54 protein-coding genes and 1 pseudogene (1 of these 55 cut by a window edge) are annotated in these 55,507 nt (G+C 65.5%); 28 read left to right on the top strand and 27 right to left on the bottom strand.

Annotated features, from left to right (window positions below; translation table 11 throughout):
- Positions 1–194: the 5' portion of a YifB family Mg chelatase-like AAA ATPase gene (locus tag J5M67_RS18190; protein WP_207886737.1), read on the bottom strand. The gene continues 1,297 nt to the left of window position 1, outside the view; 194 of the gene's 1,491 nt are visible here — the first part of the coding sequence; the start codon lies at positions 192–194; the stop codon falls past the left edge of the window.
- A gap of 40 nt (positions 195–234) precedes the next feature.
- Positions 235–516, bottom strand: coding sequence for an accessory factor UbiK family protein (locus J5M67_RS18185; protein ID WP_207886736.1), 282 nt, complete (start codon positions 514–516; stop codon positions 235–237).
- Between the two features lie 402 nt (positions 517–918).
- Between J5M67_RS18185 and glnK the strand changes: the two genes are divergently transcribed.
- The 4 genes from glnK to sutA all read left to right on the top strand — a co-directional run bounded on the left by glnK (position 919) and on the right by sutA (position 3,571).
- A complete protein-coding gene (gene glnK, locus J5M67_RS18180) occupies positions 919–1,257 on the top strand; it encodes a P-II family nitrogen regulator (RefSeq protein ID WP_003457590.1) in 339 nt (112 codons plus the stop codon).
- Positions 1,258–1,299: 42 nt separating this feature from the next.
- Entirely contained in the window at positions 1,300–2,634 is a 1,335-nt protein-coding gene (locus J5M67_RS18175; protein WP_207886735.1) for an ammonium transporter, read from the top strand.
- 106 nt (positions 2,635–2,740) lie between these two features.
- Entirely contained in the window at positions 2,741–3,166 is a 426-nt protein-coding gene (locus J5M67_RS18170) for a secondary thiamine-phosphate synthase enzyme YjbQ (RefSeq protein ID WP_207886734.1), read from the top strand.
- Positions 3,167–3,244: 78 nt separating this feature from the next.
- Positions 3,245–3,571 (top strand): transcriptional regulator SutA, encoded by a 327-nt coding sequence (sutA, locus tag J5M67_RS18165; RefSeq protein ID WP_207886733.1) that lies wholly within the window; start codon positions 3,245–3,247, stop codon positions 3,569–3,571.
- A 158-nt stretch (positions 3,572–3,729) separates the two neighbouring features.
- Here sutA and J5M67_RS18160 read toward each other — a convergent pair whose 3' ends face one another.
- The 6 genes from J5M67_RS18160 to J5M67_RS18135 form a co-directional block, all read right to left on the bottom strand.
- Positions 3,730–4,422 carry an HAD family hydrolase gene (locus J5M67_RS18160; RefSeq protein ID WP_207886732.1) on the bottom strand — a complete coding sequence of 231 codons (693 nt, stop codon included), beginning with the start codon at positions 4,420–4,422 and terminating at the stop codon, positions 3,730–3,732.
- Entirely contained in the window at positions 4,419–5,336 is a 918-nt protein-coding gene (xerC, locus tag J5M67_RS18155; RefSeq protein ID WP_207886731.1) for a tyrosine recombinase XerC, read from the bottom strand. Before xerC ends, J5M67_RS18160 begins: the two co-directional genes overlap by 4 nt.
- An 82-nt stretch (positions 5,337–5,418) precedes the next feature.
- Complete coding sequence (locus J5M67_RS18150) at positions 5,419–6,120, bottom strand: DUF484 family protein (RefSeq protein ID WP_207886730.1); 702 nt, start codon at positions 6,118–6,120, stop codon at positions 5,419–5,421.
- Between the two features lie 52 nt (positions 6,121–6,172).
- On the bottom strand, positions 6,173–7,003 hold the full coding sequence (gene dapF / locus J5M67_RS18145) for a diaminopimelate epimerase (RefSeq protein WP_207886729.1): 831 nt from the start codon (positions 7,001–7,003) through the stop codon (positions 6,173–6,175).
- Positions 7,004–7,016: 13 nt separating this feature from the next.
- Complete coding sequence (gene lysA / locus J5M67_RS18140) at positions 7,017–8,264, bottom strand: diaminopimelate decarboxylase (RefSeq protein ID WP_207886728.1); 1,248 nt, start codon at positions 8,262–8,264, stop codon at positions 7,017–7,019.
- A gap of 11 nt (positions 8,265–8,275) precedes the next feature.
- Complete coding sequence (locus tag J5M67_RS18135; protein ID WP_015479508.1) at positions 8,276–8,416, bottom strand: lipoprotein; 141 nt, start codon at positions 8,414–8,416, stop codon at positions 8,276–8,278.
- A gap of 153 nt (positions 8,417–8,569) precedes the next feature.
- Between J5M67_RS18135 and J5M67_RS18130 the strand changes: the two genes are divergently transcribed.
- The 4 genes from J5M67_RS18130 to rnk all read left to right on the top strand — a co-directional run bounded on the left by J5M67_RS18130 (position 8,570) and on the right by rnk (position 10,731).
- Complete coding sequence (locus J5M67_RS18130; protein ID WP_207886727.1) at positions 8,570–9,631, top strand: AraC family transcriptional regulator; 1,062 nt, start codon at positions 8,570–8,572, stop codon at positions 9,629–9,631.
- Positions 9,628–9,963, top strand: coding sequence for an iron donor protein CyaY (cyaY, locus tag J5M67_RS18125; RefSeq protein WP_015479506.1), 336 nt, complete (start codon positions 9,628–9,630; stop codon positions 9,961–9,963). Before J5M67_RS18130 ends, cyaY begins: the two co-directional genes overlap by 4 nt.
- Positions 9,941–10,147: a DUF1289 domain-containing protein gene (locus J5M67_RS18120; protein WP_207886726.1), complete on the top strand. Its 207-nt coding sequence runs from the start codon at positions 9,941–9,943 to the stop codon at positions 10,145–10,147. Before cyaY ends, J5M67_RS18120 begins: the two co-directional genes overlap by 23 nt.
- 179 nt (positions 10,148–10,326) lie before the next feature.
- The gene (rnk, locus tag J5M67_RS18115) at positions 10,327–10,731 is read left to right on the top strand and encodes a nucleoside diphosphate kinase regulator (protein ID WP_207886725.1); all 405 of its coding nucleotides are present in this window, start codon (positions 10,327–10,329) and stop codon (positions 10,729–10,731) included.
- A gap of 46 nt (positions 10,732–10,777) precedes the next feature.
- On the opposite strand, the gene J5M67_RS18110 is transcribed toward rnk, so the two are convergent.
- The 3 genes from J5M67_RS18110 to J5M67_RS18100 form a co-directional block, all read right to left on the bottom strand.
- Positions 10,778–13,624, bottom strand: coding sequence for a class I adenylate cyclase (locus tag J5M67_RS18110; RefSeq protein WP_207886724.1), 2,847 nt, complete (start codon positions 13,622–13,624; stop codon positions 10,778–10,780).
- A gap of 91 nt (positions 13,625–13,715) precedes the next feature.
- Positions 13,716–13,949, bottom strand: a complete 234-nt coding sequence (locus J5M67_RS18105) for a TIGR02647 family protein (RefSeq protein ID WP_207886723.1) — start codon at positions 13,947–13,949, stop codon at positions 13,716–13,718.
- A gap of 68 nt (positions 13,950–14,017) precedes the next feature.
- A complete protein-coding gene (locus J5M67_RS18100) occupies positions 14,018–14,293 on the bottom strand; it encodes a hypothetical protein (RefSeq protein WP_207886722.1) in 276 nt (91 codons plus the stop codon).
- Positions 14,294–14,381: 88 nt separating this feature from the next.
- Between J5M67_RS18100 and J5M67_RS18095 the strand changes: the two genes are divergently transcribed.
- Positions 14,382–15,350 (top strand): magnesium transporter CorA family protein, encoded by a 969-nt coding sequence (locus tag J5M67_RS18095; protein WP_207886721.1) that lies wholly within the window; start codon positions 14,382–14,384, stop codon positions 15,348–15,350.
- 39 nt (positions 15,351–15,389) lie between these two features.
- On the opposite strand, the gene J5M67_RS18090 is transcribed toward J5M67_RS18095, so the two are convergent.
- Together J5M67_RS18090 and J5M67_RS18085 are read right to left on the bottom strand one after the other, a co-directional pair.
- Positions 15,390–16,157 (bottom strand): hypothetical protein, encoded by a 768-nt coding sequence (locus tag J5M67_RS18090; protein WP_207886720.1) that lies wholly within the window; start codon positions 16,155–16,157, stop codon positions 15,390–15,392.
- Between the two features lie 141 nt (positions 16,158–16,298).
- Positions 16,299–16,988: a Crp/Fnr family transcriptional regulator gene (locus tag J5M67_RS18085; protein ID WP_207886719.1), complete on the bottom strand. Its 690-nt coding sequence runs from the start codon at positions 16,986–16,988 to the stop codon at positions 16,299–16,301.
- A 75-nt stretch (positions 16,989–17,063) separates the two neighbouring features.
- Here J5M67_RS18085 and J5M67_RS18080 point away from each other — a divergent pair, with 75 nt between their 5' ends.
- Positions 17,064–17,588 (top strand): DUF962 domain-containing protein, encoded by a 525-nt coding sequence (locus J5M67_RS18080; protein ID WP_207886718.1) that lies wholly within the window; start codon positions 17,064–17,066, stop codon positions 17,586–17,588.
- Between the two features lie 6 nt (positions 17,589–17,594).
- On the opposite strand, the gene J5M67_RS18075 is transcribed toward J5M67_RS18080, so the two are convergent.
- Positions 17,595–18,398, bottom strand: coding sequence for a helix-turn-helix domain-containing protein (locus tag J5M67_RS18075; RefSeq protein WP_207886717.1), 804 nt, complete (start codon positions 18,396–18,398; stop codon positions 17,595–17,597).
- A gap of 128 nt (positions 18,399–18,526) precedes the next feature.
- On the opposite strand from J5M67_RS18075, the gene J5M67_RS18070 reads away from it, so the two are divergent.
- Positions 18,527–18,928: a hypothetical protein gene (locus tag J5M67_RS18070; RefSeq protein WP_207886716.1), complete on the top strand. Its 402-nt coding sequence runs from the start codon at positions 18,527–18,529 to the stop codon at positions 18,926–18,928.
- A 164-nt stretch (positions 18,929–19,092) separates the two neighbouring features.
- Here the strand turns inward: J5M67_RS18070 and J5M67_RS18065 are convergent, their stop codons facing one another.
- A complete protein-coding gene (locus J5M67_RS18065) occupies positions 19,093–19,683 on the bottom strand; it encodes a 2-hydroxychromene-2-carboxylate isomerase (protein ID WP_207886715.1) in 591 nt (196 codons plus the stop codon).
- A gap of 35 nt (positions 19,684–19,718) precedes the next feature.
- Positions 19,719–20,450: an SDR family oxidoreductase gene (locus J5M67_RS18060; RefSeq protein ID WP_207886714.1), complete on the bottom strand. Its 732-nt coding sequence runs from the start codon at positions 20,448–20,450 to the stop codon at positions 19,719–19,721.
- A gap of 92 nt (positions 20,451–20,542) precedes the next feature.
- On the opposite strand from J5M67_RS18060, the gene J5M67_RS18055 reads away from it, so the two are divergent.
- Positions 20,543–21,124 (top strand): TetR/AcrR family transcriptional regulator, encoded by a 582-nt coding sequence (locus J5M67_RS18055; RefSeq protein ID WP_207886713.1) that lies wholly within the window; start codon positions 20,543–20,545, stop codon positions 21,122–21,124.
- Positions 21,125–21,207: 83 nt separating this feature from the next.
- On the opposite strand, the gene J5M67_RS18050 is transcribed toward J5M67_RS18055, so the two are convergent.
- The 6 genes from J5M67_RS18050 to J5M67_RS18025 form a co-directional block, all read right to left on the bottom strand.
- Positions 21,208–22,197 carry a sulfate/molybdate ABC transporter ATP-binding protein gene (locus tag J5M67_RS18050; protein ID WP_207886712.1) on the bottom strand — a complete coding sequence of 330 codons (990 nt, stop codon included), beginning with the start codon at positions 22,195–22,197 and terminating at the stop codon, positions 21,208–21,210.
- A 272-nt stretch (positions 22,198–22,469) separates the two neighbouring features.
- Positions 22,470–23,342, bottom strand: coding sequence for a sulfate ABC transporter permease subunit CysW (cysW, locus tag J5M67_RS18045; protein ID WP_207886711.1), 873 nt, complete (start codon positions 23,340–23,342; stop codon positions 22,470–22,472).
- 10 nt (positions 23,343–23,352) lie between these two features.
- Positions 23,353–24,171 (bottom strand): sulfate ABC transporter permease subunit CysT, encoded by an 819-nt coding sequence (gene cysT / locus J5M67_RS18040; RefSeq protein ID WP_207886710.1) that lies wholly within the window; start codon positions 24,169–24,171, stop codon positions 23,353–23,355.
- A gap of 265 nt (positions 24,172–24,436) precedes the next feature.
- On the bottom strand, positions 24,437–25,435 hold the full coding sequence (locus J5M67_RS18035) for a sulfate ABC transporter substrate-binding protein (RefSeq protein ID WP_207886709.1): 999 nt from the start codon (positions 25,433–25,435) through the stop codon (positions 24,437–24,439).
- A gap of 160 nt (positions 25,436–25,595) precedes the next feature.
- Positions 25,596–25,778 carry a sulfur starvation response protein OscA gene (gene oscA / locus J5M67_RS18030; protein WP_152227217.1) on the bottom strand — a complete coding sequence of 61 codons (183 nt, stop codon included), beginning with the start codon at positions 25,776–25,778 and terminating at the stop codon, positions 25,596–25,598.
- A 131-nt stretch (positions 25,779–25,909) separates the two neighbouring features.
- Positions 25,910–28,192 (bottom strand): bifunctional diguanylate cyclase/phosphodiesterase, encoded by a 2,283-nt coding sequence (locus J5M67_RS18025; protein WP_207886708.1) that lies wholly within the window; start codon positions 28,190–28,192, stop codon positions 25,910–25,912.
- Between the two features lie 165 nt (positions 28,193–28,357).
- On the opposite strand from J5M67_RS18025, the gene desA reads away from it, so the two are divergent.
- Complete coding sequence (desA, locus tag J5M67_RS18020; RefSeq protein ID WP_207886707.1) at positions 28,358–29,539, top strand: delta-9 fatty acid desaturase DesA; 1,182 nt, start codon at positions 28,358–28,360, stop codon at positions 29,537–29,539.
- 136 nt (positions 29,540–29,675) lie between these two features.
- Positions 29,676–30,647 (top strand): sensor domain-containing diguanylate cyclase, encoded by a 972-nt coding sequence (locus J5M67_RS18015; RefSeq protein WP_207886706.1) that lies wholly within the window; start codon positions 29,676–29,678, stop codon positions 30,645–30,647.
- A gap of 608 nt (positions 30,648–31,255) precedes the next feature.
- On the opposite strand, the gene J5M67_RS18010 is transcribed toward J5M67_RS18015, so the two are convergent.
- A complete protein-coding gene (locus J5M67_RS18010; RefSeq protein WP_207886705.1) occupies positions 31,256–31,453 on the bottom strand; it encodes a hypothetical protein in 198 nt (65 codons plus the stop codon).
- Between the two features lie 237 nt (positions 31,454–31,690).
- Between J5M67_RS18010 and J5M67_RS18005 the strand changes: the two genes are divergently transcribed.
- The 14 genes from J5M67_RS18005 (at position 31,691) to J5M67_RS17940 (ending at position 51,320) form a co-directional block, all read left to right on the top strand.
- Complete coding sequence (locus J5M67_RS18005; protein WP_243434738.1) at positions 31,691–33,103, top strand: hypothetical protein; 1,413 nt, start codon at positions 31,691–31,693, stop codon at positions 33,101–33,103.
- 52 nt (positions 33,104–33,155) lie between these two features.
- Complete coding sequence (locus tag J5M67_RS18000; protein ID WP_207886704.1) at positions 33,156–34,250, top strand: DegT/DnrJ/EryC1/StrS family aminotransferase; 1,095 nt, start codon at positions 33,156–33,158, stop codon at positions 34,248–34,250.
- 10 nt (positions 34,251–34,260) lie between these two features.
- Complete coding sequence (locus J5M67_RS17995) at positions 34,261–35,781, top strand: lipopolysaccharide biosynthesis protein (RefSeq protein WP_207886703.1); 1,521 nt, start codon at positions 34,261–34,263, stop codon at positions 35,779–35,781.
- A gap of 2 nt (positions 35,782–35,783) precedes the next feature.
- Positions 35,784–36,713 (top strand): glycosyltransferase, encoded by a 930-nt coding sequence (locus tag J5M67_RS17990; protein ID WP_207886702.1) that lies wholly within the window; start codon positions 35,784–35,786, stop codon positions 36,711–36,713.
- A 31-nt stretch (positions 36,714–36,744) separates the two neighbouring features.
- On the top strand, positions 36,745–38,958 hold the full coding sequence (locus tag J5M67_RS17985; RefSeq protein ID WP_207886701.1) for a polysaccharide biosynthesis tyrosine autokinase: 2,214 nt from the start codon (positions 36,745–36,747) through the stop codon (positions 38,956–38,958).
- A gap of 164 nt (positions 38,959–39,122) precedes the next feature.
- Positions 39,123–39,641, top strand: a complete 519-nt coding sequence (rfaH, locus tag J5M67_RS17980; RefSeq protein WP_207886700.1) for a transcription/translation regulatory transformer protein RfaH — start codon at positions 39,123–39,125, stop codon at positions 39,639–39,641.
- Between the two features lie 22 nt (positions 39,642–39,663).
- Entirely contained in the window at positions 39,664–40,662 is a 999-nt protein-coding gene (locus J5M67_RS17975; RefSeq protein ID WP_207886699.1) for a glycosyltransferase, read from the top strand.
- Positions 40,659–41,894 (top strand): glycosyltransferase family 4 protein, encoded by a 1,236-nt coding sequence (locus J5M67_RS17970; protein WP_207886698.1) that lies wholly within the window; start codon positions 40,659–40,661, stop codon positions 41,892–41,894. Before J5M67_RS17975 ends, J5M67_RS17970 begins: the two co-directional genes overlap by 4 nt.
- Positions 41,863–44,493, top strand: a complete 2,631-nt coding sequence (locus J5M67_RS17965; protein ID WP_207886697.1) for a hypothetical protein — start codon at positions 41,863–41,865, stop codon at positions 44,491–44,493. Before J5M67_RS17970 ends, J5M67_RS17965 begins: the two co-directional genes overlap by 32 nt.
- Before the next feature lie 31 nt (positions 44,494–44,524).
- Complete coding sequence (locus tag J5M67_RS17960) at positions 44,525–45,616, top strand: glycosyltransferase family 1 protein (RefSeq protein WP_207886696.1); 1,092 nt, start codon at positions 44,525–44,527, stop codon at positions 45,614–45,616.
- Positions 45,617–45,653: 37 nt separating this feature from the next.
- Positions 45,654–46,529, top strand: a complete 876-nt coding sequence (rfbA, locus tag J5M67_RS17955) for a glucose-1-phosphate thymidylyltransferase RfbA (RefSeq protein ID WP_207886695.1) — start codon at positions 45,654–45,656, stop codon at positions 46,527–46,529.
- 38 nt (positions 46,530–46,567) lie between these two features.
- Positions 46,568–47,968: an undecaprenyl-phosphate glucose phosphotransferase gene (locus tag J5M67_RS17950; RefSeq protein ID WP_207886694.1), complete on the top strand. Its 1,401-nt coding sequence runs from the start codon at positions 46,568–46,570 to the stop codon at positions 47,966–47,968.
- Between the two features lie 42 nt (positions 47,969–48,010).
- Positions 48,011–49,132, top strand: coding sequence for a polysaccharide biosynthesis/export family protein (locus J5M67_RS17945; protein WP_207886693.1), 1,122 nt, complete (start codon positions 48,011–48,013; stop codon positions 49,130–49,132).
- An 829-nt stretch (positions 49,133–49,961) separates the two neighbouring features.
- On the top strand, positions 49,962–51,320 hold the full coding sequence (locus tag J5M67_RS17940; protein WP_207886692.1) for an OprD family porin: 1,359 nt from the start codon (positions 49,962–49,964) through the stop codon (positions 51,318–51,320).
- Between the two features lie 211 nt (positions 51,321–51,531).
- On the opposite strand, the gene aguA is transcribed toward J5M67_RS17940, so the two are convergent.
- The 4 genes and pseudogenes from aguA to J5M67_RS17920 all read right to left on the bottom strand — a co-directional run.
- On the bottom strand, positions 51,532–52,641 hold the full coding sequence (gene aguA, locus J5M67_RS17935; protein ID WP_207886691.1) for an agmatine deiminase: 1,110 nt from the start codon (positions 52,639–52,641) through the stop codon (positions 51,532–51,534).
- Between the two features lie 267 nt (positions 52,642–52,908).
- A complete protein-coding gene (locus J5M67_RS17930; RefSeq protein ID WP_207886795.1) occupies positions 52,909–53,550 on the bottom strand; it encodes a TetR/AcrR family transcriptional regulator in 642 nt (213 codons plus the stop codon).
- A 49-nt stretch (positions 53,551–53,599) separates the two neighbouring features.
- Complete coding sequence (locus tag J5M67_RS17925) at positions 53,600–54,661, bottom strand: polyamine ABC transporter substrate-binding protein (protein ID WP_207886690.1); 1,062 nt, start codon at positions 54,659–54,661, stop codon at positions 53,600–53,602.
- A 239-nt stretch (positions 54,662–54,900) separates the two neighbouring features.
- Positions 54,901–55,507, bottom strand: a pseudogene (locus J5M67_RS17920) (glutamine synthetase); the annotation flags it as partial.

Here is a 55,507-nt window from a genome sequence, read left to right as displayed (position 1 = left end):
ATGCGACGGGCGGGGAAGTCGAAGCCGGCATTGAGCAGGGCGCTGCGTACGCGATCCTTGCTCTCCTTTACGGCGCCTTCGGGCAGGCCGACCAGGGTCAGCGACGGCAGGCCGTTGGCCAGGTGCGCCTCGACGGTGACGCCGGGCGCTTCGACGCCAACCTGGGCGCGGCTGTGGACGATGGCGAGGGACATGGATCACTCCTTGATCGCATGCCGCCCCGCCGGAGGGGATTTATTCGGCTGGTTCGGCCGGGGTGTCGGCGGGCGGCGAGAGCTTGGCTTCCATTTCCGCGACCTTGGCTTCCAGGGCCTCGAGGCGGGCGCGGGTGCGGGCGAGCACCACCATCTGGCTGTCGAACTCGTCACGGCTGACCAGGTCGAGCTTGCTGAAGGCGCTCTGCATCAGAACCTTGAACTGGGCTTCCAGCTCGGCCTTCGGCAGGGGCGATTCGCCACCGAACAGGCGTCCGGCTTGTTGGCTGATAGCATCGAGGAGGGCTTTGGGCGGCAGCATGGTTCATGGGTTCCGGATTGAATCAGAGCGCAGTCTATCACGCAGCCGACACCGGCAGCGGCGCGGGGGATTGCACGCTTTTTGAGCAGTATGCCCGCTGCACGTGCGCGCTTTCGGTGCGGCCGGAGCGGGCTGGCGACTGGCCAGAACTCCCGTGATTCCAGCAAGTGGCTGAAACCACGGGCTTTTCACCGAGCTGGCAAGGTTCATGCTTTGGGGCATGCATGGCGTGCACCGATGCAGTACCGGTGCGGCAGTCGAGGCGGTGGATCGCTTCGTTGAGGCAGTCGGAGTGCTGAGGTAGGGCGGCCGGCGCATTACAAAAGCCAGACACTGCGCTTAGACTTGTCCCCGGGTTCGTTCTTCCTGGGGCGGGTCCACCAAAACACGGGAGAGAGTTACATGAAGCTAGTCACAGCCATCATCAAGCCGTTCAAGCTGGACGACGTTCGTGAGTCGCTGTCCGAGATCGGCGTGCAGGGCATAACTGTGACCGAAGTCAAGGGCTTCGGCCGGCAGAAGGGCCACACCGAGCTGTACCGTGGCGCGGAATACGTCGTCGACTTCCTGCCTAAGGTGAAGATCGACGTAGCCATCGCCGATGACCAACTGGATCGTGTTATCGAAGCCATCACCAAGGCCGCCAACACCGGGAAGATCGGTGACGGCAAGATCTTTGTCGTAAACCTGGAACAGGCCATTCGTATCCGTACCGGCGAAACCGGCACCGACGCGATCTAAGCCAAGCCCACACCGAACCCACACGCCCCAGGAGAAACAACAATGACTCTGCGCAAATACGCAGGGCTAGGCGCCCTATTGCCTCTCGCAATGCCCGGTCTGGCCTTGGCTGACGAAGCCGCGGCCCCCGTCCTGAACAGCGGCGACACCGCCTGGATGCTGATTTCCAGCGCACTGGTGCTGCTGATGACCATTCCCGGCCTGGCGCTGTTCTACGGCGGCATGGTGCGCGCCAAGAACGTCCTGTCGATCATGATGCAGTGCTTCGCAATCACCGCGCTGGTCAGCATCCTCTGGGTCGTCTATGGCTACAGCCTGGCCTTCGACACCGTGGGCATGGAAAAGGGCGTGGTCAACTTCGCCTCCTTCGTCGGCGGACTCGACAAGGCCTTCCTCAGCGGCCTGACCTCCACCGGCCTGACTTCCGCCGCCGCGCTGTTCCCTGAGAGCGTCTTCGTGATGTTCCAGATGACCTTCGCGATCATCACCCCGGCCCTGATCGTCGGCGCCTTCGCCGAACGCATGAAATTCTCCGCCCTGCTGATCTTCACCACCCTGTGGTTCACCCTGGTCTACGCGCCGATCGCCCATATGGTGTGGAGCGGTGACGGTGGCCTGCTGTGGGACTGGGGCGTGCTGGACTTCGCCGGCGGCACCGTGGTGCACATCAACGCCGGTGTCGCGGGCCTGGTCGCCGCCCTGGTAATGGGCAAGCGCAAGGGCTACCCGAACGCCGCCATGGCGCCGCACAACCTGGGCTACACCCTGATCGGCGCCGCCCTGCTGTGGGTCGGCTGGTTCGGCTTCAACGCCGGTTCCGCCGCTGCCGCCAACGGCACCGCCGGCATGGCCATGCTGGTCACCCAGATCGCCACCGCCGCCGCTGCCTTGGGCTGGATGTTCGCCGAGTGGATCACCCACGGTAAGCCGAGCGCCCTGGGCATCGCTTCCGGCGTGGTGGCCGGCCTGGTCGCCGTCACCCCGGCCGCCGGCACCTGCGGCCCGATGGGCGCCATCGTGATCGGCCTGGCTGCCGGCGTGATCTGCTTCTTCGCCGCCACCAGCCTGAAGCGCGCCATCGGCTACGACGACTCCCTGGACGCCTTCGGCGTGCACGCGGTCGGCGGCATCGTCGGCGCCCTGCTCACCGGTGTGTTCGCAGCGCCCGCCCTGGGCGGCTTCGGCACCGTCACCGACATCGGCGCCCAGCTGTTCACCCAGTTCAAGGGCGTGGCCTTCACCATCGTCTACACCGCGATCGTCAGCTTCGTGATCCTCAAGGTGCTGGACCTGGTCATGGGCCTGCGCGTCACCGAGGAAGAGGAAACCATGGGTCTGGACCTCTCCCTGCACAACGAGCGCGGCTACAACCTGTAAGGGTTCGCGCACGTTCGACAAAGGGCGCCTGCGGGCGCCCTTTGCTTTTTTGCACATCACGCTAGAATGCGCGCGCATCACCGTTACGGACGGAGGAGAGCCCGCCATGTGGCAGCAGAAATCGATCACCCTGCGCCCGCGTTCGCGGGGCTTCCACCTGGTCACCGACGAAGTCCTGGCGGCATTGCCGGAACTCGCGAAGTACCGCGTCGGTCTGCTGCACCTGCTGTTGCAGCACACCTCGGCATCGCTGACGGTGAATGAAAATGCCGACCCCTCGGTGCGCCGCGACTTCGAGCGATTCTTCAATCGCCTGGTACCGCAGGGCGAGGGCGGCTACGAACATGACTACGAAGGCCCGGACGATTTGCCGGCGCACTTCAAGGCCAGCCTGCTGGGCTGCCAGCTGACCCTGCCGATACAGGATGGCCACTTGGCAATGGGCACCTGGCAGGGTATCTATCTCGGCGAGCACCGTGACCACGGGGGCCCGCGCAGGATAGTGGCGACCTGGCAGGGCGAGCTTGTATGAATTTTTTCCAGCTGCGTTCGTCAAAGCGCGCAGCTGGGCTATAACTAACGTGCTTTGCAGCACCACAGAGGTTGAATAATGAGCGACGAAGAACTGGAACAGGACGAGCTGGACGGCGCCGACGAGGACGATGGCGAGGAACTCGCCGCGGCTGACGATGGCGAAGCCGAAGGCAGCGATGGGGATGAAGCCCCTTCTTCTTCCGGTGGCGGCAAGAAAGCCAAGGCCGCGGTAGAGGAAGAGGAACTGCCCTCGGTCGAAGCCAAGCAGAAGGAACGCGATGCCCTGGCCAAGGCGATGGAGGAGTTCCTCAATCGTGGCGGCAAGGTGCAGGAGATCGAGCCCAACGTGGTCGCCGATCCGCCCAAGAAGCCGGATAGCAAATACGGCAGCCGCCCTATCTGATATCCGACGCGACATGAAAAAGCCCCGCCATTCCCGAGAGGGAGTGGCGGGGCTTTTTCATGGCCCTTTGTTGGGGCGGCCTGTCTTGTGCGTAGGAGCGGACTCCGTCCGCGATGGCATCCGGCGCGATGCGGACCTATCGCGGACGGAGTCCGCTCCTACAGGCGTGCCAGAACCCCCGGCAACTCCGCCAGGTTATGGATGATCGCGCTGGGTGCTTCTTCACCCTCCCAGTCCTTGCGCCCCGGGTTGAACCAGATCGCCTTCATCCCCGCGCGCCGTGCGCCGGCGATGTCGTCGCTGGGATGATCGCCGATGTGCACCGCCTGCTCCGCCGCCACCCCACCGCGCTTGAGCGCTTCCCGGAACGGATGCGGGTCCGGCTTGCCGACGCCCAGCTCTTCCGCACACAGGGCGAACTGGAAGTAGTCGGCCAGCCCCAGCCGGCGCACGTCGGCATTGCCGTTGGTGAGCACACCGAGGATGAACTGGTTGGCCAGCCGTTCCAGCGTTGGATGCACCTCGGGGAACAGCGCCACCTGGTGCCTTGCGTGGAGGAAGGCCTGGAAACCGGCTTCGGCCAGCTCGCTTGCCTCAGCCTGTGGATAACCGGCGTCGAGCAGCGCGTGGAACAGGATGCGCCGGCGCAGTTCGCTCAGGCGATGCCTGAGCATCGGGTCCTGCTCCATCAGCCGCGAGCGTATTGCCCACAGGTGTTCGATGGGTACCGGGCCGAGCCGTGCGGCATTCACCGCCAGCCATTCGCGCAGGGTGGCCTCCGCACTGTTCATCACCGGGGCGACGTCCCACAGCGTGTCATCGAGGTCAAAGGTGACCAGACGGATATTCATTCTTCAGCTCCCGGCTCGCCGTCGTGCTTGCGGCGAGCCCGCGGGTGCGCCTGGTCGTAGACCGAGGCGAGGTGTTGGAAATCCAGGTGGGTGTAGATCTGCGTGGTGGCGATGTCGGCATGGCCGAGCAGCTCCTGTACGGCACGCAGGTCCTGCGACGACTCCAGCATGTGGCTGGCGAAGGAGTGCCGCAGCATGTGCGGGTGCAGGTGCTGGCCGAGCTCGCGTACGCCGGCTTCGCGCACCCGCAGCTGGATGGCGCGCGGCGTCAGGCGTTTGCCGCTGCGGCCGATGAACACCGCGTTGTCTTGTGGCGAGGCGAGTGCGCGCAAGGGCAGCCAGGCTTCGATGGCCTGCCGCGCCGCGCGGCCTACCGGCAGTTCGCGGACCTTGTTGCCCTTGCCGTGCACGCGCACCAGGCCGTCCTTCAAATCGAGCCACTCCAGATCGAGGCCGACCAGTTCTGACAGGCGCAGGCCGGAGGAGTAGAACAGCTCCAGCATGGCCTGGTCGCGGCGGGCGATGAAGTCGTCCTCGACGCCACCGTCGAGCAGTTGCGCGGTGCGGTCGGTGTCGAGGGTACGCGGCAGCTTGCGCGCGCCCTTGGGGGCGGAGAGACCGTCGGCCGGGTTGTGCCGGCAGCGGCCTTCGCGAATCAGGTACTGGAACAGCCCGCGGGTGGCCGACAGCAAGCGCGCCAGGCTACGACTGGCGAGACCTTGCTGGTGCAGGCGGGCGACGAAAAGGCGCAGCTCGCGCACCTGCAACGCCGGCCAGTCGCTGATCGAGGATTTTTCGCAGAGTGTGGCCAGGCGCGTCAGGTCGCGGCGGTAGCCGTCGAGCGTGTGAGCGGACACCTGGCGCTCACTGCGCAGGTGTTCCAGGTAGGCATTGATGCCAGCGTCAAGCGTCAAGCGACAAGCTCCAAGTGAAAAGCGCCGCTCCCACCTTACTGCGACCGCTTACGGCTTGCAGCTTATAGCTTGCGGCTTCGCGCTAGCGCACCGACCGCAGCGGCGTGGAGAAGCGTGGCAGGGTTCGCGCGAGGACTTCGGCGACGTAGCCGAGGAACAGGGTGCCCAGCGAGCTCTTGTAGTGCTGCGGATCGGGGCTGCCGATCGCCAGCACGCCGTGCAGGCCCTGGAAGGTCAGCGGCACCACGGCGGCGGAGCCGACCTGCTCGCGTTCATCTTCGCAGAACAGGAACGCCAGCTCGTGGGGGCGCAGCACGCCGCAGACGGTCTTGCCGCCCGACAGCAGGCCACCGATGGCCTGGTGCGCCTCGGCGCTGCTCACCGAGCGGCCCACCGGCAGGTTGTTGTCGCTGAACAGGATCAGGCTGACGAAGGGCACGAGGAATTCGTGGCGCAGGCTGTCTTCGACGGTGCTGACGATTTCCTCGAGACTGGTGGCGTCGAGCAGGTCGAGCACCAGGCGGCGGGTCTTGTCGAACAGCCGGTCGTTGTCGCGGGCCACGTCCATCAGTTGCGACAGCCGATGGCGCATCTCGATGTTGCGCTCGCGCAGCAGGCGCACCTGGCGCTCCACCAGCGACACGGCATCGCCCGGCTGGTGCGGAATGCGCATCTCCGGGATCAGCTCGTCATGGTCGACGAAGAACTCCGGGTGCCGACGGAGATAGTCGGCAACCTGGTCGGCTTCGAGGGTAACGGTGGGTTCCTGCGGAGTATCGGTCATAAGCGTCCCGGTTTATTGCCTGCGCCGGTTCATGCGGCGTTGGAAACAGGCCTTATAGACGTACCTGGCCTTCGAACACCCGCACCGCGGGCCCGGTCATCATAACGGGCTGACCCGGTCCTGCCCACTCGATGGACAACCGTCCGCCGGGAAGCTCGATCTGTACCGGCGATTGCAGCCAGCCCTGGCGGATGCCGGCGACCGCGGCGGCGCAGGCGCCGGTGCCGCAGGCCAGCGTCTCGCCGACGCCGCGCTCCCAGACGCGCAGGCGCGCCTGGTTCGGGTTCACCACCTGCAGGAAGCCGATGTTGGCCTTCTGCGGGAAGCTCTCGTGGATTTCCAGTTTCGGCCCCAGGGTACGTACCGGTGCGCTGTCCACGTCACCCACGCGCAATACGCCGTGGGGGTTGCCCATGGAGATCGCGGCGAGGTCGAAACGCTGGCCGTCCACCTCGACGGGGTAGCTCAGTGCCTCGGCGTCGGCCTGGAACGGCACCTGCTCGGGCGCCAGGCGCGGTGCGCCCATGTTGACCGTGACCTGGCCATCGTTGGTCAGGGTCAACTCGATCATCCCGCCCTTGGTTTCCACACGGATGGTCTTCTTCACCGTCAGGCGCTTGTCGACCACGAAGCGGGCGAAGCAGCGCGCGCCGTTGCCGCACTGTTCGACCTCGGTGCCATCGCAGTTGAAGATGCGGTAGCGGAAGTCCGCCTCCGGCGTGCTCGGCGGCTCGACGATCAGCAGTTGATCGAAACCGACCCCGAAATTGCGGTCGCCCCACTGTTTCACATGGCGCGGTTGCACATGGGCGTGCTGGCTGACCAGGTCCAGGACCATGAAGTCATTACCCAGCCCATGCATCTTGGTAAAGCGCAGAAGCATCGTCGTCTCGGCCTCAGTCCGGCAGCAGGCTTTCGCCGGCGAACAGCTCTTGTAGTGTCTCGCGGCGACGCACTTCGTGCGCGGCCGAGCCATCCACCAGCACCTCGGCGGCGCGGCCCCGGGTGTTGTAGTTGGAACTCATCACGAAACCATAGGCGCCGGCCGATCGAACGGCCAGCAGGTCACCTTCTTCCAGGGCGAGGCTGCGCTCCCTGGCGATGAAATCGCCGGTTTCGCAGATCGGTCCGACCAGGTCGTAGGTGCGTGCTTCGCCATCACGGGCGACGACCGGGGTGACGTCCATCCAGGCCTGGTACAGCGCCGGGCGGATCAGGTCGTTCATCGCCGCATCGACGATGGCGAAGTCTTTGTCAGGGGTGTGTTTCAGGTATTCGACGCGGGTCAGCAGCACGCCGGCATTGGCAGCGATATTGCGGCCCGGCTCGAACACCAGCGCCAGCGGGCGGTTGCCCAGGCGCTCGCGCAGCGCGCGGATGTACTCGGCGGGCTCGGGCGGCGTCTCGTCGCGGTAGCGCACGCCCAGTCCGCCGCCCAGATCCAGGTGGCGGATGGCGATGCCGCGCGCGGCAAGGCGATCGACCAGTACCAGCAGGCGGTCGAGGGCGTCGAGGAAGGGTTCCAGGCTGGTCAGCTGCGAGCCGATGTGGCAATCGACGCCGATCACGTCCAGGTTCGGCAGTTGCGCGGCGCGGGCGTAGACCGCCTCGGCGGCGTCGATGGCGATGCCGAACTTGTTTTCCTTCAGGCCCGTGGCGATGTACGGGTGGGTCTGCGCGTCGACGTCCGGGTTGACCCGCAGGGACACCGGCGCCTTCACGCCCAGCTCGGCGGCGACCGCCTGCAGGCGTTCCAGCTCGACCTCGGATTCGACGTTGAAGCAGTGCACGCCCACTTCCAGCGCGCGGCGCATGTCCTCGCGGGTCTTGCCGACGCCGGAGAACACCACTTTCGAAGGATCACCACCGGCGGCCAGCACGCGCTCCAGTTCGCCGCGGGAGACGATATCGAAACCCGCGCCCAGGCGCGCCAGCACGTTCAGCACGGCGAGGTTGGAGTTGGCCTTGACCGCGAAACACACCAGATGCGGCACGCCCGCCAGGGCGTCAGCGTAGGCGCGGTACTGTTGCGTCAGGTGCGCGCGGGAGTAGACGTAGGTCGGCGTGCCGAAGCGCTCGGCGATCGCCGACAACGGTACGTCCTCCGCGAACAGTTGCCCGTCGCGGACCGGGAAGGCGTCCATGGGAGCTGCCCTCAGAGACCGTAGCGGTCCTTGCTGTGTTCGCTCTTGGCCTTCTCGTCGTCCGGCAGGTACAGCGGGCCTTTCTGGCCACAGCCGGCCAGCGCGGCGGTCAGCACGGCCAGCGCGACGAAGGGAAGCAGCAGTCGCTTCATGGCGGAATCCTTGTAATAAAGCGTCAATTGGACCGGAGTATACCGGCCCCCCGCCGGCTTGCCTATTCAAGCGGGCTCCCGCCTGGCGGGGCTTGCGGCTCGCGCCGGGCGGACAACTGGCCCTATGATTGCGGGCAAAAAACGGACGTGCCGATGGACTATTGCGATCCCCTGCCCAGTTCGGTGTCGGTGGCCTACCTGCAGGGCCTGGTGGAGCATCTGCAGCGCCAGGGTGTTGATCCGGCGCGGCTGCTGGCGACGGTGCACCTGGCCCCCTCGATCCTCATCCAGCGCGACCAGCGCATCGCCGCCAGTGCCTATCTGGAACTGGTGGGCGCCGGCGTGCGGCTGAGCGGCGACGACAACCTTGGCCTGCACCTGGGCGAAGCGGTGCGCCCCGGCTACTACGGCGTGCTGGGCTACCTGATCATGAGCTGCGCGACCCTCGCCGATGCCCTGCACCGCCAGGCGCGCTACGCCGCGCTGGTAGGCAACCTGGGCCGTGTCGACCTGGCCGACGAGCCGCCGCGCGCGGGCTGCGAGCCGCTGGTGAGGCACAGTTGGGAGCCCTTGCTGCCGCAACAGCAGCGACAGATGAGCGAAGAGACGCTGGCCGGCTGGGTCAGCTTCGGCCATTGGGTCAGCGGCGTGGACGAGGCGCCGTTCGAGGTTCGCTTCCGCCACAGTGCACCGGCGGACACCCGCGAGCACGAACGCATCTTCCGTTGCCCGGTGCTGTTCGATCAGCCGGACAACGCGCTGGTTTTTCCGAGGCGCCTGCTGAGTCTGCCGCTGGCCCAGGCCGACGCCCAGGTGCGGCGCACCCTGGATGCCTACGCCGAGCGGCTGCTGGCGGAGATCAACAAGGGCGACAACGTGCTCGACCGCGCCCGTCTGGAACTGGCGCGCCAGTTGCCGGAACAGGGCGCGGACCTCGAACGCCTGTCGCAGATGCTCGCCCTGAGCCCGCGTACCCTGCAGCGCCGCCTGCGTGACACCGGCCTGTCGTTCAGCCAACTGGTGGACGAAACCCGCCAGCAGCTGGTGCTGCATTATCTGCGCGACCCGGCGCTGGACAGCGCCGACATCGCCTATCTGCTCGGTTTCAGCGAGGCCGGCTCGCTCGCCCGTGCATTCCGGCGCTGGACGGGGCAGAGTCTGGGCCAATACCGGCGTAAACTGACGCCTTTGACCGATCCCGAGGACGATGCATGAGCACTTTGAGCGAAGCCCGCTTCCACGACCTGGTGGATGCCGTACAGGTAACGGTGGAGGACGCTTTCGATGACAGCGACCTGGATGTTGACCTGGAGAACTCCAGCGGCGTGCTGACGGTGCGCTTCGAGAATGGCACCCAGCTGATCCTCAGTCGCCAGCCGGCCCTTCGCCAGCTGTGGGTGGCGGCGCGCTCCGGCGGCTTCCACTTCGACTATGACGAATCCGGTTCGCTGTGGATCAGCGACAGCACCCGCGAGCCGCTGGGCGCGCTGCTCAACCGCGCGACGCTGGAACAGGCGGGCGAGGATGTCGACTTCCCCGGCATCTGAGCCGCAGGCGAGCGTCGCCTCGCCCTGCTGCCGGCAATGCTGCCTGGACGAGGCGGACATCTGCCTCGGCTGCGGCCGCACCCTGAGCGAGATCCTGGAGTGGGGTAAGGCGGACGGCGAGCGACGCCGGGCGATCCTGGCGGACTGCGAAAAGCGCCGAAACAACCGCTCGCCGAAGTGGTGACGGGTTGGTGTTGCTTATTTTCTGTGCTGTGTTAGTGTCCGGAAAAACCCCGCCTTAGGGCGGGGTTTTTCATTTTTCGAAAACCCGATCGCTTCAACACGAGCTTTCACACGAGATTGACCCAGGGCCCCGAACGCGCGAGCGTCCGGGGCTCTCCTGTAAGGAGACTGCCAACCATCATGACCACGACACCCATCACCGTTACCCGACTCGACCTGCAACGTCTGGAGCGCCTGCTCGACAGCCTGGATGAGTACGGTCCCGCTGCCGAGGCACTGGAGGCCGAACTGGCCCGTGCCACGGTCGTTGGCCATAACGAGGTACCGCCGGGCGTGGTCACGATGAACTCCACCGTGCGCTGCCGCGAGGAAGGCAGCGGCAAGGAATATCACCTGACGCTGGTCTATCCGGCCGATGCCGGCGGTGAAGGCAAGGTCTCGATCCTGGCGCCGGTGGGCACCGCGCTGCTGGGGCTGACCACCGGGCAGAGCATCGACTGGCCGGCGCCCAGCGGCAAGACGCTGAAGCTGACCCTGCTGGAAGTGGAGTACCAGCCCGAGGCCGCCGGCGACTACGATCGCTGATCCGCCGCCCCGCAAGCCCCCTCCACCGGGTGCTTGGCGTGGCCGTTCAGGCTTCGGCCAGCGCCCGGTTCAGCGCCTGCTCCAGGCTCTGCTTGTAACGCAGGAAATGCACCGTCTGCAGCTCGCCGCCCTCCTGCATCGCCGACAGGTCGAGGTCGGTGATATAGCAGGGATAGCGCTCCTGGCCGCTGCGCTGGCCGAGGATGTGCCGCGCCACCGCCTGGAACAGCCCGTCGCCGTACTCAAGTTCCGAGAACTCGCGGTGGTTGCAGTACAGCGTGGTGCGCGCGCGTTGCCCGTCGCCCGGTTCGATGATCGCCTGCACGTTGTAGTACGGCAGCGGGACCAGCGCCTGTGCCGGGGTGCGTCGCTCGATCCGCTGCGCCTGCTGGTGGCCGTTGGGCAGGACCTCATAGAAGAGAATCTCCGCACCCACCGTGCGCTGGCCGTCGGGCAGCGGCAGCAGTGCGTTGCGCCGGTACTGCACCGATTGCAGGAAGCGTTGCAGCGGCAGCAGCAGGCTTTCCTCGCTGTCGTAGGACTGGCGGCGGCGCCAGAGTGCGTTGCGTTCGTCGAGGACGCTGATCTCGGCATTGCCCTCGTCCAGGCGATAGAACACCTGCACGCAATTGGCCCGGCCCAGCGGCAGGATCAGTCCCAGGTCCTCGCCTTCCAGTGCATGCCGGTCCAGTTGCAGGAAACCGTTGTCCTGCTGGGTGTCGCCCAGGTGTTCGATCAGCGCCGGCAAACCTTCCACCACCCGGTGGCTGACCTCGCCCGGAGTCAGTTGCAGCAGGTGGAAGTGCTGCTGCACCTGCAGCAGGAAGCGCCCGCCGCGTCCGCTGGCGAGCTGCCCGTGGGCGTCGCGGATCAGGTCTTCCACGCGCTGGGCGATGGCCACCGCGCGGTTGCGGCAGAAGCAGCGCACCAGCAGGCGTGGCGGCGGGGCATCGGTGGGCAGGCCGTTGAGGAAATCGCGCAGGCAGTCGAGCAGCGCATGGGGCCCGGCGAAGCGGCTGACCACCAGTTCGTTCCAGCTGTTCAGGGTGATCTGATCGAGGGTCAGCACCAGGTTGTCGCGCACGCCGGAGTAGCCGAGCGAGTCGGTGCGCTCGGTGGTCATGTGTACGTTCATCTGGCTGTGCTGGCGCAGCGGGTCGAGGCCGACATTCACCAGGATCAGCGTCTGCGCCGGCACGCTGCTGCGCAGCAGGGCGCTTTCCGGCACCTCGGCCAGCGGCAGTGGGAAGGCCTGCTGCAGGCAGCCCAGCAGGTTCTGCAGTTCGAATTCGTTGAGATCGCTGGCGCCCGGTTGCAGGGACAGGCGCGTGCTGGCGTCGATCACGCCGTTGCGGTGACTCCAGGCCAGCAGCTCCATCAGGTCGCGGGCGCGGCGCAGCGGGGCGAAGTCGGGCATTTCCTGCCGCGCCAGGCTGCCGCTGAACAGCGCCCAGGAGGGCGGCTTGCCGGCTTCGGCGGGCAACTGGGCGAGGGTGAGGATGTCTTCGGCGACGTCGGGGGCGATGCCCGGGTTGATGAACTCGACCTTGCCGGCCTTGCGCTCGAAGGCGGCGTACAGGCGACGGCCGAGCACGCTCAGGTCGCGCGGGTTGATTCCGCTGGCGGCCTGTTGCAGGCGGGCGAACTGGGAGAGGAAGCGGTAGCTGTGGGTCAGTTCGTTGACCAGCGAGCGCCGTTCCAGCAGCACCTGGCGGACTTTCCACTGGCTGCGGCTGTCGAGCAGGCCGTAGGTGCGGCTGTCCCAGTTCCATTCGGCGGACAGGCGCTCCATCAGCTTGCGCTGCCAGCTCTTGTGGCCCAGGCGGGGCGGGCGGCTGAGCTTCTTGCCAACCTTCAGGTAGAGGCAGCGGCGGACCAGCTCCAGGCGCTCCCGCTCGCCACGCGCGGTGAGGTATTCCTCCAAGCGGCGGTAGAGCATCACGTAGGGGTCGAGCTCTTCCTCGTCCAGCCGGCCGGCGTAGATCGCCTGCTTGTAACGCAGGCTCAGGCAGGCGCCGTTCGGGTGCTCGCTGGCATAGACCTCGGTGAGCAGCAGCTTGAGCACCGACTTGTAGGGCGACTCGATGCCCTTGAACAGCTGCCACATGCCCGCACCGATGAACTCGCCCGGCGGGATGCGCGCCAAGTGGCCGAGGTCGATCACTTCGTCGGCGCGGACGAAGCGTTTGTTCAGCAGCGTTTCGCAATATTCGGCGTAGCGACCTTCTTCATAGACCGGTACCAGCCACCAGAGCGGCGTGCGCCCGCCGAGCCAGATGGCGGTGCGGTAGAACTCGTCGAGCAGCAGGTAGTGCTGGCTGGTGCCGCAGTCGTCGGAGGTCAGGCGGGCATCGCGCGCGCCCTGGGTGAAGCGCTGCGCCTCGATGAAGAAGCAATGCACCTCCGCACCCTGGGTCGCGGCCCACTGTTCCAGCAGGCTGCACTTACGCTGCAGCTCGGCGAGCTCCTGCGGGGAAAGGTCGGAGGCGTGGCAGACCCACAGGTCGAGGTCGCTCTGTTCGGCCTGGGCGACGGTGCCCAGGCTGCCCATCAGGAACAGGCCGTGGATCGGCAACGGCGGGTCGCCGCGGCGCGGCTTGTAGGTGAAGGAGCGGGTCAGGCGCTGGGCTTCGGCGAGCAGTTCGTCGTCCGGGACGAAGTTGGCGAGGCCCGCCGGGGTGGCCGCCGACACATAGCCGGGCAGCAGCGGATGGTTCACGTCCAGCAGCAGCGGCAGCAGCTTCAGCACCAGTTGCTGGCGCGTGGACAGCGCCTCGCTGGCGCGCCGCAGACGGCCGGCATTGACCTTCAGGAAGCGCTGGCGCAACTGTGCCAGTACCTTGCGGTCGATGCCGTCGTCGATGTCCGGGCGAATCTCGGGGGTGAGCGTCATGGCTTGCTGCGGCCTGGCCAGCGGCGCCGCATCAGGGGTGCGGCGCCCGGAAATTTGCCAGGTTATCGCCCGCTCGTGGCGAATCTTGAGATCAGCTGCGCAGGATGCCCAGCAGGACCTGGGCATGCTCGGCGGCATCCAGACCCAGGCTGGTCAGGTAGCCGCCATCGGGCTTGTCGATCAGCCCCTTGGCATGCAGGCGTTCGGCGGCCGCGACGGTGTCCCGCGAGGCGTCATGGTGGACTTTCAATCCCGCCTGGCTGTTCTCCAGATCGAAGAGCGCCAGCAAGTCCAGTTCGGCAACCATATCTTTGGTGAAAGCCATATGCGCAACTCCCAATGATCAGTGAGCCCCCAGTGTAGTCTCAAGTCCGGCCTGTTCGGCAAGCGCCGTTACTCGTCTTCGCCGGGCAGGGTCGGCAAGGCGCGCAGGGCCTGCTCGTACCATTCGCCGTTGAAGGCGCGGTCTTCGGCCAGCATGGCTTCGATTTCGTGGGCGAGCACCAGGGCCATCAGGTGCAGCGCATCCTCGCGCTCGTAGCCGACCAGGGTGAGCTTGTTGAACACCGCGCGGGCGGCCGGCGGGCTCTCGCTCTCGATCTGGTTCTCGATGGCCTGGATCAGGGTGTCTTCGGCGAAGGACTCGTCGCCATCGTCTTGGTCGGTCATCACATTGCGCTCCGGTGGGCTTGTGAAGCAGCCCGAAGTTGGCCAACCTGCGGATCAACTTCAGGCTGTAAATGGATTGTCGGGCGACATGATCACCTATTACACCCTCGTCGGCGACCGCCTGGTGCGCCACAACGGCAGCGAGTGCCATGGCATGCCCAAGGACACCCTGTGGATCGACCTGTTCCAGCCCACCCTCGAGGAGGAGCAGCTGCTGGAGTCGATCATCGCGGTGGACGTGCCGACCCGGGAGGAAATGGCCGAGATCGAGGATTCCTCGCGCTTCTACGAGAGCAACGGTGCGCTGTACATGACCACCACCGTGGTCGGCGGCATCCGCGAGCACAAGCCGAGCACCTCGGAAGTCACCTGCGTGCTGACCCCGCACTGGCTGGTGACGGTGCGCTACACCGACCTGCTGGCCTTCCGCACCTTCGAGGCACGCACCCAGCGCGGCGGCTGCGAGGGCAAGAGCGACCAGCTGTTCGTGACCCTGATGGACAGCGTGGTGGACCGCATCGCCGACGTGCTGGAGACGGTGCAGCAGCAACTGGATTCGCTGTCCAACGGCATCTTCCAGGAAGGTCAGGCCAAGGGCGACAAGACCGACCTGCAGGGCATCGTCAAGCAACTGGGGCGCGGCAACTCGCTGCTGTCCAAGCTCAACGAGAGTCTGCTGAGCATCAGCCGGCCGCTGGCCTACTTCCGCCAGGGCAGTAACGGCTGGATCAGCGAGGAAGTGAAGCTGGGCATGAAGTCGGTGGAGCGCGACGTGCGTTCGCTGAGCGAGTACCAGTCGAAGATGGCCGGGGAAATCACCTTCCTGCTCGATGCCACGCTCGGCCTGATCAACATTGAGCAGAACAGCATCATCAAGGTGTTTTCCATCGCCGCCGTGCTGTTCCTGCCGCCGACCCTGGTGGGCACGGTATATGGCATGAACTTCCAGCACATGCCGGAGCTGGCCTGGACGGCAGGCTACCCGATGGCGCTGGTGGCGATGGTCGTTTCGGCGATCATTCCCTACTACTGGTTCAAGTTCAAAGGCTGGCTCTAAGGTGCTGGAACCGGCGCGGGGCGCCGGTTCCAGCCGGGTCTACTGCTGGCTCAACTGCATCAACTGGCCGGACACCGCCCGGGCGTTGCGATCGACGATGATCGGCGCCCAGGGCCGGCCCGAGGCGCTGACCACGGTGTTGTTCTTGCTGTTCATGTCCGCCAGCGCCTTGCTCAGGTACTCCCAGCGGGTGTGCAGCTTCTTGGTCGCATCGTTGTCCGGCAGTTGCGCGATGCGCTGCGAGAGCAGTGGCACCAGTACGCTCTCGTCCTGGCCCAGATAGGACTGGGGCTGCTCGCGCGCCAGTTCCAGCCCGCTCAGGTAGGAGCGGCCCAGGTATTGGGTGGCGAGGAATTCGACCCGCACCGGCAGCTGCCACAGCGGAATCTGGCTGGGGTCGGCGCTGGCCGGGACGAAGCGCTCGATCTGGGTCAGCAGTTCGCGCAGGGCGCGGCTGAGGTCCTGGTTGTAGCGCCAGGGCAGGTCCTCTTCCCTGGGGCCGTAGGAAACGCCATTGCGTATTTGCGTAACGAAGTCGGCGTGGGCCTTTTTCAGCGCCCCGTCGGACTTGGGATAGGCTTTGATCGCCTGGTCCAGCGTGGCAAGGTCCTTCTCCAGCTGGGCGGCGTGGTCTTCCTGGAAGCCTTCGCCGCGCAGCAACAGCAGGCTGTTGATCGAGCGGCAGGTGTAGACCTGCATCGTCTGCAGCTGCAGTTCATCACTGGGCAGGTTGGCGTGGGCACTGAGGGCGAGAAGTCCGAAACAGCACAGCAGAATACCGCGAAGCACATCGAGCTTTCGGAGCATGGCGGGCGTTTCCTTGTTGTTATTGTGTGCCGCGCGAGGCGCCGGGGCATTTTCTCGGCGCCGGGGTTGCAGCCACTCCAAGGCTAGCGCCGAACGGAGCCGCTGCAACCATCCAAAAGGAGGATTCGTCAGGTCGAGTGCTCAGGCATGCGCGGCGTGGCGCAGGCGCTCGCGGTCGAGAATCTCGATGCCGCCATAGCTCAGGCGGAGGATGCCCTGGGCCTCCAGGTCCTTGAGGATCTGGTTGGTGGTCTGCCGCGACAGCGACAGCATGGCCGCCAACTGCTCCTGCGGCAGGTGCAGCTCGCGCTTGCAGGTGGCCGACTCGCCATAGCCCTCGGCGATCATCAGCAGGCGCCGGGCCAGGCGCGGCGCGGCGGGCAGCAGCGACAGCTCTTCCAGTACGGCGAAGGTGATGCGCAGCTTGTGGCTCATCAGCAGGGCGAAATCGCGCCAGTACTCCGGGTGCTGCGCCAGCAGCGCCTGCAGTGGCGCAAGCGGGACCTGCAGGAGCACGGTGGCGCCCTCGGCGTAGGCGTCATGGGTGCGCGGCTGGCCGTCGAACAGGCAGATCTCGCCGAACCAGTTGGGCGCCTCGACCAGCGCCAGCAGCGCTTCCTTGCCGCTCTCGCCGACCACGCTGACGCGCATCGCGCCTTCCACCACGCAATACAGGCCGCAGGGTGCGTCGCCACGGGCGAATAGACGCTGCCCGGCCGGCAGTCGGCGCACCACGGCGGCATCGCACAGCGCGTGGCGCAGGTTCTCGGGCAGGGCCTGGAACCAGCGGCCTTCATCGAGGCGGGGCAGGTAGGAGCGGTTGGCGGTCATGGGCTTTGTCGGCTAATTGACAGAGTGGGGCTGCGTGCAAACGCCATCATGCCAGCACCTTGCGGGAGAACAACAATGAAAAGTCTGGTCGATCACCTTGCCCAATATGCCGCCTACCACCGGGACCGGCGGAACATCGTCAGCCATTTCGTCGGCATCCCGATGATCGTGCTGGCCATTGCCACCCTGCTGTCGCGCCCCGGCTTCGAACTGGCCGGCCTGCCGGTCTCGCCCGCCACGCTGCTGGCGCTGGCCTCGGTGGTCTTCTACCTGCGCCTGGACCTGCGCTTCGGCCTGCTGATGACGGCGCTGCTGGCGCTGTCGCTGTGGATCGGCGCGGCGCTCGCCGCCGGCACCACCGCCTACTGGCTCGGCTGGGGTATCGGCCTGTTCGTGGTGGGCTGGGTCATCCAGTTCGTCGGCCACTGGTACGAAGGGCGCAAGCCGGCGTTTGTCGACGACCTCACCGGACTGATCGTCGGCCCGCTGTTCGTCGCCGCCGAAGCGGCCTTCCTGCTTGGCCTGCGCGATGAGGTGCGCCACGCCGTGGAAGAGCGCGCCGGCCCCACCTGCATCCGCGAGAAGAAGGCGACCGCCTGATTCGGTTCAGTCCGTGCCGCTGAGCTGGCGAAGGATCCGCGCGCTGTCGGGGTCGGCCGGGAAGAAGGTTTCCAGGGCCAGTTCCGACAGCGTCACGTCCACCGGCGTGCCGAACACCGTGATGGTGCCGATCAGGCTGCACACGCCCAGCTCCGTCTGCAGCTGCACCGGGATCAGCACCATGTCGCCATTGGCCGCCTCGTCGTAGGGCGGCGCCGGGTAGGCCGCCACCTCGTCACGCAATGCCGCCAGCGCGGGATCGCCGCTGGCTTCGAAGTCGCGCTGCAGGCGCTCCACCACATGCGCCTTCCACGGCCCCAGATTGAGGATGCGCGGCGCCAGCCCCTTGGGGTGCAGGCTCATGCGCAGCACGTTGATCGGCGGCTGCAGCAACTCCGGATCGACGCCGATCAGGAAGATGTCCACCGTACGGTTGGACGCCAGCAGGTTCCAATGGCGGTCCACCACCATCGCCGGGTTCGGCTCGTGGGCTTTGAGCAACTGGTCGATGGCCTGTTTCGCCACGGTCAGTGCCGGGTCGTCCAGACCCTTCTCCGAGTACACCGGGGCGTAGCCGGCGGCGCTGAGCAGGCGGTTGCGTTCGCGCAGGGGGATGTCCAGCTGTTCGGCCAGATGCAGGAGCATCTCGCGGCTGGGCAAGGCTCGCCCGGTTTCGACGAAGCTCAGGTGGCGCGTGGAAATCTCCGCGTCGCAGGCGAGGTCGAGCTGGCTGAGCCGGCGGCGCTGGCGCCATTGGCGGAGCAGGGCGCCGACTGGTTGGGCTGGGTTGGTCTGGGCTGGACTGTTCATGGGATCGAACGATAGACCTGCGCAGGCGGTACGGCCATTACCTGGCAGGTAATCGACGCACCTACGTCTGCGGCGGATTCTTCAGCCACACGCCGCCAACCGGTGGCGATCCCTGAAGGAGCTTCGCCATGACTCTGCTGCAACCCTCCCCGCTGCTTCGTCTCACCCTGAAAGTCGATGCCATCGCCGGTGGCGCCATGGGCCTGCTGATGGCCCTGGCCGCGCAACCGCTGGGCGAGCTGTTCGGTCTGCCGTTCGTCCTGCTGATGGTGGCTGGCATCGTGCTCTTGCCGCTGGCGCTGGTGCTCTACTGGATGAGCAACCAGCCGCTGCTGTCGCGCACCGGCGTCTGGGCGGTGATCGCCTTGAACGCGCTGTGGGTGGTGGAAAGCGCGACCCTGCTGGTGACCGGTTACGTGCAGCCGACCACCCTGGGCTACGCCTTCGTCATTGGGCAGGCGCTGGTGGTACTGCTGCTGGCCGAGCTGGAGTTCTTCGGCCTGCGGCGGTCGGCAGTCCTGGCCCTGTAACTGCAACACCCGTAGGGCGGATAACGCGCCAGCGTTATCCGCCGGATAGTGGCCGGCGGATAACCTGTTCCAGGTTATGCGCCCTACGGTGCTCTGATGTTCGCGAGCAAGCTCGCTCCTACAGGGTGCGCTCTTCGTAGGAGCGAGCTTGCTCGCGAACCGCTTTATGCCAAGGCCTCGCGGACGAAGTCGAGGCGATCCTGCCCGAAGAACATCTCGTCGCCGACGAACATCGTCGGCGCGCCGAACATCCCGCGCTTGATCGCCGCCTCGGTGTTGGCCTTCAGCGCGTCCTTCACCTCCTGCTCGGCGGTCAGCGCCAGCAGCGCCTGCGGGTCGAAGCCCGCCTCGGCCAGCAAAGGGCCGAGCACAGCGGGGTCGCCCAGGTTCAGTGCGTCCACCCACATGCCCTTGAACACACAGGCCAGCAGCGCTTCGAAGCGTTCCGGCTGGCGCATCTGAATGCCGGTGGCGGCGCGCATCAGGGTGAGGGTGTTGATTGGGAAGTGCGGGTTCATCTGCAACGGCACACCGTAGCGGCGGGCGAAACGCAGCATGTCGATCAGGGTGTAGCGGCCCTTGGCCGGGATGGCGATGGGCGAGGCATTGCCGGTGGCCTGGAACACGCCGCCCAGCAGCACGGGGCGGTAGACCAGTTCGGCGCCCGTTTCGGCGCAGATTTTCGGCAACTGGGTGTAGGCCAGGTAGGTAGTCGGGCTGCCGAAATCGAAGTAGAACTCGACGCTCTTGCTCATGAGTGGCTCTCTTTCTTGTTGTCGTTATGGGGCGATCACCAGCGCTCGATCCACGGGCGCAGATCCAGCTCGAAAGTCCAGGCATCGCACGGCTGAGAGTGCAGATACCAGTAGCTGTCGGCGATGTGCTCGGGATCGAGGATGCCGTCCTGGTCCTTCAGCGCGTAGCGCTCGGGGAAGGTCTCGCGGATGAATTCGGTGTCGATGGCACCGTCCACCACTACGTGGGCGACGTGCAGGCCCATCGGCCCCAGCTCGCGAGCCATGCTCTGGGCCAGCGCGCGGATGCCGTGCTTGGCCCCGGCAAAGGCGGCAAAGCCGGAAGCACCGCGCAGGCCGGCGGTGGCGCCGGTGAAGAGGATCGTTCCGCGCTGGCGCTTGACCATGCGCTTGGCCACTTCGCGGCCGGTGAGGAAACCGGAGAAGCAGGCCATTTCCCAGATCTTGAAGTATTTGCGCGCAGTCTCTTCGAGGATGCTGCACGGCACGTTGGCGCCGATGTTGAAGACAAAGGCTTCGATGGGGCCGATGTCGCGCTCGATGGTTTCCACCAGCTCGATCACCGCTTCTTCGTTGCGGGCGTCGGAGGCGAAGCCGTGGGCCTCGCCGCCGTCGGCGCGGATGGCGTCCACCAGCGGCTGCAGCTTGTCGGCCGAGCGGCGGGTGACACAGGCGACATAGCCCTCGCGGGCGAAACGACGGGCGATGGCGCCCCCAGTAGCGTCACCCGCGCCGATGACCAGTACGACTTTCTTGTTCTGCGACATCCTCGTCTCCTCTTTGGTAAACGGTCGTTAGGTAAACGAACGTTATGCTATCCTCCGGCGGACCGTCAACTTGCTTCGCCGGAGTCGCCCCGATGCGCTACTCAGCCACCCACAAGGAAGAAACCCACCAGCGCCTGCTCGACAGCAGCGGCGCCCTCGCCAAGCAGGGCGGCTTCGCCACCACTGGCGTGGATGGGCTGATGAAGGCGGTGGGCTTGTCCGGCGGGGCGTTCTACAACCACTTCGGGTCGAAGGACGAACTGTTTGCGGCCATCGTCGAGCGTGAGTTGCAGCAGAGCGTCGAACGGCTGGCGGCCAAGGGCAAGGTGCTGGACCGGGCGCGACTGGAACGTGGGCTGAAGCGTTATCTGAGCGTCACCCACGTACAGGACGCCAGCGCCGGTTGCGCGATTCCCGCGCTCGGGGCGGAGATCGCCCGCGCCGACAAAACCGTGCGGCAGAGCGCCGAGGACGCGCTGGTGGACTTGCAGCAGGCGTGGGCCGATGTGCTGGGTTCGCCGGAAGATGCCTGGGCGCTGCTGGCGCAGTGCGTGGGGGCGCTGATGCTGGCGCGGATGGTTGCCGGCGAGAAGACGCAGAAGGCGATCATCGAGTCGAGCCGGGATTTCCTGCTGCGGCATCTGGATGAGACGTCGCAGGACGCACCTGTGTAGGAGCGAGCTTGCTCGCGAACCCGGCCCCGCAGCGGGGGTTGTTCGCGAGCAAGCTCGCTCCTACGAAAAGCAGAGACGCCCGATCAGATATTCGCCACCGGCTGATAGGCCTTCGGCTTGAAGTACAGCGTCTCGCCGCGGGCGAGGCCGGTCAGGCTGTCGTGGTCCTTCACCACTTCGGCCTCGATCAGTTCGTCCTGGCCTTCCACCTTCAGGGTCACCCGGGTGATCGCGCCCAGCGGGCGGATGTCGCGGACTTCGGCGGCGCGGTGCTCGGCCACTTCGGAGCGCGACAGCGAGACCTCGTGCGGGCGGAACAGCACGTGCTCGTCACCGCCGATGTGCAGGCGGTTGGAGTCGCCGAGGAAGTGGTAGACGAAGTCGCTGGCCGGGTTCTCGTAGACCTCGCCCGGGGAGCCGATCTGCTCGATCACGCCTTTGTTCATCACCACGATGCGGTCGGCGACTTCCATCGCCTCTTCCTGGTCGTGGGTGACGAACACGGAGGTCAGGTTGATCTCCTCGTGCAGGCGCGCCAGCCAGCGGCGCAGCTCCTTGCGCACCTTGGCGTCGAGGGCGCCGAAGGGTTCGTCCAGCAGCAGGATCTTCGGTTCCACCGCCAGTGCGCGGGCCAGGGCGATACGCTGGCGCTGGCCGCCGGAGAGTTGTTCCGGGTAGCGGTCGGACAGCCAGTCCAGCTGCACCATGTTGAGCAGGTCGTGGACCTTCTCGGCGATGCGCGACTCGCTCGGGCGTTCGCTCTTGGGCTTCATGCGCAGGCCGAAGGCGACGTTGTCGAACACCGTCATGTGGCGGAACAGCGCGTAATGCTGGAACACGAAGCCGACGTTGCGATCGCGCACGTCGTGCTGCGAAACGTCCTCGCCGTGGAACACGATGTTGCCGGCGTCCGGGGTCTCCAGGCCGGCGATGATGCGCAGCAGGGTAGTCTTGCCGCAGCCGGACGGGCCGAGCAGGGCGACCAGCTCGCCGCTGTGGATATCCAGGTTGATATCGTTCAGCGCCTTGAAGGCGTTGAAGTTCTTGCTGACGTTACGGATCTCGATGCTCATGGCCGAACCTCACCCTCGAATAAATCGCGCCTGCGTTGCTGCCCAAAAGCACGCCAGGCAAGGCGCGGGGCGTAGGTAATGGTGATCCCCTTATCAAGCCCCGCAACGCCGCATGGCGTGCTTTTGGGCGCAACCCGAAGGGGCGGGGCCATTTTTGCGCATGGCTGCGTCACTCGTCGTTCATTTGGGGAAACCAAACGTCTCTCCTCCTTCCTTGCCCTGCGCAAAAATGGCCTCCGCCGCAGGTGCGATTTATTCGAGGGTGAGGTTCCCTACTCATCGTCAGCTTTTACTTTGGCGCGGGTCAGGCGCGATTCGCTCCACTGCTTGAGCAGCAGGATGACCAGGGCCATCAGCAGCAGCAGGGTGGCGACGCTGAAAGCGGCGACGTGGTTGTATTCGTTGTAGAGGATTTCGACGTGCAGCGGCAGGGTGTTGGTGACGCCGCGGATGTGTCCGGAGACCACCGACACCGCGCCGAACTCGCCCATGGCCCGCGCGGTGCACAGCACCACGCCGTAGATCAGGCCCCATTTGATGTTCGGCAGGGTCACGTGCCAGAACATCTGCCAGCCGTTGGCGCCGAGCAGGCGCGCGGCCTCTTCCTCCTGGGTGCCCTGTTCCTGCATCAGCGGGATCAGTTCGCGGGCGACGAAGGGGAAGGTGACGAAGATGGTGGCCAGGACGATGCCGGGCACGGCGAAGACGATCTGGATGTCGTGGTCCGACAGCCATTGGCCAAAGTAGCCCTGGGCGCCGAACAGCAGCACGTAGATCAGGCCGGCGATCACCGGCGAGACCGAGAACGGCAGGTCGATCAGGGTCACCAGGATGCTCTTGCCGGGGAACTCGAACTTGGTCACGCACCAGGCGGCGGCGACGCCGAACACCAGGTTCAGCGGTACCGAGATGCCCACGGCGATCAGCGTCAGCTTCAGCGCGGCCAGCGCATCGGGTTCCAGGATGGCTTCGAAGAAGGTGCCGAAGCCCTGCTTCAGCGCCTCGCTCAGCACCACGAACAGCGGCAGCAGCAGGAACAGGGCAAAGGCCAGCCAGGCCAGCGCGATCAGGGCGCGGCGGCCCCAGACATTACCCCGGCGAGCCGCGTTGGCAGCGGCCGCGGCGGAAAGGCTTGCGGTACTCATGGCGCGCTCCTCAGGGCGTTTCGATGCGGCGTTGCAGCAGGTTGATCAACAGCAGCAGGACGAAGGCGACGACCAGCATCAGCACGCCGATGGCGGTGGCGCCGGTGTAGTCGTACTGGTCCAGCTTGACCATGATCAGCAGCGGCAGGATCTCGGTCTTCATCGGCATGTTGCCGGCAATGAAAATCACCGAGCCGTATTCGCCGACACCGCGGGCGAAGGCCAGGGCGAAACCGGTCAGCCAGGCCGGCAGCAGCGCCGGCAGAAGCACGTGGCGGAATACCTGCAGCGGCTTGGCGCCCAGGCACGCAGCGGCTTCTTCCACTTCACGCGGGATGTCCGCCAGCACCGGCTGCACCGTGCGCACCACGAAGGGCAGGACCACGAAGGTCAGCGCCAGGGTGATGCCCAGCGGGGTGTAGGCGATCTTCAGGCCGATCTCGGTGGCGAAGCGGCCGACCAGGCCGCTGGGCGCGTACAGCGCGGTGAGCGCGATACCGGCCACGGCGGTGGGGAGGGCGAAGGGCAGGTCGATCATCGCGTCGATGATCTTGCGCCCCGGGAAGCGGTAGCGCACCAGCACCCAGGCCAGCAGGGTGCCGATCACGCCGTTGATCAGGGCGGCGATCAGTGCCGTGCCGAAGCTCAGCTTGAGCGCGGCGATGACCCGCGGTGCGGTGATGATGGCCCAGAACTGATCCCAGGAAAGGTGGGTCGTCTTGAGGAACATGGCCCCCAGCGGAATCAGCACCAACAGGCTGAGATACACCAGGGTGTAGCCCAGAGTCAGCCCGAAGCCGGGTATGACCGGGGAGATGCGTCGTGACATTTGCTGTCCTTTCTCATTAACGCGTTGAGAACCTGATTACGATCTGCTGCGCGTCGGCATGACTGCGTTGAAAACAGGCTCGGAATGCTCATTTACCGCTCGTAAACTGCGCTTCCTCGCCTGTTTTCGCCTTGTCCTGCCCTAGCTCGCAAGATCGTAAACAGATTCTGTGCCCCCGCCATGGGGCGGGGGTTTTCGTTCCGCGCGGGCTGTGCACCGGCCCGCGCGGATCGGGTGCCCGGCGCAAGGCCGGGCGGGTGGCGCATCACTGCGCCTGGTAGATCTTGTCGAAGATGCCGCCGTCGTTGAAGAACTTGGGCTGCGCGACTTTCCAGCCGCCGAAGTCCTTGTCGATGGTCACCAGGTTCAGTTTCGGGAACTGGTTGGCGAACTCGGCGGCGACCTTGGCGTTACGCGGGCGGTAGAAGTTCTGCGCGGCGATGCGCTGGCCTTCTTCGCTGTACAGGTACTTCAGATATTCCTCGGCGACCTTGCGGGTGCCTTTCTTGTCGACGTTCTTGTCGACCACGGCCACCGGCGGCTCGGCCAGGACGGACACGGACGGAACGACGATCTCGAAGTTCTCGCCGCCCTGTTCCTTCTTGGCCAGGAAGGCTTCGTTCTCCCAGGCCAGCAGCACGTCGCCGATGTTGTTGTTGACGAAGGTGATGGTCGAACCGCGGGCGCCAGTGTCCAGAACCGGGACGTGCTTGTACAGGTCCTTCACGTAGGCTTGCGCCTTCTCTTCGCTACCGTACTGTTTCTTGGCCCAGGCCCAGGCGGCGAGGAAGTTCCAGCGGGCGCCGCCGGAGGTCTTCGGGTTCGGGGTGATGACTTCCACGCCCTGCTTGGTCAGGTCGCCCCAGTCCTTGATGCCCTTGGGGTTGCCCTTGCGCACCAGGAACACGATGGTCGAGGTGTAGGGGGTGCTGTTGTCGGGCAGGCGGGCCTGCCAGTCGGCGGGCAGCAACTGGCCCAGCTTGTTCAGTTCGTCGATGTCGCCGGCCAGGGCCAGGGTCACCACGTCGGCCTTCAGGCCGTCGATCACGGCGCGGGCCTGTTTGCCCGAGCCACCGTGGGATTGCTGCACGGTCAGGTCGTCACCGCCCTGGGCCTTCCAGTGCTTGATGAAGGCGCTGTTGTAGGCCTGGTACAGCTCGCGGGTCGGATCGTAGGAAACGTTCAGCAGTTGGGTGGCGGCGGAAACCGGGCCGGCAATCAGTGCGCTGGCGAGGGCGGCCAGGGCGAAACGGCGGATGGACATGTGCAGCTCCTGAAAAAATGCAGTTCTTTATGTTTGTTGGGCAGAGTCTTTCGGGGGAGGGGCGGTGTCAGCCACGCATTCGTGGCTGACAGCTGCAATACCGGTGGGGCTGTTCGGTCATGGCGACGCTCCGGGTGTCCAGTCGGTTCGCGGTTCAGGCTCAGGCTTGCTTGCCGGGGCTCTGCTGCAGGCGGAATTTTTCCTTGCGCTCGATCTGCACCACCTGGCCGTTGTGCACGGTGATCTCGACGGCGCCGAAACGCAGGCCACGCAAGGCGCTCTGCACTTCGCGCAGGATGTTGGCTTCTTCCTGGCCGTCCAGGCTACGGAGGGTTGCGCTCATGGGTATCTGCTCCTAGTGGGTTGACCGCGAGGTCGCTTCCGGGCGCCGTTCGTGCGGTGTGGGCGCATCATAGGCAGGAGCTGGATATTCTTAAAAATACTGTTTAAGAATTTTTATATATCAGAAAGTTTTTAGAGCGGTTGGCCGCTCTGGCGCGGCAGCTTCGCCAGCAGAGCCTGCGCGGGTTGCGGCTTGTCGTACCAGTAGCCCTGGCCGAAGTCGCAGGCGTGGGTGAGGAGGAAGGCGGCCTGGTCGGGGCGTTCGATGCCTTCGGCGACCACCTGCAGACCCATGCTCTGGCCCAGGGCGATTACCGCGCAGGCGATGGCGGCATCCTCGGCGTCATCGGGCAGGCCGGCGACGAAGCCCTGGTCGATCTTCAGCTTATGCACCGGCATGCGTTTCAGGCGCATCAGCGAGGAGTAGCCAGTACCGAAGTCGTCGATGGACAGGTGTACGCCGAGCAGGCGCAGCTGGCAGAGCAGTTCCAGGCCCTGGTCGAAGTTCTGCATCACCGCGCTCTCGGTGACCTCCAGCTCCAGGTGGTGGGGTTCCAGCCCGCTCTGCTGCAGCGCCAGGGCGACGCGCTCTTCCAGCCCGCCACGGCTGAACAGGCGGCTGGAAACGTTCACCGCGATGAAGTCCAGGGTGATGCCGGCATCGAGCCAGGCGCGCATCTGGCGACAGGCCTGGTCGAGCATCCAGGCATCGAGGGCGGTGATCAGCCCGGATTCCTCGGCTACGGGGATGAACTCGCTGGGCGGCACCAGGCCACGCTGCGGATGCTGCCAGCGCACCAGCGACTCGACGCCGACCATGCGCCCGCTGGCGAGGTCGTGCACCGGCTGGAAGTAGATGCGCAGTTCGTCGTGGTCCAGCGCGTGGCGCAGCGCGGTTTCGACCTGCACATGGGAGCGCGCGCGGGCGGTCAGCTCCGGGGTGTAGAAGGCATACAGGCTGCGGCCGCTGGCCTTGGCCTGGAACAGCGCGGCGTCGGCGTGCTGCATCAGGTAGTCGACGTTGCGTGCGTCCTCGGGGAACAGGCTCACGCCCAGGCTGACGGACATGTAGATGGTCTGTCCGTCGACCTCGAAGGGCGCGTGCATCGCCTCCAGAAGGCGCTGGGCGAGGCTGCTGGCATGCTGTTGCTGCGGGCTTTCGAGAACCACCGCGAACTCGTCGCCGCCCAGGCGCGCCAGGGAGCAGCGTTCGTCGAGGACGGCCTGCAGGCGTTCGGCGATGGCCTTGATCAGCCGGTCGCCGGTGCTGTGCCCAAGGCTGTCGTTGATGTGCTTGAAGTGATCGAGGTCGATCACCAGCAGGGCGCCTCCGCCCTGTTCGCGTTCGGCGCGGGCGATGGCCTGCTCGATGCGCTCGCGCAGCAGCAGGCGGTTGGGCAAGCCGGTGAGCGGATCGTGGTGGGCGAGGAAGTCCAGTTCGTGCTGCGAGCGCTTGAGGCTGCTGAGGTCGGAAAACACCGCCACATAATGGGTCAGCTGGCCCTGGTCGTTGCGCACCGCGCGGATGTGCTGCCACTGCGGGTACACCTCGCCGCTCTTGCGGCGGTTCCATATCTCGCCGCTCCACGCGCCGTCGCGCAGCAGGGCTTCCCACATGCGCTGGTAGAAGGCGGCGTCCTGCCGGCCGGACTTGAGGAGCGACGGCTGACCGCCGAGCACGTCTTCCACCGCGTAGCCGGTGATGCGCGAGAACGAGGGATTGGTGTGCACGATGATGCCGCGGCTGTCGGTGACCAGCAGGCCTTCCTGGGTCGCCTCGAACACCGCCGCGGCCTGGCGCAGGTGGTCCTCGTTGCTGCGCTGGCGGGTGATGTCGCGGCTGACGCCGGTCATGCGCAAGGCTTCGCCGCTGGCGCTGCGCTCGACGCGCCCGCGGGCGTGGACCCAGCGGTAGCCGCCGTCGCTGTGGAGGATGCGGTAGACGCAGTCGAGCTGCTCGCTCAGGCCGTCGATGTGGTCCTGGTAGGCAGCGAGGGTGGCGCTGCGGTCATCGGGGTGCAGGCGGTTTTCCCAGAGCAGGGCATCGTCGCTCAGGCGCTCGCAGGGCAGGCCGATCAGATTGGAATACCCCGGTGAGTAGTAGATGCGCTGGTTGCGCAGGTCCCAGTCCCAGACGCCATCCTCGACCACGCTCAGCGCGCGGCTCAGGCGTTCCTCGCGATTGGCCAGGGCATTGACGGTGGCGTGCTGGCGGTGGAAGTGCCGCTGCAGCAGCAGGAACAGCAGCAGGGCGCTGATACCCAGGAACACGAACTTCTTGACGGTCATCCAACGCAGCAGCTGGACCGGCTCGGGGAAGACCATTTGTAACCAATGGTCACCCAGCAGCATCCAGAGGGCGGCGAGCACCAGGTACAGCAGGCTGATGCGGAGGGCGCTAAGTCGAGGGTTCATGCGGTGGCGAGGTGAAGGTATTGGCTACGCAGTATAAAGGATGCCCGCAGGCGGTCGTTCTTATCTAAAAGACCGGATGGTTTTCCGGACTCGCTTGGTGATAATGCGAGCTGGCCTTGTCCGGCAAGGTCGCTCTTTCACCACTTCCGAGGTTCATTATCGACCATGTGGTACAACGGTTTCCTTGACCTGTCGCCATGGCAACTGGTGGCGGTCACCCTGGTCCTGACGCATATCACCATCGTCAGTGTCACCGTTTATTTGCATCGCTATTCCGCGCACCGCGCCCTCGAACTGCACCCCGCGCTGCAACACTTCTTCCGTTTCTGGCTGTGGATGACCACGGGCATGAACACCCGCGAGTGGACCGCCATCCACCGCAAGCACCACGCCAAGTGCGAAACCGCCGACGATCCGCACAGCCCGGTGTACAAGGGCCTGGGCACCGTCCTGCGGCGCGGCGCGGAGCTCTATCGCGAAGAAGCGAAGAACGAGGACACCCTGCGCATCTACGGCAAGAACTGCCCGGACGACTGGCTGGAGCGCAAGGTCTACAGCCGCTACCCGCTGGGCGGCATCGTGCTGATGGTTCTGATCGACGTGGCCCTGTTCGGCGCCCTCGGACTGACCGTCTGGGCGGTGCAGATGGCGTGGATTCCGGTATGGGCCGCCGGCGTGATCAATGGCCTGGGCCATGCCATCGGCTACCGCAACTTCGAGTGCCGCGACGCCGCCACCAACCTGGTGCCCTGGGGCATCCTGATCGGTGGCGAAGAGCTGCACAACAACCACCACACCTACCCGAACTCGGCCAAGCTGTCGGTGAAGAAGTGGGAGTTCGACCTGGGCTGGGCCTGGATCAAGCTGTTCAGCTTCCTCCGCCTGGCCAAGGTGGCCCGCGTGGCGCCCATCGCCCACCGGGTGGAAGGCAAGGGCAGCCTGGACATGGATACCGCCATGGCCATCCTCAACAACCGCTTCCAGATCATGGCCCAGTACCGCAAGCTGGTGATCGGCCCGCTGGTGAAACAGGAACTGGCCAAGGCCGACGCATCGGTGCGCCACCTGTTCCGTCGCGCCAAGCGCCTGCTGTCGCGGGAGACCAGCCTGCTGGAAGAGCGCCACCACGCGCGCATCCAGGATCTGCTCGCGCAGAGCCAGTCCCTGCAGGTGATCTACGAGAAGCGCCTGGCGCTGCAGCAGATCTGGGTGAAGACCAGCGCCAACGGCCACGACATGCTGGCAGCGATCAAGCAGTGGGTGCAGGAGGCGGAAGCCAGCGGCATCCAGTCGCTGAAGGAATTCGCCGAGCAGCTCAAGACCTACTCGCTGCGCCCCGCCGTGTAGCTGACAGCGTCGTCCTAGGACGATGTGAAGTCTGTCGCAAGAAAGCCCGCCGTTCGGCGGGCTTTTTGTTTACTTTGCAACCGCTTGGCGTAGTTTGCGGTCATAGCCCCGGTCGATGAGCGGGAGGCGCCAAACCATGGATGAACAGAACAAGATGCCTGTGGATCAGGACGAAGCGCTGCTGGCGTTGCTGCACAGCCGCGCCGAGGTGCAGCGGCTCAAGGAACGCGAGCAGCTCTTCAGCGTGCTGCTGGCCAGCATCAACTCGGTCCTCTGGGCCTTGGACTGGCAGGCGCAGCGCATGGTCTACGTCAGCCCAGCCTACGAGCGCATCTTCGGCCGCTCCGCGGCATTGCTGCTGGCGGACTACAGCGAATGGCAAAACTGCATCTATCCCGATGACCTGGACTACGCCCAGAGCAGCCTGCAGGAAGTGCTCGAACGCGGCGTCATCGAGCAGCGCGAGTACCGCATCCTGCGTGCCGACGGCGAGGTGCGCTGGCTGAGCGACAAGTGCTACCTCAGCCAGCATGGCGACGCCGGCCTGCCGCAGATGATCGTCGGGGTCGCCGAAGACATCACCGACAAGAAGCACATGGAGACCGAGCTGCACCGCCTGGCCACCACCGATGTGCTGACCCAGAGCAGCAACCGCCGCTACTTCTTCGACAGTGCCGAGCAGGCCTTCCGCGACTGCAAGGCGACCTCCACGTCGCTGGCCTTCCTGCTGCTGGATGTCGACGACTTCAAGAAGATCAACGACGCCTACGGCCACCAGGTGGGCGATGTGGTGCTGCAACGGATTGCCCAGAGCGGGGCGGGCGCATTGCGCCGGGGCGACCTGTTCGGCCGTATCGGTGGCGAGGAATTCGCGGTGCTGTTGCCCGGCTGCAACGAAACGATGGCGCGGCAGATCGGCGAGCGCCTGCAACGGGAAGTTCAGCGCTTGCGCTTCAACGAGGGTGAGCAGTACTTCAGCGTGACCATCAGCCAGGGGCTGACCCTGCTGCAGCCGGACGACCAGAACCTGTCGGCGCTATACAGCCGCGCGGATGCGGCCTTGTATGAGGCCAAGCGCACCGGCAAGGACCGCATAGTTCAGGGATGAAACACTGCCGTTTACGTCAGGTGGCAAAAGTAATACTTTTCGACTAATACCATTGTTACACCGTGGAGAATAAGGCGTTCCATTCATCCCGGAATGCCATTTAATTGGCGGCTTAACAATCAATGAGTTATGAAGTTCAATTTGCCTTTTGTCGGATTATTGGCGGTTCGGTACATCGTTGATTGACATACCTCCACCCCCCCCACTATTACTAATCCCATAGCAATATCGAATGGTGTCTGGATGAGACACCAGGGGAGTTGTCTCACGAGTGTCGTGTCAGGGAAGAGTTGATCCTTCCCCCCTGTCTTTCCACCACCTCCTGTCCTCAGCACGAGCACTTCCGTCGCGCCCAACGCAACGGAAGCGAGGCTTTTTTGCTGTCGTTTTCCAGATTTTCGGAATCGGCCGAGGGGCGGTAGCTTTGCCCGCTGAAAAATAACGGCCACTACAGGGATAAGCAGTCGATGAATCGTTGATGGAATCGGGTCATTCGAACTCGGGCGGTAGCTTTGTCTTCGAATTTTGCCGAAAGCCCGGTTACGCAGCGATCTCCGTTAGCGGAGCCACTGTAGATGACCGAAACAAGCGAAGCGGCAGATGTGCCTTCAGCGGCTGCCGATATACGCGGGAAGTCCAGCGCAGTTGCGCAGATATGCGCCTCCGGCAGGTGTGCCAGAAAAGAGAGTTTCGCGCGTGATAATAAGTCCCGACTGAAGTTTTATACGACCTTCGGACATATCGCCAATCGTATTCATCCCGTTATGCGACTTTTTGTTGCGGATGAACTTCCAGCGCAACTTCATAAGCACCAATCGCTATTTCCGTTATCGCAGAAAGTGCAACTTCGGCCAGCTTCCGAAGTGCTTTCTCCGGCACTCGCCCGCGGCGACTTGCCGTTTATGCACCCCGTCCCCGCGCAGTGCTCGCAGTGTGTGACGGAGTTCCGGCGCGAATGCGCGCCGCTTGCCGGCCGGTGGTGCCGGTATCACGACGAGAGCCGCGCGGCCCGCGCGCCCCGAGCTCGCTAGGGAGTCAGGCTGATGACCGATCAATCCTTTCGTTCCAGCTACGCCTGTGTGGTCGGTGGTGCCGGCCCGGCAGGCATGGGGTTTCTGTTCAATGCCTACAAGACCGGGGCGCTGGCGAGCCTGGCGCGTTCCGGCCTGCTGGTTGTGGATGCCGCGCTGGCGGTCGGCCGCGGCCGGCTGGGGGATTACCACATCACCGCCAACTCGGTGGGCGACGTGTTCCTCGACTGCCTGCGCGATCCGGCGCTGCTGCCGATCTTCGCTCCGCTGGAACATTCGCCGGCCTTCCGCGCCCTGCAGAACGATCCCCACGGCGCGCCGATGCTCACGCAAGTGGGCGAGTTGCTGGCGCACGCCTCGACATTGTTCATGCGCTATGTAACCCAGCACCTCGGCGTCGAGGTCGCACTGGGTACCCGTATCGAAAAGATTACCGCCCACGGCGACGGCAGCTTCCAACTGGCCCTGCGCAGTGGTTCCTGTTCCTGGCAGGTGGAGGCGGGTGGACTGGTGCTCAATCTCGGTGGCCGGCAGACCCGCGAGTACCTGCACTGGAGCCTGGCCGAGCAGGACCTGCACCTGGCCCACGACGGTCCCATCGTTTACTCCTCCGACGCCTTGCTCAGTCTGAGTCCCGCCGAACTGGTGGAGCTGTTTGGCGACCGGGTGACCCCGGACAGCCATTTCACCGTGGTCGGCGGTTCCCACAGTGCCTTCTCGGTACTCGACAACCTGGCCTGCGCCCTCGATTGCCTCGGCCTCGAACGGCTGACCCTGATGCACCGTGCGCCGATCCGCCTGTTCTTCGAGAGCGTCGAGGAAGCGCTGGCCGCCGGCTACAAGGTGGACGAGGGCATGGACGTGTGTCCGGTGTCCGGCCGGGTCAACCGCTCCGGCGGGCTGCGCTACCGCGCCCATCAGGTGGGGACTGACGTGCTCGCCAACGGCCATGTCAGCGGCACCCGGGTGAAGGTCGAGCTGTTGCGGATGGAGGACCGTTCGCCGGCCAACCGCGAGCGCCTGGAACGCTGCTGCAGCGAGCCGGGCGTGATAATCCAGGCCATCGGCTACCAGCCGTGCCTGCCGGCGATGCGCCACGCCAACGGCGAGCCGTTGCAGGTGCGCGAGAGCAAGGGTGGGCTGGACTCCGACGCCTCCGGCTGTCTGCGCGATTGCGACGGCCAGCCGATCCCGGGGCTGTACAGCTTCGGCCTTGGCTCGGGACTGGCGGCCAACCCGATGCTCGGCAGCGAGCGCTCCTTCGACAGCCGCATCTACGGCGTCTGGCAGTTCCACCACGACGCCAGCGGACGGGTCATCGAAGCCCTGCAGGAACACCTGGCCGGCCGCACCCAGCAGGCGCCCGAGCCGGCCCTGGACGCCCCGCTCGACGGCGCTCCCTTCGCGCTCTCCGCGCTGGGCTGATTGGCGCGCCAGCGGCCCGCAACGCACTTTCATCCATCAGAGGGATGCGACTGTGATCAATGTGACCAAGACGTATCTGGGGGATCTGGACAAGTTCAAGCGCTACGTGGAGCAGATCTATGCCACCGGCTGGCTGACCAACCACGGTCCCTTCTCCATAGAGCTGGAAGAACGCCTGCAGGACTTCCTGGGCGTGCGCAATGTGATCGTCACCTGCAACGGCACCATCGCCCTGCAAGTGGCCTACCGCGCGCTGGGCGTGACCGGGAGCGCGGTGACCACGCCGTTCAGCTTCGTCGCCACCAGCAGCACCCTGGAGTGGGAACACATCCGGCCGCGCTTCGCCGATATCGACGCGAAGACCTGGAACCTCGATCCGCAACTGATCGAGGCAAGCCTGGCGCCGGACACCACGGCCATCGTCGCCACCCATGTGTTCGGCAACCCCTGCGCGGTGGAAGAGATCCAGGCGGTGGCCCAGCGCAATCGCCTGAAGGTGATCTACGACGGCGCCCATGCCTTCGGCTCGCGCTACCGCGACCGCTCGGTGCTGGCCTGGGGCGACCTGAGCACCCTGAGCTTCCACGCCACCAAGCTGTTCCACACCATCGAGGGCGGCGCCATCGTTACCTCCGATGACGAGATAGCCAAGCAGATCCGCCTGCTGTGCAACTTCGGCATCGCCGGGGTGGACAAGATCGTGGGCCCCGGGATCAACGCCAAGATGAACGAGTTCTCCGCCGCCATGGGACTGTGCCTGCTCGACGACATCGACAGCATCCTTTCCCAGCGCGAGGAAATCGCCGCCCGCTACAACGCCGCCCTGGGCGACTACTACGACCTGCAGAGCCTCCAGCCCGGCGGCCGACAGAACAACAGCTACTACCCGATCGGGCTGCGCAACGAGGCACAGCTGCTGCGCGTGCGCAGCGGATTGAATGCCATCGGGGTCAATCCGCGGCGTTACTTCTACCCCTCGCTGGACACCCTGGACTACCTCGCGCCACAGCAACCGCAAGCCATCTCGCGCGAATTGAGCCAGCGCATCCTCTGCCTGCCGATATACCCGGGGCTGCCGCAGGACGTGCAGCACGCGGTGATCGAGGTGCTGCAGATGGAAGCCGGCCGGGTCGCCGTGGCGGTGTGAGGAAGCGGTCATGCCGGCCAAACGCTCGCTGTCGATGATCCGCAATACCCTGCTGAACTATGCGGGGCAGGCCTATGCGATCGTCATCGGCATCCTGATCCAGCCGTTCTACCTGGGCCACCTGGGCGCCGAAGCCTATGGCCTGATCGGTTTCTTCGCGGTGCTGCAGTCCTGGCTGCTGTTGCTGGACGTCGGCCTGTCGCCGGCCCTGGTGCGGCAGGTGGCGCATGTCCGTGGCGCCCAGGGCGAAACCTATGGCCAGGCCAGCCTGCTGCGCTCCTTCGAGCTGATCCTGCTGCCGCTGACCCTGCTCAGCTCGCTGGCGGTGTATGCCGGCAGCCCGTGGATCGCCGGACGCTGGCTGAACGTCCATGTACTGAGCCCGATGCTGGTGGCGCAGTGCATCAGCCTGATGGGCCTGCTGGTCGCCCTGCGCCTGTACGGCACCCTGTATCGCAGTGCGCTGCAGGGGCTGGAGCTGCACGGCTGGATCAACGGGATCAACATCTTCATCACCACCCTGCGCTACTTCGGCGGCCTGCTGCTGGTGGCCAGGGTCAGCCAGGACCCGCTGGTGTTCTTCCAGTTCCAGGTGGCGGTGTCGTTGCTCGAGACCCTGATGCTCGGCAGCAAGGCCTACCTGTGGATGGAAGTGCGGCTGTTCACGCGTTTCTGCTGGGATACGCTGCGGCCGGTGATTCCCTTCGCCCTCGGCATGAGCTTCACCTCCGGCCTGTGGATCGTCCTTACCCAGCTCGACAAGGTCTTGCTGTCGAGCCTGATGCCGTTGCGGGACTACGGCTATTTCTCCCTGGTGGCGCTGATCAGCGGCGGCATCCTCAGTCTGGTCAATCCGCTGGCGCAGTCGCTGCTGCCGCGCATGACCATGCTGGTCGCCGAGGGGCGCCACGAAGACATGCAGCAGCTCTATCTGAAGGCGAACCGATTCGTCTGTGTGCTGCTGCTACCGATGGTCGCGGTGATCGCCGCTCATGGTCATGACCTGGTGCTGGCCTGGAGCGGCGATACCGTGGCCGCCAACTGGTGCCAGCCGGTACTGGTCTGGTATGTGCTCGGCGCCGGCCTGATGGCGGTGGGCAGTTTCCAGTTCTACCTGCAGTACGCCCATGGCCAGCTGCAGCTGCATGTCTGGTACACCGTGGCGTCCGCGCTGGTGAGCATTCCGCTGGTGGTGGCCACCGCCTACCTGTACGGCGTGCAAGGCGTGGCGCTGTGCTGGTTCGGCCTGCGCGTGGCGTCCTTCCTGATCCTGCCGCCGCTCGTGCACCGTCGCTTCGGCCATGACCTGCACTGGCCCTGGCTGCGCGACACGCTGTCGATCGCCGCGCTGAGCGGCGTCGGGTTGCTGCTCAGCGAGCCCGTCTACGCACTGCTGGCCCGCTCCGGCGAGCGCCCGTCCCTGCTGCTGGCGCTGGGCGTCTGCGGAGCGATCACCCAGGGCCTGGTGGGCGTGGGCTGCGCTGCCGCGCTGCTGCGTCTGTTCAAACCGTTCCAGAAACCGAGTGTCTAGAGATGGGCATCCGTTCCGAGCTGCAGATTCTCTCCAACTGGCCGGCAGCGCCCGAACCCCTGTTGAGCATCGTTTGCCTGGCCTACAACCAGGTGGATTACATCGGCCGTACGCTGGACAGTTTCCTTGAGCAGATCACCGACTTCCGTTTCGAGGTGCTGGTCAACGACGACGCCTCCACCGACGGCACCACCGAGGTGATCGCCGATTACGCCGCCCGTTACCCGCACATCATCAAGCCGATCTTTCACAAGGAGAACCAGTACTCCAAGGGTGTGTCCCAGGGCATCCTGGTCTTCCGCAAGGCGCGCGGCCGCTACATCGCCTACTGCGAGGGCGACGACTTCTGGACCGACCCGCACAAGCTGCAGATCCAGGTCGACTTCCTCGAACGCAACGCCGACTACGTGATCACCTATCACGACGCCTACGTCTTCGACGAGAGCGGGGTGGTCAAGTCGCCGCAACTCACCGGCCGCAACCGCCGCGACGCCAGCCGCCGGGAGCTGCAACAGGCGCGGGCCATTTCGACCCTGACCGCCTGCTTCCGCAATGTCCTGGGCGAAATGCCCGAGGAGCTGCGCAGCATCCGCATGGGCGACCTGTGCTGGTGGTCGCTGCTGGGCGCCTATGGCAAGGGCAAGTTCCTCGGACAGATCGGCCCTGCGGCTTACCGCCAGCACGAGGGCGGAATCTTCTCCATGCAGGCCGAACAGGTGCAGCAGCGGATGGCGCTGCACACCTACTACTGCCTGTCGCGCTACTACCAGCGCATTGGCGACCAGGCGCTCCACGAGTACTTCCTGGTCCAGGTCTGCCGCCTGTCGATGGCCGCGATTCCCGTGCCACGCAAGATCGAGGCGTTCCTGCTGCTGATCGGCAACCACGGCCTGAACCTGCTCAAGCGACTGAACCCGATCCACGCACGCTGAGCCGCGTCATCTCACTGGAGGATGGATGTCCATGAGTATCATGCCCCACTCGTCCCTGGAGAACGTCCAGGACACTCGTATCGACGTGGCGGGTCTGCTGCGCCTGCTCTTCGACCACAAGCGAATGATCATCGTCGTCACCGGGCTGTTCGCGACGCTGGGCCTGATCTATGCGCTGCTCGCCACGCCGATCTACGTGTCGGGCGCGATGATCCAGGTCGAGCAGAAGAAGAACGGCCTCAATGGCACGCCGGAGGTGATCAACCGTCCCGACTCGGTCTCCCTGGCCTCCACCGAGATCGAGCTGCTGAAGTCCCGCGCGGTGCTCGGCAAGGCCGTGGAGACGCTCAAGCTCTACATCACCGCCAAGCCCCGGCATATGCCGCTGGTGGGGGACTTCCTGGCGCGGCATTTCAAGCCGACTCCGGAGCAACCGCTGGCACCGCCTCTGTTCGGCATGGGCGCCTTCGCCTGGGGTGGCGAGCAGATCAAGGTGTACCAGCTGGAAGTGCCTGAAGAGTATCTCGGCGAGCCGCTGACCCTGGTTGCCGAGAACGGCGGCGCCTACGTCCTGCTCAATGCCGACGGCGAACAGCTGCTGCGCGGCGAGGTGAACAAGACCGTGATCGACAAGGGCTTCACCATTGAGGTGGACGAGCTCGTGGCGCACCCGGGCACCGAATTCATCCTCACCCGTGACCGTCTGCTGACCGCCACCCTGGCCTATCAGAAGCTGCTCAAGGTGGTCGAGGCCGGCAAGGATTCCGGGATCATCTACATGACCCTGGAGGACCCCAACGCGGGGCAGGCCGACCTCATCCTCGACAAGATCGCCCATCTCTACGTGCTGCAGAATGTCGAGCGCAGTTCCGCCGAAGCTTCCCAGCGCCTGCAGTTCCTGCGCTCGCAGCTGCCGGCGGTGCGCATGGAACTGGAACGCGCCGAAGCCGCCTACAACGCCTACCAGACCAGTGCCAAGTCCGCCGACATCACGGTCGAGACCCGTGGCGTACTGGACCAGGTGGTGGGCATCGACAACCAGCTCTCCGATCTCAAGCTCAAGCGCGCCGAGTACGACCGCCTCTACGCGCCCAGCCATCCGACCTACCAGGCGCTGCTCAAGCAGGTGAGCAGCCTGGAGGCACGCAAGGTCGCATTGCAGGGACGCATCCAGGCCCTGCCGTCCACTCAGCAGGAACTGTTGCGTCTCTCCCGTGACATGCGCGTCACCCAGCAGACCTACACCACCGTGCTGGACAAGGCCCAGGAACAGGACATCCTGCGCGCCGGCACCATCGGCAACGTCCGGGTGATCGACACTGCCCAGGCCGACGTCGAGAAGCCGGCCAAACCGATGCGCAAGATCATCGTACTGCTCTCCACCCTGGTCGGCTTCTGCGTCGCCATGGGCATCCTGTTCCTGCGCCAGGCCTTCTATCGGGGCGTGGAGAATCCCGAGGCGATCGAGCAGCTTGGCCTGCCGGTGCTCGCGGCGGTGCCGTATTCGCGCCAGCAGGAGCGCCTGGAGCGGGAGCGCAAGGGCGATATCACCGCCCATGCGCCCAAGCTGCTGGCCGCCGCCAATCCGGGCGACCTGGCCAACGAGGCGTTGCGCAGCCTGCGCACCAACCTGCATTTCGCCCTGCTGGAAGCGCGCAACAACGTGGTGATGCTTACCAGCCCCGCGCCCGGCGCCGGCAAGTCGTTCGTCTCCTGCAACCTGGCGGCGATCATCGCCCAGTCCGGCCTGCGCACCCTGCTGGTCGACGCCGACATGCGCAAGGGCTACCTGCACCGGGTCTTCGGGCTGATCCCGCGGCATGGCCTGTCCGATGCGCTGAGCTCCGGTCGCCCGTTGAGCGAGGTGATCCTGGCGACCGAGGTGCCGGACCTGGACTTCATCTCCTGCGGTTTTGCCGCGCCGAATCCATCGGAGCTGCTGATGAACGAAAACTTCGCCCAGCTGCTGCGCGACGCTTCGGCGATGTACGACCTGGTCATCATCGACACCCCGCCGGTGCTGGCGGTGACCGACGCCTCGCTGGTCGGCCGGCTGTGCGGCATCAACCTGCTGGTGACCCGCTTCGGCCAGAGCCCGGCCAGCGAGATCGACACCGCTCGCCGCCGCCTCGGCCAGAATGGCATCCAGCTGCAGGGCGCGATCCTCAATGGCGTCATGCGCAAGGCCTCGACCGCTGCCTACGACTACGGCGCCTACGCCTACCGCTACGACAACCGCGAGTGAAACCCCACTCACCGACCTCTGGCGTCTTCCTGCCCGGCCCGCCGCTCATGACGGGCCAGGGTGCGACCCGCCAGGCAACTTCCACTCACCTCGGGGTGCCGTTCCCTGGAACGCCCGGCCCCGTCCTCACTCATCGCCCGCCCGGGCGCCGAGGCATACGCATCATGAGTCACGCCGACCCCCTTCATCGCTGGTACCTGATCCAGACCAAACCGCACCAGGAGCTGCGCGCCGAGGAAAACCTGACCCGCCAGGGCTTCACCTGCTACCGGCCGGTGGTCGGGCAGGGCCCGCGGCCGCAACCGCTGTTCCCCGGCTACCTGTTCATCAACCTGGATCAGCAGCACGACAACTGGTTCCCGATCCGCTCCACCCGTGGCGTGGCGCGCATCGTCAGCTTCGGCCCGCAACCGCTGCCGGTGGCCGACGAGCTGGTGGAAGACATCCGCCGACGTTCGCGGGAGATGCCCGAGCGCCCGGCCAGGCGTTTCGAGCAGGGCCAGGTGGTGCACCTGCACTGTGCCGGCGACTGCGAGGTGGAGGCGATCTTCCTCTGTGACGACGGCGCCGAGCGGGCACTGATCCTGCTCAACCTGCTGCAGCGCGAACAGCGCGTGCGCGTCCCCCTGAACCAGCTCTCGGCGGTCTCCGGGGCAAAGATGGCGGGCCTGAGTGCCCGGTGATCGACGAGGGAGACGCACCATCATGAGTGGATCGACTGTCCTGGTGACGCTGACCTATGGCGATCGCCTGAAGTACCTGGAGGAGCTGCTGGCAAGGGCCTTTCGCGAGCCCGACATCGCCCGTGCCATCGTCGTCAGCAATGCCTCGGTGGCCGAGCTGGACCACCTGTTCAAGCTCTGGCCCAATCGCGTCCAGGTGATCGAGCTCAGCAGCAATACCGGCTCGGCCAATGGCTATTGCGTGGGCATCGCCGCGGCGCTGAATACCCGCTGCGACTACATCTGGCTGATGGACGACGACAACGCGCCGATGCCGGGGGCCTTCCCTTTGCTCAAGCAGCGCCTGCTCGATTGCGTGCAACGCCATGGGGCGGACCAGACCGCGGTGCTGGGCTTTCGCGCGGAGCACCAGGCGGACGTGGCCGCCGGCGTGCCGAAGTGTTTCCTCACGCCGCCGCGCTCCAGCTATTTCGGTTTCCATGTGCGCCAGCTGCCCTACAAACTCTGGCGCCGCACGCCCTGGGGCAAGCCCCATCCGCGCCCCATGGAGCCGCTGCTGGAGCTGCCGTTCGCCTACTACGGCGGCTTGCTGGCGCACCGTCGGCTGATCGAGCGCATCGGCCTGCCGCGTCGCGAGCTGGTGCTGTATGCCGACGACACCGAGTACACCTTCCGCATCAGCGCCGGCGGCGGCCATCTGTACCTGGTGCCCGGCGCCGGTCTGGATGACCTGGAGCGCTCCTGGAACCTCAAGCAGCGCACCTCCAACATCTACGAAACCTACCTGCTCGGCAGCTCCGACCTGCGCGCCTACTACGCCGCGCGCAACCAGGCCTGGTTCGACAAGAACCTGTGGATCACGTCGCCCCTGATGTACCGCTTCAATCGCTGGCTGTTCCTGCGCCTGCTGCACTTCTTCGCCCACCGGCACGGCCGCGAAGGTCGCCTGCAACTGCTGTTGCGCGCCATTCGTGACGGCGAGTCCGGCACGCTGGGCATGAGCCAGAGCTATCCGCTATGAAGCTCCTGTTCCTCAACACCCTCTATGCCCCGCACATCGTCGGCGGCGCGGAGGTGATAGTGCAGTCCATGGTCGAGGGCCTGCAGCGGCGCGGTCATGCGGTGCAGGTCCTGAGTACGGGGCCTGACGCCGGCCTGCACAGCGAATCGCACAATGGCGTGCCGGTGCTGCGCGCCGGCCTGCGCAACCTCTACTGGCCGTACGGCGGCCAGCGTCCCGGCATGTTGCGGCGGCTCGCCTGGCATGCGCTGGACCGCTACAACCGGGGCATGCGCGATGTGCTGGCGCAGGTGCTGGCGCAGAGCGAGCCTGACCTCGTGGTGTGCCACAACCTGGCGGGCTGGTCGATCGCCGCCTGGGACGCGGTCCGCGCGGCCGGGGTGCCCATCGTGCAGGTCCTGCACGACCAGTACCTCACCTGCCCGCGCGGGATGCGTTTCCACAATGGCCGGCAGTGCCAGCAGCAATGCACCTCCTGCGCACTGCTGCGACGCTCCCATGCACAGGCGTCGGCGCAGGTCGACACGGTGGTCGGCGTCAGCCGCTACCAGCTGGCGGCCCTGGTCGATGCGGGCTACTTCGCCTACAGCCAGCGCTACGTCGTCTACAATTGCGCGCCGTTCGCCCCCTGGCAGGAGACGCCGGCTCCGCTGCCGGAGCGTCGTCCGCTGCGCTTCGGCTTCATCGGCGCGCTGACCCCGAACAAGGGCGTGGAGTGGTTGATCGAACAGTTCCAGAAGCAGTCCCTGGACGCCTCGCTGCTGATTGCCGGACGCGGTGAGGCGACCTACGTGAACATGCTGAAATCCGTCGCCGACCCGCAGCACGTGCACTTCGTCGGCTATCGCAATTCCTCTGCTTTCTTCTCTGAAATCGACGTGGCCGTGGTGCCCAGTATCGGGCCGGAATCCTTCGGCCTGGTGGCGCTGGAGGCCTGCGCCCAGCACCTGCCGGTGATCGTTTCGACCCGTGGCGGCTTGGTCGAGATCGTCCGCGACGGGCTCAACGGCCTGCACTGCTCGCCGGAACGCCCCGACTCGCTGGGCGAGGCGATCCGCCGTCTTGCCGAGAATGCGCCGCTGCGCCAGCGCCTGGCCTCCCGCGCGCGGGAGAGCGTCGCATCGATGCTCAGCATCGAGAGGATGCTCGATGAGTACGAAACCGTCCTGCAGCGCACCCTGCTCAGCCGTGGAGTTCGTCATGGATCTGCAATCGCCGTATCCGCGCTTTGAGCCCACGGCCGGGATCACCTTCGACCGCTCGCTGCTGGCGCTGGCGGTGGTGATTTCGGTGCTGCTGGTGGAGACCTTCAACGGGGCCCTGCGCTTCTACAGCGATCAGGTCGGGCTGTCGGCGCTGATCTACGTGCCGAAGGCGGGCTGTGTGGTCGCGGTGGCCTGGGAGCTGTTCACCCGTCCGCAGCATCGGGGCCTGTGGCTGCTGCTGATACTGGCGGCGGCCTCCCTGATGCTCGGCCTGCTGCATGGCGCATCTGCGCAGGCCGGGGCCTTCAGCATCTTCATCTATGCGCCGTTGCTGTTCGGCCTGCTCTGCGGTCCCTACCTCGAGATGCACCGCAAGGTGCTGGGCTGGACGATCTTCTTCTGCCTCGTCGCCTCGCTGGGGGGGATCGCGCTGGACATGACCGGCCACGTGCCGTGGAAGGGTTACACCTACGCCATGGGCGGCGTACAGATCAGCGCCAACCGCGCCTGGAGTGCCTACGGCCTGGACCGCATCGCCGGCTTTTCGCGGATGTCTTCGGCGCTGGCGATCATGCTGGCGATCTTCAGCCTGTACCTGGGCTCGTTCCGTCTGTCGATGCTGCTGCGCTGGGTGATCTACCTGGTCGCGCTGGTGGGGATAGTCCTGACCACCAACAAGACCTCCGCCGTTGCCTTCGTCATCGTCCTGCTGGTGATGAACCTTGCCCAGCACCGCTTGCTGTTCCTGCTGGCCGTACTGATGGTGGTATTCGGCGCGCTGGCGCTGCCGCTCTACGGCCTGTTCGGCGATGTCGAGCCGTACCTGGCCAGCTCCAGCAGCGAAAACCTGCTCGGCTCGATGGTGGATCGCCTGGTCAACACCTGGCCGGGGGTGATCAGGGTGATGATGGTCAACGACTGGGCCTTCACCGGCGCCGGGCTGGGCATGACCGGCAGCGCCTTCGCGCAGTTCCCGGTGTTCGGCATCGACCAGCTGGCGGTATCGGACAACACGCTGCTCTATCTCTGGCTGCTGTTCGGTGTTGCCGGCGTCGGGCTCTACGCCCTGGCGATTCCGCTGCTGATGCGCCTGCAACTCCAGCCGGGGCGCGAGGCGCGCGCGCTGCTGGGCATCACCTACTGCATCCTGCTGATGGGCTGGACCAGCGACGTGCTGGAGGCGCAAGTGCCGAGCCTGTTCCTCGGCCTGGCCATCGGCCGGGCAGTGCGCTCACCGCAAGAGCTGGCCACGCCGCCGGCGCCCCAGGCCTGGCGTCTGCAGGGCAAGGGCGAACTGATGAGCCTGCTGCTGGGCGGGCTGCTGTTGTTCGCCTGGGCAGGGCCGGTGCCCCGTGCGCTGGCCAATGAGACGCCAACGCCGGTGGCCGAGCCGGTTGCGCCGGAGTTCATCGTCGGCGCCAGCACGCACCAGAACATGCGTCCGGGCAATCGCGAGGCCATCAACCGCCTGGCGCAGCAGGCCGGCATCCTGTCCTTCCGCGACGATGCCTTCTGGTCCAGCGTCGAGCGCGAGCCCAACGTGCTGTCCATCTACGACACCTGGCGCACGCAACTGCGCAGCACCCGCAGCCTGGGCATCAGCACCCTGCTGATCCTGGGTGTGGAGAACCAGTTCCACGGCAATGGCAAGCCGCGCGACGAAGCCTCCCGCGCCGCCTACCTGCGCTACGTGCGCTACGTGGTGCGCAACTTCAAGGGACAGGTGGCGATCTACGAAATCTGGAACGAATGGGATGTGGAAAACCCCACCGACAAGCGCTTCAGCGACGACTACCTGACCCTGATCCGCGCTACCGCCCAAGCGATCCGCGAGGAGGACCCGCAGGCCCGGATCATCGCCGGTGCGGTGACCCTGCGGGGTATCCGCGAGGGCTTCGCCGACCGTCTGCTCGCCGGTGGGTTGCTGGACCTGGTGGACGGTCTGTCGCTGCACCCCTCGGTGTATTGCGAGGGCGCACTGGCGACCCCGGAGAACTGGCTGGCGTGGTTCCAGGGGGTCAATCAGCAGTTCGAGCGCAGTGCCGGCAAGCCGGTGCCGTTGTACTTCACCGAGTTCAGCTGGCCCTCCAACGAAGGGGGGTGCGGGCTCAGCCTTGAACGCCAGGCTGCCTATCTCGCGCGTGCCTACGTGCTGGTGCGCAGCGTGCCCAACGTGAAGGGCTCCTGGTGGTACGACCTGGTGGACGACGGCATCGACCGCCGCGAAATGGAGCATAACTTCGGCCTGCTCACCGCCGATGGCCGGCCCAAGCCGGCCTACCACGCGATGGCCAGCGTGGCCGGGATCATCGGCCACTACCGCTTCCTCGGCCGGGTGCCCAATGCCGACCCGAACGTCTACCTGATGCGCTTCGCCAAGGCCGGCGACGAAGTGCTGGTGGCCTGGACCCTGGGCCGCGAGCAGACCCTGAAGGTCACCAGCCAGCCGGGCCATTCCGACACCCTCTGGCGCCTGCGGGACTTCGACGGCGTGAGCGACCGCCAGGGCCGGAAGGTCCCCTGGATCTGCCCCGAAAGCGGCGGTCCCTGCCAGGCCGAGATCCTTATCGATAACGCACCGACGCTGCTGCGCAGCGCTCCGGGCTACCAGTTGTCGCTGCGCTGAGTGCGGCGCGACGACGCGCGAGAGGGCTTCCATGATCGTTATCAATGCGCGCTTCCTGTCCCAGGAAATCAGCGGCGTACAGCGCTTCGCCGAGCAGATTTCGCTGTCGCTGGCGCGCCTGCGCGGCGACGTGCGCTTCGTCGCGCCGCCCGGTCCGTTGCCGCGGGAGGAGGTTGCCCGGCGCCTGCATGTCGAGCGCATCGGGCGCAACCGTGGGCACCTGTGGGAGCAGGTCGACCTGCCGTTGTGGCTGTTGCGCAACGGACGGCCGCTGCTGGTGTCGCTGGGCAATACCGCGCCGCTGGCCTACGGCCCGCAACTGGCGACGCACCACGACATTGCCTACGTGCGGCACCCGGAGAGCTATGCATGGCGCTTTCGCGCGCTGTACCGGACCTTGACCCCGCTGATGCTGCGGCGGGTGCTGGCGCTGGTGAGCGTCAGCGAGTTCTCCCGCGAGGAGATCGCCTCGTACTACCACTTCCCCCGCGAGCGCATCCATGTGATCGCCAACGCGGTGTCCTCCGCGTTCTGCCCAGGTCCCGTGGCCATGGGCGGGCGGCCCTATCTGCTGGCGGTGTCCTCGCCGGCGGCGCACAAGAACTTCGCGCGGATGATCGAGGCGTTCGACCTGCTGCATGACCTGGACGTCGACATGCACATCGTCGGCTCCGCCGGCCGCAGCTTCGCCGAGAACCGGTTGCAGTCCAGCGGGCAGAGCGAGCGTGTGCGCTGGCTCGGGCGAATCGAAGACCGCCAGTTGATCGACGAGTACCGGGGGGCGTCGGCCTTCGTCTTCCCCTCGCTGTACGAAGGCTTCGGCATACCGCCGCTGGAAGCACAGGCCTGCGGCTGCCCGGTGATCGCCGCGCGCAGTGCGTCGATCCCCGAAGCGCTGGGCACCTCGGCGCTGTACTTCGACCCCACCGATACCCAGGCCCTGGCCGCGGCGATGCGCCACGTGCTGAGGGACGCAAAGTTGCGCGCCAGCCTGCGCAACGCCGGGCTGGAGAACGTCCTGCGCTTCTCCTGGGACCTTTCCGCCCTGCGTCTTTCCACCCTCATCGACTCCTTTCTAGCCGAACGCGCGGACTATCTGCCGCGCTTCAGACCGCTCGAGTAGCCCGGTTTCCGGCTGCCGCCCCACGAAGGCAATTCCCATGAAAGGCATCATTCTCGCCGGAGGCTCCGGCACCCGCCTGCACCCCATTACCCTCGGGGTGTCCAAGCAACTGCTGCCGATCTACGACAAGCCGATGGTGTACTACCCGCTGTCGGTACTGATGCTCGCCGGTATCGACGAGATCCTGCTGATCTGCACCCCTACCGACCTGCCCAACTTCTGCGCACTGCTCGGCAGCGGCGAGCAGTTCGGCCTGCACCTGCGCTATGCAGTGCAGCCTTCGCCGGACGGCCTGGCACAGGCCTTCCTGATCGGCGAGGAGTTCATCGGCGACGACTCGGTTTGCCTGGTGCTGGGCGACAACATCTTCTACGGCCAGAGCTTCACCGCGACCCTGCGCGAGGCCGCCTCGCGCGAGCGCGGCGCCACCGTGTTCGGCTACCAGGTGGCCGATCCCGGACGCTTCGGCGTGGTGGAATTCGACGACGCCGGCAACGTGCTCTCCATCGAGGAAAAACCACGGGTGCCGCGCTCCAACTACGCGGTGACGGGGCTGTATTTCTACGACAACCGGGTGGTAGAGATGGCCCGGCAGATCCGCCCCTCGGCGCGGGGCGAACTGGAGATCACCGACATCAACAACCTCTACCTCGAACTCGGCGAGTTGCGTGTGAGCCTGCTCGGGCGCGGCTTCGCCTGGCTGGACACCGGCACCCACGAATCGCTGATGGAGGCCGGCCACTTCGTCCAGACCATCGAGGCGCGGCAGGGGCTGAAGGTCGCCTGCCTGGAGGAAATCGCCTTCCAGCAGGGCTGGCTGTCCACCGAGGGCCTGGCCCTGCAGGCCGAGCGTCTGGGCAAGACCTGCTATGGCCGCTACCTGCAGCAACTGCTGCGCGATGCCCGGCCCTGAGCCTGCTCGCCGCCCATCCGGGCGCCGTGAGGTTTTCCATGTCCATTCATTCCAAGGGAATACTGCGGGCCAACCAGTCCCTCCTGGCGCTGGCTCACCGTCTGCTCGATCTGCTGGTCATCGTCCTGTCCGGGGCGATTCTCCTGAGCGACGGCAGCGGTATGCCGGATGCCCGCGTCTGGGTGTCGGTCCTGCTGTGCGTGATGCTGTTCCACTGGCTGGGCGAGCTCAACCGGCTCTATGGCTCCTGGCGGGGCGAGTCGATGTTGCGCGAGTCGCTGCTGGTCACCAGCTACTGGTCATTGACCTTCTTCGCCGTGCTGCTGCTGGACGCGGCGCTGCGCCACGGCATCGTCATCGATGCGCGCCGCTTGGCCTGGTTCGCCACCGCGCTGCTGGTGATGTGCACCTACCGCCTGCTGCTGCGCATGCTCCTGCGCCTGGCGCGCCGGCATGGCTTCAACAGCCGCAACGTGGCCATCTACGGTACCGGGGAAGTTGGCGCGCACCTGGCCTCGACCATCCTCGAAGCGCCGTGGATGGGCCTGCGCCTGGTCGGCTTCTACGACGACCGTCCACAGCAGATGGCGCTGGAGGAGCGGGTGCCGGTCAAGGGCGGGCGTCTGGCGCTGATCGAGGCGGCGCGCAGTGGGCAGATCGACAAGGTCTACCTGACCCTGCCGCTGTCCCGCGAGCCGCTGCTCAACGAACTGATTCGCGAACTCTCCGACACCACGGTGTCGGTCTACCTGATTCCCGACCTGTTCATGTTCGACCTGCTGCATGCACGCAGCGAGAGCATCAACGGCCTGGAAACCATCAGCATCTTCGACACCCCCATGGACGGGCCCAACGCGGTGCTCAAGCGCATCGAGGACGTGGTCCTCGCCTCGCTGATCCTGCTGCTGGTGTCGGTGCCGATGCTGCTGATCGCCGTGGCGGTCAAGCTGACCTCGCGCGGCCCGGTGCTGTTCCGCCAGACCCGATACGGGATGGATGGCCGGCCGATCCGCGTGTGGAAGTTCCGCAGCATGACCGTCATGGAAGATGGCGCGCAGGTGATCCAGGCCTCGCGCAACGACTGCCGCGTCACCCGGCTGGGCGCGTTCCTGCGACGCACCTCGCTGGATGAGCTGCCGCAGTTCATCAATGTGCTGCGCGGCGAAATGTCGGTGGTGGGGCCGCGGCCCCATGCGGTCGCCCACAACGAGCAGTACCGCCGTCAGGTCAACCACTACATGCTCAGGCACAAGGTCAAGCCGGGAATCACCGGCTGGGCCCAGGTCAACGGCTGGCGTGGGGAAACCGACACCCTGGAGAAGATGCAGAAACGCATCGAGTTCGACTTGGACTACATCGAGAACTGGTCCGTCTGGTGGGACCTGAAGATCGTTGGGTTGACCCTCTTCAAGGGCTTCGTCAACCGCAACGCGTTCTGAGGCAGTCCCCCTATCAACACCCTGCTTCAAGGAATGATCACCATGAAAACTCTGTTCGTGATCGGTCTTGTTGTCGGCAGTCTGACGCTACAAGGCTGTGTATTTTCCCCCGGTCAGCACATGACGGACTCCGATATCGAGAAAGAGGCACGGGACCAGGGCATGCGCATCACCCTCGTCCCCATCACCCCGCAGGTGCTGCAAAGCCAGGACATGGCCCGTGCCAATCAGCAGTTGCCGGCGGAACTGCTCAGCTACAGGCCGCAGCAGGGCGAGTACGTGATCGGCGCAGGGGACGTGCTGCTGGTCACCGTCTGGGATCACCCGGAACTGACCAGCCCCGGCTCGACGCAGCAGATGGAAGCCAACGGCCGCGTGGTCGGCGCCGACGGCAATATGTTCTTCCCCTACGCCGGCACCGTGGCGGCGGCGGGCAAGACGCCGACGCAACTGCGGGGACAACTGGCCAGCCGGTTGGCGAAGAAAGGCATCGTCGACCCGCAGGTGGACGTGACCGTGCTGCGCTATGCCAGCCAGCACATCGTGATGTCCGGGGCCTTCCAGAACGGTGGGCAGGTGGAACTGAACAACACGCCGACGACGCTGGTGCAGGCGGTGAGCAAGGCCGGCGTGGTGGCCGGCGAGGCGGACCTCTCGGGGTTGACCCTCAAGCGCGACGGGCGTGAATACCTGATCGACGTCGACGCGCTCAACCGCAGCGGCTCCAGCCTGAGCGGCGTCTATCTGAAGAACGGCGACCAGATCCACCTGCCGTACAACGACCGCAAGAAAGTCTACATCGTCGGCGAGGTGCACCAGCCGACCGTGGTGACCTACCGCACCACTGGCCTGAGCCTGCTGGAAGTGCTGGGCAACGCGGGCGGTCTCAGCCAGGAAACCTCCGACGCCGATGCTGTCTACGTGATCCGCGCCGGCGACCTGCAGCCGGGCGCCAATGGCGGTCAAAGTGCCCTCACGGCACAGGTCTTCCACTTGGAAGCGAAGAAACCCACGGCCTTCGCCCTGGCCCGTGACTTCGCCATGCAGCCCCAGGACGTGGTGTTCATCGGTCCGGCCAACATCACCCGGTGGAACCGCTTCATCAGCCAACTGCTGCCATCGGCATCCTTCATTGGCACCAGCGCCACCGTCGGTCACAAGTAACCGGAGGCGGATGCCTCGCCCGAAGGGAAAATTCGCACGTTGCAATCGGACTGGCCACATGGACGGCCGGGTGCCCGGCTGGAGACCATCCGCCGGGTTGCACAGGGTTGTGCACGCTCTTTCGGACAAGCAGAACTCAGCACTGTGTTTCTGCATTTTCTTGGGCATCCCCTAGCAATGCCCATAACCCGCCCGTGTTGCAGCACGGGCGGGTTTCTTTTTTTTCCGTCCCTGGAAACCTTCAACCAGCCCCTTCAGCCAGTGGGGGTACCTCGTCAGAGGAGCAGTCCCGCAAGGGTGCGGCGCGCTACTCTATATTCCATATAGGAATTACATAGTAATAATTAATTCTTTTTTGATTTATAGAGCTTCTTTTATCGTTGCCCCTGCGCTGTCGCGAGGACGACTGGCAAATGCGGTTGGGGTGGCGGTTTTTCGCCAGGATGGGCGATGTTCGTGGCGGTTTCCCGCTTAGTGGTCTGGAGGAAAATATCCGCTGGCAAGTCTGAACGTCAGATTTGACGGGGGATTTGGCAGGCAAGGCCGGTTGGCCTGGGGATTGCCTAGCCAGTGACGCATGCCCAGTGCATCGCCACGACAACAAGACACGAGAACAGACCATGCCCTCCCTTTCAGCTATTGCCTTCCCGCCTGCTTGCCTGCGCATCACCCCTGCCTAGGGGAGCGTTGCTTCACCACTGAATAACCGTTGCCGCGCGTGTCCGCACGTACGCGCCGTGGCCTCTGCTTGCCGTTCGGTTGGGCTCCGGGGGAGTCAGCTGTCGCGCTGAATGGCCTGTTTTCCAAGACAATAAATGGGGAAATTCCAATGAAAAGCCGCACTCTCACGCAATCGAGCCTGGCGCTCGCCATCGCTGCCGCGGGCCTGGCCCAGTCGGCCTTCGCCGGCGGGTTCGTCGAGGACAGCAAGGCCAGCCTCACTCTGCGCAACTTCTACATCAATACCGACAACCGCAACGGCACCGCCGCGCCGAGCAAGCAGGAAGAGTGGGGCCAGGGTTTCCTGCTCAACTACACCTCCGGCTACACCGAAGGCACCGTCGGCGTCGGCGTCGATGCGCTGGGCCTGCTCGGGGTGCGTCTCGACAGCGGCAAGGGCACACATTACAACCCAACCAGCTCGAACTTTTCCGGGACTGTATTCCCCACCGACAGCGATGGCCGCGCGGTGGATGATTTCTCCCACCTGGGCGCCACCGGCAAGGTGAAGGTGTCCGCTACCGAGCTGCGCTACGGCACCCTGCTGCCGAAGCTGCCGGTGGTGACCTACAACGACGGCCGACTGCTGCCGCAGACCTTCGATGGCGGCCAGGTGACCTCCAACGAGTTCAAGGACCTGACCCTGATCGGCGGTCAGCTGGAACACATGAAGGGCCGCAGCTCCAGCAACAACGAGGGGCTGTCCATCGCCGGCGCCAACAACGCCCGCACCGGCGAGTTCGTCAACAAGTTCTACTACGGCGGCGCCGACTACAAGCTGACCAAGGACCTGACGCTGCAGTACTACTACGGCAACCTGGAAGACTTCTACAAGCAGCACTTCCTCGGTCTGCAGCACAACTGGGCGATCGGTCCGGGCGTGCTGAAATCCGACCTGCGTTACTTCAACAGCAGCGACGACGGCAAGAACGGCCACGACAAGAACTTCTACACCACCGGCTACTACGGCAACGGCGTGACCAAGGGCGAAGTCGACAACCGCGCCTGGAGCGGCCTGTTCACCTACACCGTGAGCGGCCATAGCTTCGGCGCCGGCTACCAGCAGCTCAGCGGCGACAGTGACTTCCCGTTCATCAACAACGGCGACGGCGCCACCGCCTACCTGATCACCGACGTGCAGATCGGCAAGTTCCTGCGCGCCGGCGAGAGCACCTGGCAGGTCCGTTATGGCTACGATTTCGCCCAGGCCGGCCTGCCGGGTCTGACCTTCCAGACCTTGTACCTGCACGGTGACAACATCGACACCAAGTACGGCGACAAGAGCGAATGGGAACGTGACATCTCCCTGGCCTACGTGATCCCGGACGGCAACTTGAAGGGCCTGGGCTTCACCTGGAAGAACGCTGCCCTGCGCAGCGGCCTGCCGGTCAGCGGCAAGGGCACCGCGACCCAGCGTGACCAGGACGAGAACCGCCTGATCGTCAGCTACACCATCCCGCTGCTCTAAGCCCCGCAGTTTATGGAAGCCGCCGCCCTCGCGAGGGCGGCGGCTTTTTCATGTCTGCGCTTCGTGCTTTTCGTAGGAGCGAGCTTGCTCGCGAACAAGTCCCGTTGTGAGGTGGTTCGCGAGCAAGCTCGCTCCTGCAAGGTGATCCGCTGCGCATGAAAAAGGCCGTCGCTCCGGTGGGAACGACGGCCTTTTTTCTTGCTTCGGCGAATCAGCGCTTCTGCGGCGCCGGCTGCTGCTGGGTGATGCAGTGGATGTTGCCGCCGCCCAGGAGGATCTCGCGGCCCGGCACCATGACCACTTCATGCTCGGGGAAGATGCGCTTGAGGGTGGCTTCGGCCTCGGCATCCGCCGGGTCGTCGAAGCGCGGGGCGATGATGCCGCCGTTGACGATCAGGAAGTTGACGTAGGAACCGGCCAGGCGGATCGACGGATCGCGCGGCTGGGTGCCGATCACCATGTCGATGCCTTCGCACTCGGCCTCGGTGGCATGGAGCGGGCCGGGAATGACGATCTTGTGCACGGTCAGCTGGCGACCCTTGGCGTCGCGGGCGGATTCCAGCACACGCATGGCGGCCTGGCAGCGCGCGTAGTTCGGGTCGTTGACGTCATCGGTCCAGGCCAGCAGGACTTCGCCGGGGCGAACGTAGCAGCAGAAGTTGTCGACGTGACCGTCGGTCTCGTCGTTGAACAGGCCGTCCGGCAGCCAGATCACGGTGTCGATGGCCAGGTGATCGCGCAGGTTGGCTTCGATCTCCTCGCGCGACAGGTGCGGGTTGCGGTTGTGGTTGAGCAGGCACTCCTCGGTGGTGATCACGGTGCCTTCGCCATCCACGTGGATCGAGCCACCTTCGAGCACGAAGCCTTCGGTGCGGTAGCCGGCGCAACGCTCGATGCCGAGGATCTTGCTCGCCACCTGGTCATCGCGGTGCCAGGGGAAGTACAGGCCGCCTTCCAGGCCGCCCCAGGCGTTGAAAGTCCAGTCCACGCCGCGCACTTCACCCTTGTCGTTGGTGACGAAGGTCGGGCCGGTGTCGCGTACCCAGGCGTCGTCGTTGCTGATTTCCACCACGCGGATGTTGCTCGCGTCGGCCAGCTGGGCGCGGGCATTCTCGTACTGACCGGCGGAGACGCCGATGGTCACCGGCTCGAAGCGGGCGATGGCGCGGGCCACGGCGCTGAAGGCGGCCTGTGCGGGCTTGCCGCCCAGGCGCCAGTTGTCCGGACGCTCGGGCCAGACCATCCAGGTCTGGCTATGGGGTTCCCATTCCGCCGGCATGCGGAAGCCATCGGCGCGGGGAGTGCTGGTCAGCGTGGTCATGGGGCGATCCTTGGTTAGTGCTTCGCAGAAGGGTGCGCAAGCCGATACTTATCGATGCGCTCCACCCATCCTACGCAGTGGGTTGTGTCAGTCGGGAGGGCGTCGCCGTCGAGCGTTGCAAGAGGGCCAGTATAGGCCGGTAGTCGCGGCGGCGCGTCGGGCGTCTCCCTGGTTGGGAGAATTTATAGCCGATAAAAATCGATTTATGAAGGGCGATTTTGAAAAAATACGCCCACCTATCGGGATATTTATCGGATAAAAATCGATTTAAGGCAGGGGTACGGGCCGTTTCGGCAAGCAGGGCGGCAGGTACAGCGACAGGTAGGCATCGATCACCCGCATGCCTTCCTCGGCCAGTCGTTCGGTGATCTGCCCGTGGCGCTGCACGGAAAGTGCGTAGACGCGGTCGCCCAGTTCGATGGCCAGGCTGAACACTTCGATGTCCTGCGGCAGCGGCGGCAGTTCGAAATGCCGCTCGAACAGCTGGCGCATCGCCGCGCCCAGCTGCACGTCATGCTGGCTGTCGGCCTGGGTGACTTCGGCGAGGCCGTGGCTGGCGAGGATCAGCTGGCGTGCGGCGGCGTCGCCTGTGTACACCGCCAGGGTGCGTTGCTCGACCAGGTGCGCAAGGTCGCGCCAGTCGCGCAGGGCGCCGTGGTCGACGGGCTGTTCCAGGCAGGCGCGGAAGGCGGCATGGACGTCGCTGGTGAGGCCCTGGAGCAGGGCCGGCACGCTGGGGAAGAAGTGGTAGACGGAGGAGGGCGGAATGCCCGCGCGCTCGGCCACCGCATAGATCGACAGGCTCGCCGCGCCGCTTTCGGCCAGCAGCGCGCGGGCGGCGTCGAGGATCACGGCGATGCGCGCCTGGCTGCTGGCGCGGGGCTTGCGAGTGGGGGAGGGCATGTCGATCTCCGGAGCGGGTCGGCTATTGGACGTCAGCTCCGGGGCGCTCGGCAAGTCAGCCGCCACCGGCGCGCAGCTTGCCCCAGAGTTCGGTGATCACCGGAGCGGTCTTCTCCGGCGCGGTTTCCAGGGCGAACAGGCGGCGCTTGGTTTCCTGGTCGGGATAGAGGCCGGGCTGTTCGCGCAGGGCGGCATCGAGGAACTGTGCGGAGTCCTTGTTGCCGTTGGGGTAGAGGGTGGCGGCGGTGATCTGCGCGGCGACCTTGGGCTGCATCAGGTAGTCGATGAATTTGTGGGCGAGGTCCGGCTGCTCGGCAGCGGTGGGGATCACCAGGTTGTCGATGAACAGCACCGAGCCTTCCTGCGGCACCAGGAAGCGCACCGGCTGACCGGCGTTGGCGGCGTTCAGCGCATCGCCGACCCAGGCCATGGCGACGCACAGCTTGCCGCTGTTGAGGTCCTGGATATAGCGCTCGCTGTCGATGTAGCGCAGGTTCGGGCGCAGCTGGGTGAGCGCCTCGCCGGCACGGCGGATCTGCGACGGTGCGCTGCGGGCGAAGTTGCGCCCCTGGTAGTTCATCAGCACCGAGAAGGCTTCGTCCGGCGCGTCCAGCAGGCTCATGCCGCAGCTCTTCAGGCGCTGGCTCTGTTGCGGGTCGAACAGCAGGCTCCAGCTGTCGGGCAGTTTGCCGCCGAAGGCCTTCTCGGCTTCCGGCTCGTTGATCGCCAGGCCCACTGCGCCCCACAGGTAGGGCACGGCATGCCGGTTGTTGAGGTCGACCGCGGCCAGCTTGCTCAGCAGTTGACTGTCCAGGTGGCTGCGGTTGGGGAGCTTGGCGAAGTCCAGCGGCTGGATCAGGTTCTTGCGGATCAGCGCGGGCAGGTCGTTGTGCGAGGGGACGGCGACGTCGATGTGTTCGCCTGCTTCCAGAGCTTTGAGGAGTTCTTCGTCGGTGCTGTAGGTGTGGTACTCGACGCGAACGCCGGTGTCCTTCTCGAAGTCCTTGAGCACTTCGGGCGCGATGTAGTCGTTCCAGTTGTAGACACGGATGACCTGGTCGGCCCATCCGGACAACGGGCACAGCAGCAACAACATCAAGGCGTACAGGCGTGGCATTGGCGATCTCCCTGATTTGACCACATGCGGATGCGGCCGGAGCCGCTGATGGCGCAACAGCAAAGACGACAGGTGCGATGCACGCCCGGACGGGCGGGATGGAAGCATCGCGAGCACCAGGGAAAGGCGGGTGTGGGTTGCCACGGCGCCCCTCCTCGCCGTTGCGATGTCGCTGTCCCCCAGGGTGTGCCAGAGGCACAAAGAAACGCCGGCACTCGGGCCGGCGTTTCATTCACCACTTAGACGGTATGCAGATACCAGTTGTACTCGAGGTCGGAGATCGAATATTCGAACTCCTGCATCTCGTGCTCCTTGCACGCGACGAAGATGTCGATGTACTCGGGGCTGATGTACTTGTTCATCACATCGCTGTCGTCCAGCTCGCGCAGTGCGTCGCGCAGGTTGTTCGGCAGGCTCTGCTCCAGCTGCTCGTAGGCGTTGCCTTCGATCGGCGCACCGGGCTCGACCTGATTGGTCAGGCCGTGGTGGATGCCGGCCAATACGGCGGACAGCAGCAGGTACGGGTTGGCGTCGGCGCCGGCCACGCGGTGCTCCAGGCGAACCGCTTCCGGTGCGCCGGTGGGAACGCGCAGGGCGACGGTACGGTTGTCCAGGCCCCAGCTCGGTGCGTTCGGCACGAAGAAGGCCGAACCGAAGCGGCGGTAGGAGTTGACGTTCGGGCAGAGGAAGGCCATCGACGCCGGCAGGGTCTCGAGCACACCGCCGATCGCGTGGCGCAACGCGGCGTTCTGCTCGGGATCCTCGCTGGTGAAGATGTTCTTGCCGTCCTTGTCGAGCAGCGAGACGTGGACGTGCAGACCGTTGCCAGCCTGGCCCGGGTAGGGC

The organism is Pseudomonas sp. 30_B, from assembly GCF_017491605.1.
Taxonomy (GTDB): Bacteria; Pseudomonadota; Gammaproteobacteria; order Pseudomonadales; family Pseudomonadaceae; genus Pseudomonas.
Note: the sequence above shows the minus strand (reverse complement) of the source record. Positions and strands in the feature narration are given on the sequence as shown.

What these genes read in the sequence shown, in the direction of transcription:
- J5M67_RS18185 (WP_207886736.1), bottom strand. Translation starts at nt 516, where the DNA reads ATGCTGCCGCCCAAAGCCCTCCTCGATGCTATCAGCCAACAAGCCGGA.
- glnK (WP_003457590.1), top strand. Translation starts at nt 919, where the DNA reads ATGAAGCTAGTCACAGCCATCATCAAGCCGTTCAAGCTGGACGACGTT.
- J5M67_RS18175 (WP_207886735.1), top strand. Translation starts at nt 1,300, where the DNA reads ATGACTCTGCGCAAATACGCAGGGCTAGGCGCCCTATTGCCTCTCGCA.
- J5M67_RS18170 (WP_207886734.1), top strand. Translation starts at nt 2,741, where the DNA reads ATGTGGCAGCAGAAATCGATCACCCTGCGCCCGCGTTCGCGGGGCTTC.
- sutA (WP_207886733.1), top strand. Translation starts at nt 3,245, where the DNA reads ATGAGCGACGAAGAACTGGAACAGGACGAGCTGGACGGCGCCGACGAG.
- J5M67_RS18160 (WP_207886732.1), bottom strand. Translation starts at nt 4,422, where the DNA reads ATGAATATCCGTCTGGTCACCTTTGACCTCGATGACACGCTGTGGGAC.
- J5M67_RS18150 (WP_207886730.1), bottom strand. Translation starts at nt 6,120, where the DNA reads ATGACCGATACTCCGCAGGAACCCACCGTTACCCTCGAAGCCGACCAG.
- dapF (WP_207886729.1), bottom strand. Translation starts at nt 7,003, where the DNA reads ATGCTTCTGCGCTTTACCAAGATGCATGGGCTGGGTAATGACTTCATG.
- lysA (WP_207886728.1), bottom strand. Translation starts at nt 8,264, where the DNA reads ATGGACGCCTTCCCGGTCCGCGACGGGCAACTGTTCGCGGAGGACGTA.
- J5M67_RS18135 (WP_015479508.1), bottom strand. Translation starts at nt 8,416, where the DNA reads ATGAAGCGACTGCTGCTTCCCTTCGTCGCGCTGGCCGTGCTGACCGCC.
- J5M67_RS18130 (WP_207886727.1), top strand. Translation starts at nt 8,570, where the DNA reads ATGGACTATTGCGATCCCCTGCCCAGTTCGGTGTCGGTGGCCTACCTG.
- cyaY (WP_015479506.1), top strand. Translation starts at nt 9,628, where the DNA reads ATGAGCACTTTGAGCGAAGCCCGCTTCCACGACCTGGTGGATGCCGTA.
- J5M67_RS18120 (WP_207886726.1), top strand. Translation starts at nt 9,941, where the DNA reads ATGTCGACTTCCCCGGCATCTGAGCCGCAGGCGAGCGTCGCCTCGCCC.
- rnk (WP_207886725.1), top strand. Translation starts at nt 10,327, where the DNA reads ATGACCACGACACCCATCACCGTTACCCGACTCGACCTGCAACGTCTG.
- J5M67_RS18110 (WP_207886724.1), bottom strand. Translation starts at nt 13,624, where the DNA reads ATGACGCTCACCCCCGAGATTCGCCCGGACATCGACGACGGCATCGAC.
- J5M67_RS18105 (WP_207886723.1), bottom strand. Translation starts at nt 13,949, where the DNA reads ATGGCTTTCACCAAAGATATGGTTGCCGAACTGGACTTGCTGGCGCTC.
- J5M67_RS18100 (WP_207886722.1), bottom strand. Translation starts at nt 14,293, where the DNA reads ATGACCGACCAAGACGATGGCGACGAGTCCTTCGCCGAAGACACCCTG.
- J5M67_RS18095 (WP_207886721.1), top strand. Translation starts at nt 14,382, where the DNA reads ATGATCACCTATTACACCCTCGTCGGCGACCGCCTGGTGCGCCACAAC.
- J5M67_RS18090 (WP_207886720.1), bottom strand. Translation starts at nt 16,157, where the DNA reads ATGCTCCGAAAGCTCGATGTGCTTCGCGGTATTCTGCTGTGCTGTTTC.
- J5M67_RS18085 (WP_207886719.1), bottom strand. Translation starts at nt 16,988, where the DNA reads ATGACCGCCAACCGCTCCTACCTGCCCCGCCTCGATGAAGGCCGCTGG.
- J5M67_RS18080 (WP_207886718.1), top strand. Translation starts at nt 17,064, where the DNA reads ATGAAAAGTCTGGTCGATCACCTTGCCCAATATGCCGCCTACCACCGG.
- J5M67_RS18075 (WP_207886717.1), bottom strand. Translation starts at nt 18,398, where the DNA reads ATGAACAGTCCAGCCCAGACCAACCCAGCCCAACCAGTCGGCGCCCTG.
- J5M67_RS18070 (WP_207886716.1), top strand. Translation starts at nt 18,527, where the DNA reads ATGACTCTGCTGCAACCCTCCCCGCTGCTTCGTCTCACCCTGAAAGTC.
- J5M67_RS18065 (WP_207886715.1), bottom strand. Translation starts at nt 19,683, where the DNA reads ATGAGCAAGAGCGTCGAGTTCTACTTCGATTTCGGCAGCCCGACTACC.
- J5M67_RS18060 (WP_207886714.1), bottom strand. Translation starts at nt 20,450, where the DNA reads ATGTCGCAGAACAAGAAAGTCGTACTGGTCATCGGCGCGGGTGACGCT.
- J5M67_RS18055 (WP_207886713.1), top strand. Translation starts at nt 20,543, where the DNA reads ATGCGCTACTCAGCCACCCACAAGGAAGAAACCCACCAGCGCCTGCTC.
- J5M67_RS18050 (WP_207886712.1), bottom strand. Translation starts at nt 22,197, where the DNA reads ATGAGCATCGAGATCCGTAACGTCAGCAAGAACTTCAACGCCTTCAAG.
- cysW (WP_207886711.1), bottom strand. Translation starts at nt 23,342, where the DNA reads ATGAGTACCGCAAGCCTTTCCGCCGCGGCCGCTGCCAACGCGGCTCGC.
- cysT (WP_207886710.1), bottom strand. Translation starts at nt 24,171, where the DNA reads ATGTCACGACGCATCTCCCCGGTCATACCCGGCTTCGGGCTGACTCTG.
- J5M67_RS18035 (WP_207886709.1), bottom strand. Translation starts at nt 25,435, where the DNA reads ATGTCCATCCGCCGTTTCGCCCTGGCCGCCCTCGCCAGCGCACTGATT.
- oscA (WP_152227217.1), bottom strand. Translation starts at nt 25,778, where the DNA reads ATGAGCGCAACCCTCCGTAGCCTGGACGGCCAGGAAGAAGCCAACATC.
- J5M67_RS18025 (WP_207886708.1), bottom strand. Translation starts at nt 28,192, where the DNA reads ATGAACCCTCGACTTAGCGCCCTCCGCATCAGCCTGCTGTACCTGGTG.
- desA (WP_207886707.1), top strand. Translation starts at nt 28,358, where the DNA reads ATGTGGTACAACGGTTTCCTTGACCTGTCGCCATGGCAACTGGTGGCG.
- J5M67_RS18015 (WP_207886706.1), top strand. Translation starts at nt 29,676, where the DNA reads ATGGATGAACAGAACAAGATGCCTGTGGATCAGGACGAAGCGCTGCTG.
- J5M67_RS18010 (WP_207886705.1), bottom strand. Translation starts at nt 31,453, where the DNA reads ATGAAGTTGCGCTGGAAGTTCATCCGCAACAAAAAGTCGCATAACGGG.
- J5M67_RS18005 (WP_243434738.1), top strand. Translation starts at nt 31,691, where the DNA reads ATGACCGATCAATCCTTTCGTTCCAGCTACGCCTGTGTGGTCGGTGGT.
- J5M67_RS17995 (WP_207886703.1), top strand. Translation starts at nt 34,261, where the DNA reads ATGCCGGCCAAACGCTCGCTGTCGATGATCCGCAATACCCTGCTGAAC.
- J5M67_RS17990 (WP_207886702.1), top strand. Translation starts at nt 35,784, where the DNA reads ATGGGCATCCGTTCCGAGCTGCAGATTCTCTCCAACTGGCCGGCAGCG.
- J5M67_RS17985 (WP_207886701.1), top strand. Translation starts at nt 36,745, where the DNA reads ATGAGTATCATGCCCCACTCGTCCCTGGAGAACGTCCAGGACACTCGT.
- rfaH (WP_207886700.1), top strand. Translation starts at nt 39,123, where the DNA reads ATGAGTCACGCCGACCCCCTTCATCGCTGGTACCTGATCCAGACCAAA.
- J5M67_RS17975 (WP_207886699.1), top strand. Translation starts at nt 39,664, where the DNA reads ATGAGTGGATCGACTGTCCTGGTGACGCTGACCTATGGCGATCGCCTG.
- J5M67_RS17970 (WP_207886698.1), top strand. Translation starts at nt 40,659, where the DNA reads ATGAAGCTCCTGTTCCTCAACACCCTCTATGCCCCGCACATCGTCGGC.
- J5M67_RS17965 (WP_207886697.1), top strand. Translation starts at nt 41,863, where the DNA reads ATGGATCTGCAATCGCCGTATCCGCGCTTTGAGCCCACGGCCGGGATC.
- J5M67_RS17960 (WP_207886696.1), top strand. Translation starts at nt 44,525, where the DNA reads ATGATCGTTATCAATGCGCGCTTCCTGTCCCAGGAAATCAGCGGCGTA.
- rfbA (WP_207886695.1), top strand. Translation starts at nt 45,654, where the DNA reads ATGAAAGGCATCATTCTCGCCGGAGGCTCCGGCACCCGCCTGCACCCC.
- J5M67_RS17950 (WP_207886694.1), top strand. Translation starts at nt 46,568, where the DNA reads ATGTCCATTCATTCCAAGGGAATACTGCGGGCCAACCAGTCCCTCCTG.
- J5M67_RS17945 (WP_207886693.1), top strand. Translation starts at nt 48,011, where the DNA reads ATGAAAACTCTGTTCGTGATCGGTCTTGTTGTCGGCAGTCTGACGCTA.
- J5M67_RS17940 (WP_207886692.1), top strand. Translation starts at nt 49,962, where the DNA reads ATGAAAAGCCGCACTCTCACGCAATCGAGCCTGGCGCTCGCCATCGCT.
- aguA (WP_207886691.1), bottom strand. Translation starts at nt 52,641, where the DNA reads ATGACCACGCTGACCAGCACTCCCCGCGCCGATGGCTTCCGCATGCCG.
- J5M67_RS17925 (WP_207886690.1), bottom strand. Translation starts at nt 54,661, where the DNA reads ATGCCACGCCTGTACGCCTTGATGTTGTTGCTGCTGTGCCCGTTGTCC.